The 57208-nt window shown below is 61.6% G+C and carries 54 protein-coding genes (1 of these 54 cut by a window edge); 29 read left to right on the top strand and 25 right to left on the bottom strand.

Annotation, left to right across the window (positions count from 1 at the left end):
- The 4 genes from MHY24_RS05810 to crtI form a co-directional block, all read left to right on the top strand.
- A protein-coding gene (locus MHY24_RS05810) for a GuaB1 family IMP dehydrogenase-related protein (RefSeq protein ID WP_239228674.1) crosses the window boundary here: on the top strand, positions 1-110 show its end. 1327 nt of this gene lie to the left of the window's left edge; only the last 110 of its 1437 coding nucleotides appear in the window; the start codon falls outside the window, past its left edge; it ends in the stop codon at positions 108-110.
- Positions 111-187: 77 nt separating this feature from the next.
- Positions 188-820, top strand: a complete 633-nt coding sequence (locus tag MHY24_RS05805; RefSeq protein WP_239228673.1) for an Abi family protein — start codon at positions 188-190, stop codon at positions 818-820.
- Positions 821-855: 35 nt separating this feature from the next.
- Positions 856-1731 carry a squalene/phytoene synthase family protein gene (locus MHY24_RS05800; RefSeq protein ID WP_239228672.1) on the top strand — a complete coding sequence of 292 codons (876 nt, stop codon included), beginning with the start codon at positions 856-858 and terminating at the stop codon, positions 1729-1731.
- 10 nt (positions 1732-1741) lie between these two features.
- Positions 1742-3271, top strand: coding sequence for a phytoene desaturase family protein (gene crtI / locus MHY24_RS05795; protein WP_239228671.1), 1530 nt, complete (start codon positions 1742-1744; stop codon positions 3269-3271).
- A 62-nt stretch (positions 3272-3333) separates the two neighbouring features.
- On the opposite strand, the gene lysS is transcribed toward crtI, so the two are convergent.
- On the bottom strand, positions 3334-4911 hold the full coding sequence (gene lysS / locus MHY24_RS05790; protein ID WP_005325682.1) for a lysine--tRNA ligase: 1578 nt from the start codon (positions 4909-4911) through the stop codon (positions 3334-3336).
- Positions 4912-5100: 189 nt separating this feature from the next.
- Between lysS and MHY24_RS05785 the strand changes: the two genes are divergently transcribed.
- The 6 genes from MHY24_RS05785 (at position 5101) to MHY24_RS05760 (ending at position 12978) form a co-directional block, all read left to right on the top strand.
- A complete protein-coding gene (locus MHY24_RS05785) occupies positions 5101-7203 on the top strand; it encodes a PhoX family phosphatase (protein ID WP_239228670.1) in 2103 nt (700 codons plus the stop codon).
- Positions 7204-7429: 226 nt separating this feature from the next.
- The gene (locus MHY24_RS05780; RefSeq protein WP_239228669.1) at positions 7430-9142 is read left to right on the top strand and encodes a carbon starvation protein A; all 1713 of its coding nucleotides are present in this window, start codon (positions 7430-7432) and stop codon (positions 9140-9142) included.
- Positions 9126-9383, top strand: a complete 258-nt coding sequence (locus MHY24_RS05775) for a cory-CC-star protein (RefSeq protein ID WP_198492073.1) — start codon at positions 9126-9128, stop codon at positions 9381-9383. Before MHY24_RS05780 ends, MHY24_RS05775 begins: the two co-directional genes overlap by 17 nt.
- The gene (locus tag MHY24_RS05770; RefSeq protein WP_239228668.1) at positions 9374-10315 is read left to right on the top strand and encodes an ArsA family ATPase; all 942 of its coding nucleotides are present in this window, start codon (positions 9374-9376) and stop codon (positions 10313-10315) included. The genes MHY24_RS05775 and MHY24_RS05770 overlap by 10 nt, the downstream gene beginning before the upstream one ends.
- A gap of 49 nt (positions 10316-10364) precedes the next feature.
- Positions 10365-11663, top strand: a complete 1299-nt coding sequence (locus tag MHY24_RS05765; protein ID WP_239228667.1) for an aminopeptidase C — start codon at positions 10365-10367, stop codon at positions 11661-11663.
- A gap of 13 nt (positions 11664-11676) precedes the next feature.
- Positions 11677-12978: an aminopeptidase C gene (locus MHY24_RS05760; protein ID WP_239228666.1), complete on the top strand. Its 1302-nt coding sequence runs from the start codon at positions 11677-11679 to the stop codon at positions 12976-12978.
- A gap of 12 nt (positions 12979-12990) precedes the next feature.
- Here the strand turns inward: MHY24_RS05760 and MHY24_RS05755 are convergent, their stop codons facing one another.
- The 12 genes from MHY24_RS05755 to tilS are packed head-to-tail and all read right to left on the bottom strand — an operon-like array spanning position 12991 to position 22923.
- Positions 12991-13611 carry a GNAT family N-acetyltransferase gene (locus tag MHY24_RS05755; protein WP_239228665.1) on the bottom strand — a complete coding sequence of 207 codons (621 nt, stop codon included), beginning with the start codon at positions 13609-13611 and terminating at the stop codon, positions 12991-12993.
- Complete coding sequence (locus MHY24_RS05750) at positions 13611-14501, bottom strand: pantoate--beta-alanine ligase (RefSeq protein WP_239228664.1); 891 nt, start codon at positions 14499-14501, stop codon at positions 13611-13613. The genes MHY24_RS05755 and MHY24_RS05750 overlap by 1 nt, the downstream gene beginning before the upstream one ends.
- The gene (locus MHY24_RS05745; protein ID WP_239228663.1) at positions 14498-15172 is read right to left on the bottom strand and encodes a hypothetical protein; all 675 of its coding nucleotides are present in this window, start codon (positions 15170-15172) and stop codon (positions 14498-14500) included. The genes MHY24_RS05750 and MHY24_RS05745 overlap by 4 nt, the downstream gene beginning before the upstream one ends.
- Positions 15173-16210 carry a cytochrome P450 gene (locus MHY24_RS05740; protein WP_239228662.1) on the bottom strand — a complete coding sequence of 346 codons (1038 nt, stop codon included), beginning with the start codon at positions 16208-16210 and terminating at the stop codon, positions 15173-15175. It lies immediately after the preceding gene.
- A gap of 5 nt (positions 16211-16215) precedes the next feature.
- Positions 16216-16689: a DUF3180 domain-containing protein gene (locus MHY24_RS05735; protein ID WP_239228661.1), complete on the bottom strand. Its 474-nt coding sequence runs from the start codon at positions 16687-16689 to the stop codon at positions 16216-16218.
- Positions 16686-17171, bottom strand: coding sequence for a 2-amino-4-hydroxy-6-hydroxymethyldihydropteridine diphosphokinase (gene folK, locus MHY24_RS05730; RefSeq protein ID WP_239228660.1), 486 nt, complete (start codon positions 17169-17171; stop codon positions 16686-16688). Before folK ends, MHY24_RS05735 begins: the two co-directional genes overlap by 4 nt.
- On the bottom strand, positions 17171-17551 hold the full coding sequence (gene folB / locus MHY24_RS05725; protein ID WP_239228659.1) for a dihydroneopterin aldolase: 381 nt from the start codon (positions 17549-17551) through the stop codon (positions 17171-17173). Before folB ends, folK begins: the two co-directional genes overlap by 1 nt.
- Positions 17552-17554: 3 nt before the next feature.
- Entirely contained in the window at positions 17555-18517 is a 963-nt protein-coding gene (folP, locus tag MHY24_RS05720; RefSeq protein WP_239228658.1) for a dihydropteroate synthase, read from the bottom strand.
- Positions 18518-18553: 36 nt separating this feature from the next.
- Complete coding sequence (folE, locus tag MHY24_RS05715; RefSeq protein ID WP_204610941.1) at positions 18554-19147, bottom strand: GTP cyclohydrolase I FolE; 594 nt, start codon at positions 19145-19147, stop codon at positions 18554-18556.
- The gene (gene ftsH / locus MHY24_RS05710; protein ID WP_239228657.1) at positions 19147-21495 is read right to left on the bottom strand and encodes an ATP-dependent zinc metalloprotease FtsH; all 2349 of its coding nucleotides are present in this window, start codon (positions 21493-21495) and stop codon (positions 19147-19149) included. The genes folE and ftsH overlap by 1 nt, the downstream gene beginning before the upstream one ends.
- 12 nt (positions 21496-21507) lie before the next feature.
- A complete protein-coding gene (gene hpt, locus MHY24_RS05705) occupies positions 21508-22095 on the bottom strand; it encodes a hypoxanthine phosphoribosyltransferase (RefSeq protein ID WP_049360233.1) in 588 nt (195 codons plus the stop codon).
- Between the two features lie 12 nt (positions 22096-22107).
- Complete coding sequence (gene tilS / locus MHY24_RS05700; protein WP_239228706.1) at positions 22108-22923, bottom strand: tRNA lysidine(34) synthetase TilS; 816 nt, start codon at positions 22921-22923, stop codon at positions 22108-22110.
- Here tilS and MHY24_RS12155 point away from each other — a divergent pair.
- Entirely contained in the window at positions 22870-23010 is a 141-nt protein-coding gene (locus MHY24_RS12155; protein ID WP_239228708.1) for a hypothetical protein, read from the top strand. The two genes, tilS and MHY24_RS12155, sit on opposite strands and share 54 nt — an antisense overlap.
- 34 nt (positions 23011-23044) lie before the next feature.
- Here MHY24_RS12155 and dacB read toward each other — a convergent pair whose 3' ends face one another.
- Entirely contained in the window at positions 23045-24331 is a 1287-nt protein-coding gene (gene dacB / locus MHY24_RS05690; protein WP_239228656.1) for a D-alanyl-D-alanine carboxypeptidase/D-alanyl-D-alanine-endopeptidase, read from the bottom strand.
- An 82-nt stretch (positions 24332-24413) separates the two neighbouring features.
- Between dacB and MHY24_RS05685 the strand changes: the two genes are divergently transcribed.
- The 5 genes from MHY24_RS05685 (at position 24414) to MHY24_RS05665 (ending at position 30733) form a co-directional block, all read left to right on the top strand.
- Positions 24414-24887 (top strand): inorganic diphosphatase, encoded by a 474-nt coding sequence (locus tag MHY24_RS05685; protein WP_086588261.1) that lies wholly within the window; start codon positions 24414-24416, stop codon positions 24885-24887.
- A gap of 254 nt (positions 24888-25141) precedes the next feature.
- Positions 25142-25963: an endonuclease domain-containing protein gene (locus MHY24_RS05680; RefSeq protein WP_239228655.1), complete on the top strand. Its 822-nt coding sequence runs from the start codon at positions 25142-25144 to the stop codon at positions 25961-25963.
- A 53-nt stretch (positions 25964-26016) separates the two neighbouring features.
- Complete coding sequence (locus MHY24_RS05675; RefSeq protein ID WP_239228654.1) at positions 26017-26313, top strand: rhodanese-like domain-containing protein; 297 nt, start codon at positions 26017-26019, stop codon at positions 26311-26313.
- A 37-nt stretch (positions 26314-26350) separates the two neighbouring features.
- Positions 26351-26809: a MarR family winged helix-turn-helix transcriptional regulator gene (locus MHY24_RS05670; RefSeq protein ID WP_239228653.1), complete on the top strand. Its 459-nt coding sequence runs from the start codon at positions 26351-26353 to the stop codon at positions 26807-26809.
- Positions 26810-30733 (top strand): Pls/PosA family non-ribosomal peptide synthetase, encoded by a 3924-nt coding sequence (locus tag MHY24_RS05665; RefSeq protein ID WP_239228652.1) that lies wholly within the window; start codon positions 26810-26812, stop codon positions 30731-30733.
- Positions 30734-30755: 22 nt separating this feature from the next.
- On the opposite strand, the gene MHY24_RS05660 is transcribed toward MHY24_RS05665, so the two are convergent.
- From MHY24_RS05660 to MHY24_RS05635, 7 genes are all read right to left on the bottom strand, one after another.
- Positions 30756-32402 (bottom strand): metallophosphoesterase, encoded by a 1647-nt coding sequence (locus tag MHY24_RS05660; protein ID WP_239228651.1) that lies wholly within the window; start codon positions 32400-32402, stop codon positions 30756-30758.
- Positions 32403-32507: 105 nt separating this feature from the next.
- Positions 32508-33656 carry an alpha/beta hydrolase gene (locus tag MHY24_RS05655; protein WP_239228650.1) on the bottom strand — a complete coding sequence of 383 codons (1149 nt, stop codon included), beginning with the start codon at positions 33654-33656 and terminating at the stop codon, positions 32508-32510.
- Positions 33657-33931: 275 nt separating this feature from the next.
- Positions 33932-34831 (bottom strand): polyphosphate kinase 2, encoded by a 900-nt coding sequence (gene ppk2 / locus MHY24_RS05650; protein ID WP_023019951.1) that lies wholly within the window; start codon positions 34829-34831, stop codon positions 33932-33934.
- A 153-nt stretch (positions 34832-34984) separates the two neighbouring features.
- Positions 34985-35116, bottom strand: coding sequence for a hypothetical protein (locus MHY24_RS12055; RefSeq protein ID WP_255712198.1), 132 nt, complete (start codon positions 35114-35116; stop codon positions 34985-34987).
- 72 nt (positions 35117-35188) lie between these two features.
- On the bottom strand, positions 35189-35377 hold the full coding sequence (locus MHY24_RS05645; RefSeq protein WP_239228649.1) for a hypothetical protein: 189 nt from the start codon (positions 35375-35377) through the stop codon (positions 35189-35191).
- A gap of 666 nt (positions 35378-36043) precedes the next feature.
- Positions 36044-37690: a chaperonin GroEL gene (gene groL / locus MHY24_RS05640; protein ID WP_023019954.1), complete on the bottom strand. Its 1647-nt coding sequence runs from the start codon at positions 37688-37690 to the stop codon at positions 36044-36046.
- Positions 37691-37925: 235 nt separating this feature from the next.
- The gene (locus tag MHY24_RS05635; protein ID WP_239228648.1) at positions 37926-39896 is read right to left on the bottom strand and encodes an OPT family oligopeptide transporter; all 1971 of its coding nucleotides are present in this window, start codon (positions 39894-39896) and stop codon (positions 37926-37928) included.
- Positions 39897-40133: 237 nt separating this feature from the next.
- Between MHY24_RS05635 and MHY24_RS05630 the strand changes: the two genes are divergently transcribed.
- From MHY24_RS05630 to MHY24_RS05595, 8 genes are all read left to right on the top strand, one after another.
- Positions 40134-41501 (top strand): M20/M25/M40 family metallo-hydrolase, encoded by a 1368-nt coding sequence (locus MHY24_RS05630; RefSeq protein ID WP_239228647.1) that lies wholly within the window; start codon positions 40134-40136, stop codon positions 41499-41501.
- Between the two features lie 375 nt (positions 41502-41876).
- Positions 41877-44858, top strand: coding sequence for a Na+/H+ antiporter subunit A (locus MHY24_RS05625; protein ID WP_239228646.1), 2982 nt, complete (start codon positions 41877-41879; stop codon positions 44856-44858).
- Entirely contained in the window at positions 44859-45359 is a 501-nt protein-coding gene (locus MHY24_RS05620; protein ID WP_239228645.1) for a Na(+)/H(+) antiporter subunit C, read from the top strand.
- Positions 45352-47178: a Na+/H+ antiporter subunit D gene (locus tag MHY24_RS05615; protein WP_239228644.1), complete on the top strand. Its 1827-nt coding sequence runs from the start codon at positions 45352-45354 to the stop codon at positions 47176-47178. Before MHY24_RS05620 ends, MHY24_RS05615 begins: the two co-directional genes overlap by 8 nt.
- Positions 47171-47698 (top strand): Na+/H+ antiporter subunit E, encoded by a 528-nt coding sequence (locus tag MHY24_RS05610; RefSeq protein WP_204610922.1) that lies wholly within the window; start codon positions 47171-47173, stop codon positions 47696-47698. The genes MHY24_RS05615 and MHY24_RS05610 overlap by 8 nt, the downstream gene beginning before the upstream one ends.
- Positions 47698-47973, top strand: coding sequence for a monovalent cation/H+ antiporter complex subunit F (locus tag MHY24_RS05605; RefSeq protein ID WP_005325614.1), 276 nt, complete (start codon positions 47698-47700; stop codon positions 47971-47973). The genes MHY24_RS05610 and MHY24_RS05605 overlap by 1 nt, the downstream gene beginning before the upstream one ends.
- Positions 47970-48350 carry a monovalent cation/H(+) antiporter subunit G gene (locus MHY24_RS05600; protein WP_179387013.1) on the top strand — a complete coding sequence of 127 codons (381 nt, stop codon included), beginning with the start codon at positions 47970-47972 and terminating at the stop codon, positions 48348-48350. The genes MHY24_RS05605 and MHY24_RS05600 overlap by 4 nt, the downstream gene beginning before the upstream one ends.
- Before the next feature lie 15 nt (positions 48351-48365).
- A complete protein-coding gene (locus tag MHY24_RS05595; RefSeq protein ID WP_239228643.1) occupies positions 48366-49865 on the top strand; it encodes a glycosyltransferase 87 family protein in 1500 nt (499 codons plus the stop codon).
- A 24-nt stretch (positions 49866-49889) separates the two neighbouring features.
- Here the strand turns inward: MHY24_RS05595 and MHY24_RS05590 are convergent, their stop codons facing one another.
- The 3 genes from MHY24_RS05590 to MHY24_RS05580 form a co-directional block, all read right to left on the bottom strand.
- Positions 49890-51026 (bottom strand): glutamate--cysteine ligase, encoded by a 1137-nt coding sequence (locus MHY24_RS05590; RefSeq protein WP_204610920.1) that lies wholly within the window; start codon positions 51024-51026, stop codon positions 49890-49892.
- A gap of 180 nt (positions 51027-51206) precedes the next feature.
- The gene (locus MHY24_RS05585; protein WP_239228642.1) at positions 51207-52016 is read right to left on the bottom strand and encodes a LytR C-terminal domain-containing protein; all 810 of its coding nucleotides are present in this window, start codon (positions 52014-52016) and stop codon (positions 51207-51209) included.
- A 23-nt stretch (positions 52017-52039) separates the two neighbouring features.
- Positions 52040-52297 carry a DUF3263 domain-containing protein gene (locus MHY24_RS05580; protein ID WP_040425406.1) on the bottom strand — a complete coding sequence of 86 codons (258 nt, stop codon included), beginning with the start codon at positions 52295-52297 and terminating at the stop codon, positions 52040-52042.
- Positions 52298-52313: 16 nt separating this feature from the next.
- On the opposite strand from MHY24_RS05580, the gene MHY24_RS05575 reads away from it, so the two are divergent.
- From MHY24_RS05575 to cls, 4 genes are all read left to right on the top strand, one after another.
- Positions 52314-52937 carry a peptide deformylase gene (locus tag MHY24_RS05575; RefSeq protein WP_005325608.1) on the top strand — a complete coding sequence of 208 codons (624 nt, stop codon included), beginning with the start codon at positions 52314-52316 and terminating at the stop codon, positions 52935-52937.
- Positions 52937-53926, top strand: coding sequence for a GNAT family N-acetyltransferase (locus MHY24_RS05570; RefSeq protein ID WP_204610919.1), 990 nt, complete (start codon positions 52937-52939; stop codon positions 53924-53926). Before MHY24_RS05575 ends, MHY24_RS05570 begins: the two co-directional genes overlap by 1 nt.
- Before the next feature lie 89 nt (positions 53927-54015).
- On the top strand, positions 54016-54825 hold the full coding sequence (locus MHY24_RS05565; RefSeq protein WP_204610918.1) for an exodeoxyribonuclease III: 810 nt from the start codon (positions 54016-54018) through the stop codon (positions 54823-54825).
- Positions 54826-56289 (top strand): cardiolipin synthase, encoded by a 1464-nt coding sequence (gene cls / locus MHY24_RS05560; RefSeq protein WP_239228641.1) that lies wholly within the window; start codon positions 54826-54828, stop codon positions 56287-56289.
- A gap of 267 nt (positions 56290-56556) precedes the next feature.
- Here the strand turns inward: cls and MHY24_RS05555 are convergent, their stop codons facing one another.
- Entirely contained in the window at positions 56557-56733 is a 177-nt protein-coding gene (locus MHY24_RS05555; protein ID WP_239228640.1) for a hypothetical protein, read from the bottom strand.
- Between the two features lie 25 nt (positions 56734-56758).
- Between MHY24_RS05555 and MHY24_RS05550 the strand changes: the two genes are divergently transcribed.
- The gene (locus MHY24_RS05550) at positions 56759-57028 is read left to right on the top strand and encodes a recombinase family protein (protein ID WP_350223468.1); all 270 of its coding nucleotides are present in this window, start codon (positions 56759-56761) and stop codon (positions 57026-57028) included.
- The last annotated feature ends 180 nt before the right edge of the window (positions 57029-57208 follow it).

Below are 57208 nucleotides of genomic sequence, written 5' to 3'. Positions count from 1 at the left end.
GCACCTACGCCGGCGCCGATTCCCTGGCCGCCTTCCACGAACGCGCGACCGTGGGCGTGCAATCCGCGGCCGGCTTTGCCGAGGGGCAGCCACGCGCCACAAACCGCTAAAACAATAACCCCAGTGATGTGCAGATGACCTGCAGGGATCGCTCTGGGGCTTTCAATGCGACACTACCATGGGAGCCATGACGCCACAATCAGCTACCCAACGCCAGCTAATTGAATGGTTTTCAGCTCCCAGAATGAAAAGGTTTCTCGATCATCCTGACCCGGCGGCTCTTTATCTATGGAACACCCGCATATCGAAGGCATTCCTAGAAGATATTCAGCACGCTGAGGTACTCCTGAGGAACCACATAGACACAGCACTCTCGGCCAAGTACGGCCCAGAGTGGTTTGACTCCCCAAAAATTCCTTTCACTTCCCAATCCAAGAAAGCAATAACAAAAGCCCAGAGACGCACCAATTTCAATAAGAATCGGAACACAGGAAAGGTAATCGCAGAATTGAATTTTGATTTCTGGCGATACCTGTTGACCACGACTTATCAGACGACGATCTGGCCATGCCTTCACTCCACCTTTTCCTCACGGGTTTCCCGAAAGGATTTCGAGGCTCAGGTACAAACCATTTACACCTTTCGAAACAGGGCAGCCCACCATGAACCCATCATTAGGGACTGCCGCGGCATGGAAGAGAAGCAATTGGACAACATATCAACAGCAATTCACAAAGTTTGTTCCTGGATCTCCCCGGAAGCGGCCTCCTGGATACTCGACCAGTCAAGAGTTCGAGTGCTAAGAAACCAGCGTCCCTAGAAGCCCTCCGCTCAGCACGTGCTACGTTGACAGATATGTTGACTCGCTATGACCAAGCGGCCTCCCGCGCGGCCGCGCAGGTTATGGGGCAGTACTCCACCAGTTTCTCTCTGGCCACGCGGCTTTTGCGCGGGCGGGTGCGCGCCGATATCCGCCACCTGTACGCGGTGGTGCGCATTGCAGACGAGCTTGTCGACGGCGCCGCAGCCCAAGCCCACACCGACCCCGCCGCCGCACTGGATGCCTACGAGCAGACCATCCTGGCCGCGCCGCAGCAGCGACTGCACACCGATCCGGTTGTGCACGCTTATGCCATCACGGCTCGCCGCTGCGGCTTCCACCGCGAGCACCTTGTTGCCTTCTTTAGCTCCATGCGCGCGGATCTCACCCAGCGCGAGTACTCGCCATCGGAGCTGCAGGCCTATATCTACGGCTCAGCGGAAGCCATCGGGCTATTGTGCCTGCAAATTTTCTTGGCCGAGGAGGACGTCTCCCCTGCCGACCGCGCCGCCATGGAGCGCGGCGCCCGCGCGCTAGGGTCTGCCTTTCAGAAGATTAATTTCCTGCGTGACCTGAGCGAGGATAGCTCCACTTTGGGCCGCACCTATTTTCAGCAGGTCCAATCTGGACGGATTGATGAGGCCACCAAGTCCGCGCTCATCGCAGAGATCCGCCGGGAGCTGGCCACCGCCGCGCTCACCATCGACTTGCTTCCGGCTTCCGCGCGGGTCGGTGTGAGCGCGGCGGCGGATATCTTTGCCGAGCTCACCAATCGCCTCGCCGCCACCCCGGCTACGGCGCTTGCCACCACGCGGGTATCCGTGCCGAACCACACCAAGGCTTGGCTCGCGGCCCGCGCGGTGCGCCGTCGCGGCCACAGCAGCCAGACCTCAGCCACGGCCGAAAACTAAGGAGAACGTCATGCACGCCGTCGTCATTGGAGCCGGCATCGCCGGCCTCGCCACCGCCGCTTTGCTCGGCCGCGAGGGCTACGAGGTCACCGTCGTGGACTCGCTGGATGAGGTAGGCGGGCGCGCCGGCAGCTTTGCGGAGGCCGGCTTCCGCTGGGATACCGGACCGTCCTGGTACCTCATGCCCGAGGCTTTCGATCACTTCTTTGCGCTGTGTGGCACCTCTACCGAGGCGGAGCTGGACTTGGTGGACCTCTCCCCCGCCTACCGCGTCTTTCATGGCGATGCGCCGGTGGATGTGCACTCCGGCCCCGAGGAAGTCGCCGCACTCTTCGAGTCGCTGGAGCCCGGCGCGGGCGAGAAAGTCCGGGAATACTTAGCGCAGGCCAGCGATACCTATGAGATGGCGCTCAAGCACTTCCTTTACACCACCTTCTCCGCGCCGCTGAACCTGGTGCACCGCGATATCCGCACCCGGTTGTCCCGCCTGGTGGCTCTGCTTTCGGTGAACCTAAAGCAGTACGTGGGCCGAACGTTTTCTGATGCTCGCCTGCGCCAAATCTTGAGCTACCCGGCGGTCTTTTTGTCCTCCGAGCCGGCGGCCGCCCCGGCACTGTATTCCTTGATGAGCCACACCGACCTGGTGGAGGGCGTGCGCTACCCACAGGGTGGCTTCGCGGCCGTGATCCAGGCCATCTACCGGCAGGCACGGAAGTTTGGCGCCACCTTCCGCTTGGGCGAGGAGGTAACCTCCATCAAGGTCGCCAACCGTAAGGTCACCGGCGTGCGCACGAATAAGGGCGCCATCCACGCCGATATCGTGGTCTCGGCGGCAGACTTGCACCACACCGAGACCCAGCTTTTGCCGCCGCAACTGCGCACGTACCCGGAGCGCTACTGGGGCCGGCGCAATCCAGGTCTGGGCACCGTGCTGGTTTTGGCCGGGGTGAAGGGCGAGCTGCCAGAACTAGCGCACCATACGCTGCTTTTTAGTAAGGATTGGGATCCAGATTTCCGTGCCGTCTATTCCGGACCGGAGCCCACCCGGCCGTTGGGGGCCTCGGAGTCCATCTACGTGTCCAAGACCTCAGCCACCGACCCGAACGTAGCGCCCGCGGGCCACGAAAACCTCTTCATTCTGGTGCCGGTGCCGGCCGCGGAGGCGCCCGGGTTCGGCAATGCCTACCACGCAGAGGAATCCGAGCGCGTTGCCGCGATTGCCGACGCCGCCCTTAACCACATCGCAGCCACGGCTGGGGTGCCGGATTTGGTAGACAGGGTCGTCGTCAAGCGCACGCTCGGCCCTGCCGATTTTGCCGAGCGCTACCATGCTTGGTCGGCCGGTTCTATTGGGCCCGCGCACACGCTGCGGCAATCGGCGTTTTTGCGCGGGCGTAATGCCTCGCGCAAGGTCGATGGACTCTTCTACGCCGGTGCGACCACCGTGCCGGGCGTGGGCGTGCCGATGTGTCTGATTTCGGCCGAGAACATTATTAAGCGCCTACGTGGCGATACCTCCGCCGGGCCGCTTTCGCACTAGCCCAGGCACGGCAAAAGCCGCCAGCCACGTGGGCTGACGGCTAGCGATTGGCCGCTGGGCGGCTACTTCTGCTCTGGCTTAACCAGAGGGAAGAGCACGGTTTCGCGGATGCCCAGGCCGGTCAGGGCCATCAGCAGGCGGTCCATGCCCATGCCAGTGCCGGCCGTAGGTGGCATGCCCTGCTCCATAGCGGCAAGGAAGTCCTCATCCAGCACCATGGCCTCGTCATCGCCACCGGCGGCCAGGCGGGCCTGATCCTCAAAGCGCTCGCGCTGAATAACCGGGTCCACCAGCTCGGAGTAGCCGGTTGCCAGCTCGAAGCCGCGGACGTAGAGATCCCACTTCTCGGTCACGCCCGGCTTGGAACGGTGCTGACGGGTCAGCGGGGAGGTCTCGACCGGGAAGTTCTTGACAAAGATGGGGCCTTCCAGCTGGTCCTCGCACAGGACCTCCCAGATTTCCTCCACCAGCTTGCCGTGGCCCCAGCCGCCGTCCTTGGGGACGTCAAGGCCGATGACGTCGGCAATGCCCTTGAGCGTTTCAACGTCGGTATCGATGGTGACCTCCGGCTGGCCCGGGAACTTGCGCTGTAGGGCCTCATTCAGGGAGGGGTACATCTCGATTTCGGGCCACTCTTCGCCGCCGAAATCGAACTCGGTGCCATCCGCCAGGGTGACGGTGGTCGAGCCAAAGACGTCGCGCGCTACGGCCTGGATGGACTCGCGCGTCATGCGGGCACAATCGTCATAGTCGCCCCATGCAGCGTAGGTCTCGAGCATGGCGAACTCCGGCGAGTGGGAGCGGTCCACGCCCTCGTTGCGGAAGTTACGGTTGATTTCGAAGACGCGGTCAATGCCGCCGACGACGGCACGCTTCAAGTACAGCTCCGGCGCAATGCGCAGGTAGAGGTCAATATCCAACGCATTGGAGTGGGTGATAAACGGGCGAGCGGCCGCGCCACCGTGCAGGGTCTGCAGCATCGGGGTCTCGATTTCAACGAAATCCTGGCTTTCCAGGTAGTTACGCAGCGCGCGCATGACCTTCACGCGGATCATGGCGTTCTTGCGGGCCTCTTCGCGGATAATGAGGTCGTTATAGCGCTGGCGCACACGGGTATCTTCTGCCATATCGGCAAAGGACACCGGCAGCGGGCGCAGGGACTTAGCGGCCATGGTCCACTCGGAGACCATGATGGACAGCTCGCCGCGGCGGGAGGAAATTACGCGGCCGCGCACGGAGATGAAATCGCCCAAGTCAACATCGGACTTCCAGGCGTCAAGGCGCTCCTTGCCTACCTCGGCCAAAGAAAGCATGGCCTGCACCTGGGTGCCGTCGCCATCTTGCAGGGTGGCAAAGCACAGCTTGCCGGTATTGCGCATAAAGATAAGGCGGCCGGCAATGGCGTGGGTTACCTCGGTTTCCTCGCCTGGGGCCAGGTAGGTCACGCCTTCTTCCGTGCCCGGCTCTTCACCCTCGGCCACTACGCGGAAATCGTGGCGCAGATCCTTCAAAGAGATGGTGCGCTCAACGGTGACCGGGTAGGCCTCTACGCCGGATTCCAGCAGGCGATCGCGCTTCTCGCGGCGGATGCGCAGCTGCTCAGGGACATCGTTTACTTCATTATTCTTCTGCTCGCTCACGTTAGCCTAGGGTAGTCGATCCCCACCGCAGCACGCGATTTAGCCCACGCCACCCTCACCCCGGAAAAGATTTACGCATAATTCACTTCACCGTCACCTCCGCGCCAACGCACAGTTACTGAGATCCCCTTATATATATGGCTGTCCCCGTGTCTAAACAATATTTTCAACCCATTTGGAGCAGTAATAATGGCGCTTAAAGGCCGCAACCTTCTCTCTAGTCTCTTTGCCTCCTCTCGTTCCAGCCTGACCTGCACCTACAAGTGCGGTAATGCTTGCTTTGGCGAGTGCGAGAACAAGTCCAATAACCCGTACTTTGCTGACCAGTTCTCCCGCCGTACCGCGCTGCGTGCGGGCAGCCTGTCCGTCGTAACCGTTGGTGGCGGCGCTGCTTTGGCGGCCTGCTCCAACCCGGATGATGCGTCTAATGAGGCTTCTTCCTCCGAGGGCAAGGGCGGCAAAACCTCTGAGGCGAACATTGAGCTCACCTCCGCAGAGGGCATGAAGTTCGATCCAGTACAGCCAAACGAGAAGGACGAAGTGGTCATCCCGGATGGCTACGAGCAGTCCGTCCTCATTGCCTGGGGCGACCCGCTGTTTGAGGACGCGCCGGAATTCGATGACAAGAACCAGACCGCCGAGGCAGCTGAGAAGCAGTTCGGCTTCAACAATGACTTTGCGGGCCTTATCGAGCACCCGGACGATGACAACCGCCTTATCTACGTCTGCTCCCACGAGTACACCACCGAGCCGCAGATGTTCCCCAACTACGATGCGGATAACCCGACCGAGGAGCAGGCCAAGATCGGCTGGGCTGGCCACGGCCACTCCATCGTGGAGGTATCTAAGGTTGGCAAGACCGGCGAGCTCAAGCGCGAGTTCGGCCCTCTCAACCGCCGCATCACCGCCACCACCGAATTCACTCTGGTGGGCCCAGCTGCCGGCTCCGATTACGTCAAGACCTCCGCCGATAAGACCGGCAAGAAGGTCAAGGGCACCCTGAATAACTGCTCCGGCGGCATCACTCCGTGGAATACCATGCTCTCTGGCGAAGAGAACTTTGACCAGTACTTCGCCCACGCCAAGCTGGATGACAAGAAGGCGCAGGAGTCCCTGGAGCGCTTCGGCATGGAAGACGGCGAGTCCCAGCGCAAGTGGGAACGCTTTGATAAGCGCTTCGACGTCTCCAAGGAGCCGAACGAGCCGAACCGCTTTGGCTGGATCGTAGAAATCAACCCGCTGGACCCGAAGTCCACCCCGGTCAAGCACACCGCGCTGGGTCGCTTCAAGCACGAGGCCGGCAACATCCACATCGCCTCCGACGGCACCGTGGTGTGCTACTCCGGCGATGACTCCCGCTTCGAGTACATCTACAAGTTCATCTCCACCAAGAAGTACAAAGAGGGCGATATCGAGCACAACCTCACCATCCTGGACCACGGCACCCTGTACGTGGCCAAGATGGAGGGCAACTCCCCAGAGGACGAGATTGACGGCTCCGGCGTGCTGCCAGAGGATGGCGCCTTTGACGGCAAGGGCGAATGGATCAAGCTGCTGACCTCCGATACGGAGAACAACAAGTTCGAGTCCCACGTTGATGGCATGTCTGCCGAAGAGGTTGCCGTCTACACCCGTGAGGCCGCCGATAAGGTGGGCGCTACCAAGATGGACCGCCCTGAGGATATGCAGGTTCACCCAGACTCCGAGAAGGTCTACGTCGCCCTGACCAACAATAAATACCGCGGCGCTACCGGCGAGAATGCCAAGAAGAACAAGGAAGAGCCGATGGAGTGGGCTCCTATCAAGGAGAACAAGAACGGCTTGGTCATGGAGATTGAAGATGACCACGCTGGCGAGAAGTTCACCTGGAACCTCTTCCTGGTCTGCGGTGATCCGAAGGAGGCCAATACCTACTTCGGCGGCTTTGATAAGGAGAAGGTATCCCCGATTTCCTGCCCGGATAACCTGGCCTTCGATAGCCACGGCAACCTATGGATCTCCACCGACGGCAACGCGCTGGAGTCCAACGATGGCCTCTACGCCGTGACCACTGAGGGCGATACCCGCGGTGAGCTCAAGTGCTTCCTGACGGTCCCGGCAGGCGCCGAGACCTGCGGCCCCATCGTCACCGATGAGCGCGTGATGGTTAACGTTCAGCACCCAGGCGAGACCGATGACGCCACCTTTGAAAAGCAGACCTCCCACTGGCCAGAGGGTGGCAAGTCCACCCCTCGCCCAGCAGTGGTTGTGGTGTGGAAGAAGGATGGCAACATCGGCGTCGATAAGAAGTAAGCACCACCTGGTTTAAACACCCACCGCGCGGCCCTCGTTCCTCCACTGGAACTGGGGCCGCGCTGTTGTTTTCCCTGCCGGCAGCATGAGGTACTGCGCCGCCTGCGCCTTCCAAATATAAATCCACCCGCCGGTCTCCCCCACAGTCAAATGTATATGTGAGTTATGGCATACTGTCCGCACGTGTGAGACACGCCACCCGCCCGCATATGAGGAGACACACACCATGAACTCTCTAGTCCTCGCCATCATCGGCATTGCGATGATGGGCGCCGGCTATCTGCTCTACTCCAAGCTCCTAGGAAAGGGCATTTTCCGGCTATCCCCGAACTACTCCACCCCGGCCCACACCATGGAAGACGGCGTGGACTTTGTACCTACCAATAAATACGTCCTGTGGGGTCACCATTTCACCTCTGTGGCGGGCGCCGCCCCCATCATTGGTCCGGCCGTAGCCGTCATCTGGGGCTGGGTTCCGGCGTTTCTCTGGGTCACCCTCGGCACCGTCTTCTTCGCCGGCATGCACGATTTGGGTGCACTGTGGGCATCGCAGCGCCACAAGGGCCAGTCCATCGGCACTTTGTCTGGGCGCTACATTGGCAAGCGCGGCCGCAACCTCTTCCTCATCGTCATCTTCCTACTGCTATTGATGGTGAATGCGGCCTTCGCCGTAGTCATTTCGAACCTGCTGGTCTCCACTCCTACGGCCGTAATCCCCACGTGGGGCGCCATCGTCGTCGCACTGCTTATCGGCCAGGCCATCTACCGCCTGAATTGGAACCTGCCGCTGGTCTCGATCGTGGGCGTTGTCGCGCTCTACGCGTTGATGATCATCGGTGACCGCGTGCCTGTAGTCCTACCAGATACTGTCCTGGGCATCCCCGCCAACGGCGTGTGGATCATCTTGTTATTCATCTACGCCTTCATCGCTTCGCTGCTGCCGGTGTGGGTGTTGCTGCAGCCGCGCGACTACATCAACGGCCTCCAGCTCTTTGTGGGCCTGGCCATCTTGTACGGATCCTTCCTCATTACCCGCCCTACGCTTGCCGCACCGGCGCTGCGCGACAACGTACCAGAAGGCACCCCGGGCATCTTCCCGCTGCTCTTTGTCACCATCGCCTGCGGCGCTATCTCCGGCTTCCACGGCGTAGTGGCCTCCGGCACCTCCTCCAAGCAGGTGGATAAGGAAACCGATGTGCGCTTTGTGGGCTATTTCGGCGCCGTGGGCGAGGGCTTACTCGCACTGGGCACCATCATCGCCACCACCGCAGGCTTTAAGTCCCTGCAGCAGTGGGAAGAAATCTACTCCGAATGGAATGCCGGCGGCGTGGATGCCTTTGTGCAGGGCGGCGGCGCGCTCATAAACGAGGGCATGGGCATTCCCACCTCCCTCTCAGGCACCATCTTGGCCACCATGGCCGTCCTCTTCGCCGCCACCACCATGGACTCGGGCGTGCGCCTGCAGCGCCTAGTGGTGCAAGAAATTGGCGAGATCATGGGTGTGCGCATCAAGGCCTTGGCCGCCACCGTCATCGCGGTGGGCCTGGCCTTCGGCCTGATCTTCTCCGCCGGCGCGGATGGCTCCGGCGGCATGACCATCTGGCCACTATTCGGCACCACCAACCAGCTCATGGCGGGCCTTTCCTTGGCCATCGTGGTGGTCATCCTCACCCACCTGCGCCGCCCAACGTGGCCGGTGGTCATCCCGCTCATCTTCGTTACCGCCATGTCACTGTGGGCCGCACTGCTCCAGCTGAAGTCCCTATTTATCAGCCAGAATTGGCTTCTGTTCTGCATGGACGTCATCATCGTGGTCGCCGCCATCTGGGTCATTGTGGAAGCCGTCGGCGCCATCTCCCGCGCCTGCAAGGAGACCCCACTGGAGTGGACCGATGATGACCTTGACGCCCCACTGCCCGAGCATGCTCGACAAGCTTAAGGCACTTGCGGCCGGGCTCAATGAGTACTACCAGGCCCCATACCGCGCCAGCTTTGCCAAGGCCCAGCAGCAGGAAGACGATCTCTTCTTGATGCTGGTTGCCTCGGAGGCGCTCGGCATCCCCAACCCCGCCAGCTACTACACCCTGGAACTTTTGCCGTTGGTCTATGAGGATTTCCACGCCTGGCATACCCGCATGGGAATGGATAAATCCCCGCTGGAGAATATTCAATGTTGTTAGAGACCGCACCCATCATGTTCTTTGGCGGCAAGGGCGGGGTGGGCAAAACCACCCTGGCCACCGCTACCGCGCTGCGCCTGTCCCGCAATCACCGCGTCTGCCTGGTCTCCACGGACCCGGCACATAACCTGGGGCATATTTTTGGTGCCTCGCTTGGCGACGCCCCCGTCAGCCTCACCCCTGCCCTGTCCGCCATCGAGATCAACCCTGCGCGCGCAACCGACCAGCACCTAGCGCAGGTAGGGAACTCGATGCGCCGCTTTATGCCCGAACACCTGCACGGTGAGGTGAAAAAGCACCTCGACCTAGCCCGGCAATCTCCCGGCACGCAGGAGGCGGCGCTATTGGAGCGCATAGCGGCGCTCGTAGTGGAGGAATCCGACTTTGATTACCTCGTCTTCGATACCGCTCCCTCTGGGCACACTTCGCGGCTGATGGCCCTGCCGGAGATCATGGCTGCCTATACCGATGGGCTGCTCTCCCGGCGCGAGAAATCCGATAAATTCGGCTCGCTGGTGCGCGGGATGTCTAGCGGCAGCGGCGCAGATAATGACCCGGTGGACCGGCGCAATCAGGAAATTCGCGCCACGCTTTTCCAGCGCCGCGAGCGCTTTGCCCAGCTGCGCACCGCTCTTACCTCCCCACGCACCGTATTCCACATCGTGCTCACCGCCGAGCGCCTGCCCGTGCTGGAATCTGCCGAGTTCCATGCGGATCTTAGGAGCAACGGTGTGCGGGTGGGATCCATGCTGGTTAACCGGCGCACCCCGGCCGGCCAAGGCGAGTTCTTGGCCGCCCGGCGCGCCGCCGAGGATGAGGCGCTCGCTCTCCTGCGCACCCAGCTGCCTGATACCCCAGTGCGCGAGGTTCCGTGGTTGCCGGAGGAAGTGGGGACTCCGGGGGCCGTCGGCAAGCTGGCGGCCTACCTCTAGCTCCACCCGCCCGCGCCGCTGTGGGCCCGGGTCTGCTAAAACCGAAACTATGACTTTGCTCACCAACGAATACCTATCCCACTTGCGCGAGGAGGCCGCGGCCGATTCCCGGCTGCGCATCGCGCGCAACGCCATTACCAACGTCGGGGCGGCCAAGGCGGCCCTAGACCGCGACCGCATTACGTCCCTCTACCCCACCACCGAGGTCAAGCTGGATAGCTTGGGCGTATCGGACCAAAAGCGCTCGGGCCGCTGCTGGATGTTCGCGGCGTTGAACGTCTTCCGCCACCGCGCGGCCAAGGAACTCAATGTAGATAGCTTTGAGTTTTCCTTTACCTACCTGCAGTATTTTGACAAGCTAGAGCGAGCCAACCTGGTGCTCAACCAGCTGCTGGATAAAAAGGGCGCTGGCTGGGATGAGCGCACCGTGGCCGCAGTACTGGACCACGCGGGGGCCGATGGCGGCTGGTGGTGCTTCTTTAGCAACCTCGTAGCCAAGTACGGCGCCGTCCCTGCCGAGGTCATGCCGGAGGTGCGCTCGTCTGGCAATACCGCGGAGATGAACCGCGACCTCGCCACGGTGGTGCGCCGCGCCGCCGCCCAGGACGGCCCGCGCGAAGACATCCTCGCCCAAGCGCGCAAGGATATCCACCGCATCCTGGCCATCCACCTGGGCACCCCGCCGGAGGAATTTACCTGGGCGTATCGCACCAAGGACGAGCAATTCGTGCGGCTGCACTCCACCCCGCGCGAGTTTGCGGATAAGTACCTGCCGAATCTGGACGAGTACGTGGTGCTGGCCGACGACCCCCGCTCCACCAACCCCAAGCATCGCGTGTTCAGCAGCGCCGAGGAGACCAATGTGCTGGGCGGCGCACCGCAGGAATACCTCAACGTCAGCGCGGCCGAGCTGAAGGAAACTGCCAAGCGCAGCCTGGCGGCCGGCGAGCCGGTGTGGTTTAGCTGTGATGTCAATCGCCAGTTCTCCTTCCTCAACGGCGTATGGGACGAGGGATTGGTAGATACCGATGGCCTCTACGGCATCGATTCCTCCATGAGCAAGGAGGAGCGTTTTACCTCCGGCGAGACCGCACCCACCCACGCGATGGTGCTCACCGGCGTCGATGGCGACCGCGCCTGGCGCGTGGAGAACTCCTGGGGCTCTAAGCCGCCGCGCAAGGACGATGGCGAGGATGTGCCCGGCAAGGGCTTTGCCACGATGGCCGATGCCTGGTTTGACCAGAACGTCTTCCACATCGCCGTGCGCAAGGAGCACCTGAGCGACGAGCTTGCCCAGGCCCTTGCCACCGAACCAATTGAGCTTCCCCTCTGGGACCGGATGAACTAAGGAGAATCGAGAAATGACAGAGATTAACCCGAACGAGGTTCATGCCGATAATGCCGAGCTCACCAGCGATGCCACGCTGCGCCTGGTACGCAATGGGGTGGCCCAGGAGGGCGTCGACAAGCTCAGCCTCGACCGTGAGCAACTGCGCAGCCTTACCCCAGTAACCAGCCATAAGCTAGATTCCTGGGGCGTGGCCGACCAGAAGGCATCGGGCCGCTGCTGGATTTTTGCCGGCCTCAATTCCCTGCGCGGCGGGCTCATGGACAAGGCCAAGCTCAAGGACTTTGAGCTTTCCCAGACCTATATTTACTTCTTTGACAAGCTGGAAAAGGCCAATTGGTTCCTCACCGCCATGGCTGAGCTCAAAGACCGCGAGATTACGGACCGCACCGTGACCAAGCTCATGGATGATCCCATCGATGACGGCGGCCAGTGGTCCATGTTCGTCGCCCTGGTGGAAAAGTACGGTGTGGTGCCGCAATACGCCATGCCGGAGACCGCGTCTTCCGAGGCCACGGCGACGCTTAACCGCAACCTGCAGACCGTGCTGTGCCGCGCCGCCCACCGCATCCGCAGCGGCGAAGAGGGCGCGCATGAGCAGGCGCTTGCCGACGTCTACCGTATCCTCACCGCCAACCTTGGCCTGCCACCCGAGGACTTTGTGTGGCAGTACCGCGATAAGGACGATGAATTCCACCGCGCCGGCACCTATACCCCGCAGGAGTTTGCCCGGGAATACCTGCCGGCGGACCTAGGCGAGTACGTGTGCGTGGTCAACGACCCGCGCAATGCCTATGGCGAGCTCTACACCGTGGAGTACCTGGGCAACGTGGCGGGAAAGCGCGTGACCTACTTGAACGCGCCTGTGGAGGTGCTGCGCGATGCCGCGCGTGCCTCCATCGAAGACGGCCAGCCCGTCTGGTTCGGCTGCGATACCGACCAGCAATCCGATGATGAGCACGGCGTGTGGGCCAAGCACCTGCACGATTATGAGGCCTTTTACGGAGTGGAGATGGATCTGGACAAGGCGCAGCGTTTGCGCCTGCACGAGTCCCTCATGACCCACGCGATGGTCTTTACCGGCGCCGATATCGCAGACGATGGCACCGTCAATCGCTGGCGCGTGGAGAATTCCTGGGGCCCGAAGAAGGCCGATAAGGGCTTTTGGACCATGGGCGATGACTGGTTCGACGAGTTCGTCTTCGAAATCGCCGTGCACCCCTCCCGCCTGCCGGAGCAATACCAGGCGGCGCTGCAGTCCGAGTCCGTCACCACACTGCCGGCCTGGGATCCGATGGGCGCGTTGGCGCGCTAAGCCTGCGGCACGCTATGACTGCGGCGTGCCAAGGCGGCGCACATAGAGCATGCACTCCAAGTCGCGGTCCTCGTTGACCGCGATGGTGCGCTCGCCCACCTGAGTGAAACCGCGGCTGTCATAGAACTGATAAGTGCAGCCGTCATCGGTAAACAAGTAGACATTCTTTCCCTCGTGACGGGCTTCGAAGGCCTCGAGCAGCGCCGTGCCCACGCCGCTCACGCCGGAATTGGGATCCGCGACGAGGAAGCCGATTTCGCCATCAATGGGGTGCTTACCCAAGTACTTGAGCAGCATGTCCTGATTGGCGGCATCGTAATCATCGCGGTGCCCGCCCGGGCGCAGGTTATTAAAGATTTCCACCGCATGAACAAACGCCTTGCGCCACCACGGATATGGCAGCGCGGGCTTGCCCTTCATGGAGGCCAACAGCACGCCGAGGAAGCGGTCGCCATCGTAGGCGGCCAAGATATCGGTGGCCTTGGCGCGCTCTAAATCCCAAAAATAGCGGCCATAGGCGCGCTCGAAGCGGGGATTTTTCACAAACCAGTGCAGATGCATGCCTTCAATGGCAAAGGAAATGGCCTGGGGTTCATCGCGCGGGTCTAAGTCGCGGATCTGGATATCGGTCATTAGTCCTCCGATGGCTGCTGGGAAGCGGTACCCTGCGCGCGCTGTTGCTCGCGCTCGAGCTCGGCCTTAGCTTCGTACTCTTCAATGTTATTAAAGCCGATGCCCAGCGGCAGGCCCACATTATCGATGAGGCGGACGCCGCCGATGGTCGCGGCGACAAGCAAGCGTGCGTCACCTTCCTCGGGAGGGGTGCCGAGGTCGCGGCCGCGCACCTCGAGGTAGTCCGGCTCAACGCCCGCTGCGCGTAGGACTTCCGCGGCAACCTCGCGAACCTTCTCCGCACCGGCTTCGGCGGCATGTGCGCCGGCGGTCAGCGCGGCGGATAGGGCCGCGGCTTGGTCACGGGATTCGGCCGGGACGTTGGTATTGCGCAAGCTCATCACCACGCCATCGGGCATGCGTACGGCGGGCACGCCCTGCACGCGGACACCCAGGTGGAAATCTTGAACCGCGTGGTGGATGGCGAGGAGGAGCTCGTAGTCCTTTTCACCGAGGAGGACGTCGGTAGGCGAAAGCGTCAGGATGAGCGCAAGGTAGAGCGAGAGATCTTCGCTGAGGTCCGGCTCGAGGGCGGTTGCGGCGTCGGCCGGAGCCACGGCGATGCGGCGGCCGTGCGGCCACAAGGTTTCTGGCGAGTAATCCCACACGATGTCGACGCCCTCGGCGCGCAGGAGTTCAAGGTCCTCCTCGTGCGGGGACTGCAGGGCCACGACGGTAACCGCGCCGCGAATGTGCTTGGCCGCACGCACCAACGCGATATGGCCGGCGTGCACGCCGGTAGTCAGGGGCACGAAGGCCACCGGGCGGCCAGTCTTATGAAAGGCGCTGCCGACCATACGGATGCGCTCAATCTCGCTGATAACAGTGGCGTTTCCCAGCTCTAGGCTCATCGGCTCTCCTCTTGTAGGGCCCACATTTCCAGCTCCTCGCGGCCGTCTACCTCGCCTAGGCGGCGGGCAACCTCCACGTAGCTGCGGCGCAGGCCGGGGTCGGTGGCGCCGCGATAGGCGGCGATGATTTCTTCGGTGTCCATGTCCTCACCCGCCAGTGGTGGCTCTTCTGAGGGCGAGAGGAAATGAGCATCAACTGCAGCAGAGATATGCAAGCGCCGCAGCATTTCGGCGTAGTAGGCGCGGGCAGCGAAGGGGGCACGTTCGGCGTCGGAAAGCGCTACGGTTTCTGCGCGAAACTCGGCGATATTAAGTTCCACCACAGTCTCGCCCAGCTCATCCAGGGTGGTCACCGCCCAGCGCATAGGTGCAAATGGGGCGAGTGCCGCAACGACACACCCGCGGGTTTCTAGCGGATCGAGCACTTGGACACCGCGCGAAAGGCAGGTGTGGAACACGATAAGCCCGCGGTGGACGTGGGGTTCAAGAAGTTCCACGGTAGCTTCTAAACGGGTATCGCCCACGGCGATGATGAGGGCCTCAAAAGAGGCAAGCTCGGCTGGGTCCGAGAGCATCTGCACCTCATGGCCGGCGCGTTCCATGGCATTGGCCAAGGTAAACCCGGCCAGGCTCCGGCCAAAAAGGGCTACCCGCATGCGTGGCGGGCGCATTTATTTATCCTTCTTATTCTTCGCCTGGGCCAGCAGCTCGGCCACGGAGACCGCGCCCTCGCGCTTATCGTCGCTGCGGCGGCGGCCGCGAGAATCGGGCTCATCGGCGGCCGCGCGGTGATGCGCGCGGCCCGCCTTCTGGCGCACCGGCTCGGACTTTTCTGGGGCTACATGCTGGCCGGAGCCCGGGTACTCAGCACGCTCATCGCGCTGTGGTGCCGGCTGCTGCGGGATGTCCTGGGTCTCGTCATTGGCCGTGGTGGCAGCCTCTGGCTTGCGGTGGCTGCCATGGTGCTCGCTGGCCGTGGACGTGCGGGTATTCTTCAGGGAATCATCGCCGCCGGTATCCCAGCGCACGGCCTGGAAGCCACCGGTATCAAAGGTGGAGGCACCAGAAGGCTTGCCGGAGGTACGCTGCGCGCGTGTCTTTTCACTAATGATGTCATTGAGCGGGTTTGACTCGGTATGCGCAGCGGATGGCTGATTGCCCAGGCGGCCGGCGATGGCATCGGCGGACGGGGCGCCGGAAGAGGACTGGGTGAAGTCCACACTTCCCTCCTCGGCACCGGGGCGGGCGGCGGCCGCGGTCTGGGCCTCTAGCTGCATGATGCGGCGAGCCTCGGCGTGCAGTGCGGCCGGCTCATAGGTGAAGTCGTGGCCGGAGAGGTCTTCAATCTGCTTGCGGATGGAGGCAAGCTCGGTGCGGATCTCATCCAGCAGTTCCTGATCCGGCAGCGGTTGGCCATCGGCTGTGCGGGCCTGCTTGAGCTCGGCGCGGTGAGCGCGCTCCTGCAGCTCCAGCTTGGTTACGGACTCCTCGGCCTGGCGGCGATAGCGCATGACCAAGAAGAAGCCGAGCACGGCGGCCCACAGGGCAGCAATGAGGGCGATCTTGAGCGCGGCGGCAGAGCCGGAAATCAGCATGACGATGCTGGCCACCACGGCCAGCACCACGAGGACGATAAGGCCGATCTGGCCCAAGTCCGGCTTGGTCGTCTTGGCGGAAGTATTGCTAGAAGAAGAGCGCAGCTCAGTCATGCTCACTAATGTACCGCTTGAACCCCATCTGGTGGGGGCGGGGTCTCACAGTGTCGCTCCAGACGCAGGCCAGCAGCAGACATCGCGAGTCCACCGAGCGCGGAGGCAATGACCCCTACGAGGTCATCGGAAGCTGCCGCGAGCGTGCCGGCATTGGGGATGACGTAGACGGCAATGCCGGCATAGATGCCGCCCACGATGGCGCCCGTCCACGCCGAAGCCTTGCCCACCAACATGAACTGCGTGATGGTCATGGGGTTGAGCTGCGAATTATCCAGACCAATACCATGCTCGTCCTCGGTGGCTTGGTCCACCTTCCAGGTCAGCACCAGGCAGATAACGGCCATGAGCCACAGCGTGGCCGAGACCGTTACCGGGATTTGCAGCATGGAGCCATAAAAGCGCGTGGTGAGGATGGCCGCGGCGGCGGCAAAGAAGACCCCGGTGCCGATGAGGGCACCCAGCGGGGTCCGTGTCATAGCTCCTCCATCATGCCAAGCCGGCGAATCTCGGCGCGCTCTTTCGGGTCGAGTGCTGCTACCCGCTTGGCGACGCCCTCCCCACTCAACCTAGCACCACCATCGGCCGCCAACCACGGAATCAGTACGAAGGCGCGCTCGTGGGCATAAGGATGCGGGACGATAAGCTCTGGGTCGTCGGAGGTATAACCTTCAATATCGACGATATCCACGTCCAGTGTGCGCGGGCCCCAGTGGCGCACGCGCACCCGATCGGCGGCCTCTTCCAACTTCTGTCCGCGGCGTAGGAGTTCCTTCGGTGACTCGTCGACGTCCACGATAAGCACGGCGTTGAGGAATTCGTCCTGGTCCGTAACGCCCCACGGCGGGGTGGCATAGACGGGCGAGGCGGCGACGATCTCGCCGGCGAACTCATCAAATACCGTGTGCAGAAGCCCCACGCGGTCATCCAAATTGGATCCGATGGACAGCACCGCACGCATTAGAGAGTCCTTGCGTGCTTGCGGGAGCGGCGGGCGACCACGGCGACGTCGGCAAAAGTGCGCGGAATCGGCGCCTGCGGCTTGTGCAGGGTGACCTCCACGGCATGCAGACCCTCGAAGGTGTCCATGATGGTATCGGCCACCTCGGTGGCGACGGTCTCGATGAGGTCGCGGGCGGGGCCTTCGATGATTTTCGCGGCGACGTCGGCAAGCTCGGCGTAATTGATGGTCTTGGTCAGATCATCGGTGGCGGCGGCCTCGGCGAACTCGGACCAGCAGGTGATATCCACGATGAAAGGCTGGCCCGTACGCTTTTCTTCTTCGAAGACGCCGTGGTAGCCAAAGCATTCTAGGCCGGTGAGCTCGATGCGGTCTGCCATGTTTTACTCCTCAGGGTTGCGCGGTAGGGCGGTGGATTTCATGGTTCCATTGCCATCAGCGCCATTGCTATAGCTGCCGCTGGCATTGGCCCCGCCCTTGTAGCCATCGCCGGCGTTCCAAGCCGCGGCCACATCGACGGCGTCGCGGGAGACGGCGACCTCGTGCACGCGCACGCCCCACGCGCCCATCTGGGCGGAAATGGCGGTCACGGCCGCAGTCGCGGGATCGGCCAGCAGCGGGCTGGATTCCACGCCACGGTCCTCACGGATGGCGGCGAGGAAGCGCTTGCGCGAGGCTCCCACCAGCATGGGGAATTCGGCGTCGAGGAACTCCGGCAGGGCCTTGAGCAGCGCCCAGTTATCCTGTGGGGTCTTAGCAAAGCCCAGGCCCGGATCGAGCACGATATTATCGCGGCGCACACCGGCCGCCAGCGCATTATTCGCCAGGCGCTCGAGGGTCTCATGCACATCGCGTACCACATCGCCGCCGTGGTCGGCGCTACCGGCCGCGGAACCAAAGGCACCTTCCTGCAGCGTGCGCCAGTGCATCAGACACACGGGCACGCCGGCCTCAGCCATCGCGCGATACATCTCCGGATCGGCCAGGCCACCGGAAACGTCATTAATCATGTCCACACCGGCCGCTGCCGCCGCGCAGGCCACCGAGGCGCGCATCGTATCCACGGAAGTGCGGATGCCCAGCTCGCTCAGCGCCTTAATGACGGGAACCACGCGGCGCTTTTCGACGTCCGCCTCCACCCGCACCGCACCCGGCCGGGTGGACTCACCGCCGACGTCAATCATGTCCGCGCCCTGCGCCACGAGTTCGCGGGCGTGGTTGATGGCAGCATCGACGTCCAACCACTTACCGCCATCGGAGAAGGAATCCTCCGTGACGTTGACGATGCCCATCACCAGCGTGCGGTTGGCGATGCTCAGATCCGATACCGAGGTTGCCTGCTGCATGGCGTGCTCCTTCTCGCTTTCGTGGTAACCGGGGGTTTAGCTGCGAATCAGGCTGAGCACCTCGGCGCGGGAGGCGGCATTATTTTTGAAGCCGCCGCGCACCGCGGAGGTGGTCGTCGTCGCACCCGGCTTGCGAATGCCGCGCATGGCCATGCACAAGTGCTCGCACTCAATGACCACGATGACGGACTGCGCACCGAGGACCTCCACCAAGGCGTCCGCTACCTGCTGGGTGAGGCGCTCTTGGACCTGGGGGCGCTTAGCGTACATATCCGCCAGGCGGGCGAGCTTGCTCAAACCGGTAACGTGGCCGTCTTTGCCCGGGATGTAGCCAATATGCGCCACGCCGTAAAACGGCACCAAGTGGTGCTCGCAGGTGGAATAAATGGGGATATCGCGCACCAGAACCAGTTCTTGGTGGTCCTCGGCGAAGGTCTTGTGCAGGACCTCGGTTGGGTCCTCGTGCAGTCCGGCGAAGACCTCGCGGTAAGCGCGGGCCACGCGGGCCGGGGTTTCGCGCAAGCCCTCGCGGTCAGGGTCCTCGCCTACCGCGAGGAGCAGCTCACGCACCGCTGCCTCCGCTCGGTCTTGGTCAAAGGCGGCGCGAGCGGGAATGTGATTATCAGACATTAGTTATCTTCTTGCTTGTCGTCCTCGCGCGCATAGGGGTTCTTGCGGCGATCCTTTTCGTCCCAGCCAGGGGTAAACCACTGGCTGGTCTCGGCATCGGCATTCGCGCCGGCATCCGGCTTGTGGTGCTTTCCACCACCGGTAGCGGGGCGTGCGGCCGGACGGGCCGCAGGCTCGGAAGACTCAGCAGACTGGCCGTCGCGGGACTGCTGGGTCGGCTGGGCCGGCGTAGAGTCCGCGGATTCCTTAGCGGGGCCGCTGCCCAGTTCGCGGGCGGTGTCCGGGTCTACGTAATCGCCTGCGTGCTGACCAAAGTTGAAGCCCACCTCACCCTTCGGTTCTTCGCCCGCGAGGCGGCGCTCGCGGGCGGCACGGGAGGCGTCGAGAAGCGTCATGCGCTTTGGCAGCTCCTCGCCGCGCTCCTTCGCCAGCTCGACCGGGGTCTTCACTGGGGCGTAGCCAATCTGGCGCGGGAAGCGGTCGTCTTCACCTGGGAAGACGTCGAAGGCCTCACGCGGCTCGATGCCGTCGAAGATGCGCTCCAGGTCAGGGCGGCGCAGGGTTTCCTTCTCCAGCAGGGCCTCGGCCAGCTTATCCAGGTAGTAACGGTTATTGCGCAGAATGTCATAGGCCTGCTCGTGCGCGCGCTCGAGCAGGTAGCGCATCTGCTCATCAATCTTGGAGGCAACCTCATCGGAGTAATCGATGGAGCCGCCGCCACCCATCTGGCTGAAGGGATCGCCCTGTTCCTTGCCGTACTTTACGGTGCCCAGGTCTGGGGAGAAGCCGTACTCGGTGAGCATGGAACGAGCGATCTTGGTGGCGTTTTCAATATCGGAAGACGCACCGGTGGTCGGCGCACCGAAGACCAGCTCTTCGGCCGCGCGGCCGCCCATGGCAAAAACCAAACGGGAGAAAAGCTCGTCGCGGGTGTACATGCCCTTGTCGTCTTCCTGGGAGGTCATGGCGTGGCCGCCGGTGCGGCCGCGGGCCAGGATGGTGACCTTGTACACGCGCTCAATATCCTTGAGCGCCCACGCAGAAAGCGTGTGTCCGCCCTCGTGGTAAGCGGTGACCTTCTTCTCGTGCTCGGAGATGATCTTGCCCTGGCGGCGCGGGCCGCCCACGACGCGGTCGGTGGCCTCTTCCAAGGCGTCATAGGTAATGACGTTGCCGCCGATGCGGGCGGTAAGCAGGGCGGCCTCGTTCAGCACATTGGCCAGGTCCGCGCCGGACATGCCGGCGGTGCGCTTGGCCAGCTGCGCTACGTCAACCTCTTCTGCCAGCGGCTTATTCTTTGCATGCACGCGCAGGATCTGCTCGCGGCCGGCCAAGTCCGGGTTGGTGACCGGAATCTGGCGGTCGAAGCGGCCCGGGCGCAGCAGCGCCGGATCCAGGATGTCCGGGCGGTTGGTGGCGGCGATGAGGATTACGCCTTCGCGGTCACCAAAGCCATCCATTTCTACCAGGAGCTGGTTGAGGGTCTGCTCGCGCTCATCGTGGCCGCCGCCGGTACCGGAACCGCGCTGGCGGCCCACGGCGTCGATCTCGTCCACGAAGATAATGCAGGGGCTATTTTCCTTCGCCTGCTTGAACAGGTCGCGCACGCGGGAGGCACCCACACCAACGAACATCTCCACAAAGTCAGAACCGGAGATGGAATAAAACGGCACGCCGGCCTCGCCAGCCACGGCGCGGGCAAGCAAGGTCTTACCGGTACCCGGAGGGCCATAAAGCAGCACGCCGCGCGGGATCTTGGCGCCTAGGTCGTGGTAGCGGGTGGGGTCATCCAGGAAGTCCTTGATCTCCTGCAGCTCGTCCACGGCCTCGTCCGCGCCGGCCACGTCCTCGAAGGTATTGGTCGGCATATCCTTGGTCAGTTCCTTGGCCTTGGAACCACCGATGCCAAACATGCCACCAGCGCCCTGCTGCATGCGGGACATGAGCCAGAAGAGCACACCGAAGAGGATGATCATCGGCAGCAGCATGCTGAGCATGGAGCCCAAGAAGGATTCCTGCGTGACGTTGGTCTGGTACTTCTCGGCACCGGAATCCTTGACGGCGTTAAAGACCTGCTCGGAGGCGCGGGCCGGGTACTTGGCCACGATCTCCTGCACGCCGTCGCGCTCATCTACCGTGATTTCGTCCTTGAGCTTGATGCGCAGGCGCTGCTCGCGGTCATCGATTTCCACCTCATCGACGTTTTTGTCCTTGAGCTGGGTCAGCGCAACGGAGGTATCCGCTTGCACGTAGCCGCGGGCGTCGTTGCTAAAGAAGGTAAAAGCGTACAGCGCGATAAGGATGAGGGCCGCAATCCCGCCGTAGCGAAGAATCTTGTTGTTTTTCATTACTGCGCGATTTTAGTTGGTGGTATAGACATCGGGATGGAGGGTGCCCACGTAAGGCAGATCGCGGTAGCGTTCCGCGTAGTCCAGCCCGTAGCCGATGACGAATTCATTCGGGATATCAAATCCCACATCCAGCAGGTCAATATCGGCCTTGACTACTTCGGGCTTGCGCAGCAGGGTGACCACATTCAGCGAAGCAGGGTTGCGGCCTTCCAGGTTGCGGATAAGCCACGACAGGGTGAGACCGGAATCGATGATGTCTTCCACGATGAGCACGTTGCGCCCGGCAATATCGCGGTCCAAATCCTTCAAAATGCGCACCACGCCGGAAGAGGAGGTGGAGGTGCCGTAGGAGGATACGGCCATAAACTCCAGCTCGGAGGGGATAGATAGCTTGCGCGCAAAGTCCGTGAGGAAGAATGCGGCGCCCTTGAGCACGCAGACCAACAGCAGGTCCTGCTCAGAGTCGGCATACTTTTCCGAGACCATATCCGCGAGTTCTTGGACGCGGTTTTGCAGTTCCTCTTCTCCAATGAGGATTGCTTCTACATCGTCACCGTAGCGGTTTGCGGGAACGGCGAAGTCTTTCTTGTCGTGCACGTGTGCGCTCCTTTAATGACCAGACAATAGTGCCAGTTTGCCACCTATACGGGCTACTTCCAACCTCTGCCCCACCTGCCGCGCCGATCGCACGGCCACCGGGCCTTGCCCGTGCCAGTGGGTGCACAGCTTGCCGACGTCCCCCACTCCCCTCCTTGTTACCTCTACCCCCTCGCTGACCAGCCACGCCGCGATCGCCCGCCGGCGCCGCGGTTCCGCCATCGCCGCCAGCTCGGCGCAGTCGGTGGTGGGTGGGGTGCGCAGGGCGGCGTCGTCAAGCGCGGCGTCGCCTGCGGCTTGCGCCAGCGCTGGCACCGCGTCCCCTCCGATGATGCGGCTCAACTGCGGAATGACCTCGCGGCGCAGCGCTACGCGGCGGAAATTCGTGTCCGCGTTCTGCGGATCCTGCCACGCCGAAAAGCCCAGCTCCGCGCAGGCGCCCTCGGTATCGGCCCGGCGCACGCCCAACAGAGGCCGCACCACGCGGGCGCCTTCGACCTCGCTGCGCTCGCTCATGCCAGTCACCCGCCCACGCAGCGCGCCGAGCAGCAGCGTTTCCGCCTGGTCATCGGCCGTATGCGCCACGGCCACCTCGAAACCTTCGCCCGCGCACGCGGCGGCCAGTGCCCGATACCGCGCCGCCCGCGCGGCCGCCTCCATCGACTTCTGGCCCGTTGTACCGGCCTCAACGTCCAGCACTCGCGCCCGCGCACCTAGCTTTCGCGCCTGTTCGGCCGCGCGCTCGGCCTGCGCCCGCGATCCATCCTGCAACCCGTGGTCCACACACAGCGCGAGCACGTCGTGTCCCTCCGCCACGAGCGCGGCCATAAGCGCCAGCGAGTCCGCGCCTCCGGAGAGCCCCACGGCCACCGCGTGGTCGAGGCCAGCGGCGCGCACGCCGCGTCGACACGCTAGAAAGTGCGGCGAAACCCGCGGCCAAAAGGGCTTTTTAGAACTCATGCAGTGCAGAAGCCAATGCGTCTTGAGCCTTGCGGGCGGCCAAGATATCGCCGTCATTCACAAGGAAGGCAAAAGCATACACGCGCCCGGAATTGCCCTGCGCAGTGCCGACCAAGGCCGAGACCCCAGTCAGCGTGCCAGTCTTGGCGCGCACATAGCCCTTGGCCGCGGAATCCCCGTAGCGCTCGTACAAGGTGCCATCGCCGCCGGCTACTGGGAGGTAGGAGACCAGCGGGCGCAGGCGCGGATCCTTAACCGAGCCATTAATGAGCTGCGTCAACAGCCCGGCGGTGAGCCGATTATCCACCGAGAGCCCGGAATTGTCCTTAATATCGACGCCCTCGACGTCGAAGCCCTCTTCTCGCAGGACATCCAGCGTGGCTTGCGTAGCACCTTCAAAGCTCGCCTCCTTGCCACGGGACTTCGCCAGCTCACGCGCAATGGCCTCGGCCATGACGTTATCCGAGTGGCGCACCATCTCCCGGGCGCGGTCCGACAGCTGCGGCGAATCCACGCTCGCCACCTCCTGCGCATTCTCTGCGACGGCCCCCATCCCCACTTTGCCTGCACCAAGGCGTTCGCCCAGCTGCTTAGCGACGTCCAAAGCAGGCTCATGACTCCTCGGCACATCCCCCGTCGTCGCGCCCAAGCGACCGCCGTAGAGCATGGCTGGTTCCATCGGTGCGACGAAGCCGCCGTCCACGTTCTCCGGATCCCACCCTGGGGCCTGCGCCTCGCCGGACCACACGGAGGTATCGATGTAGACGCCTTCGACCTGCTCGACGTTCTTCGAAATCTGCTCGGCCAATTCATCGAGCTGTTCGTGCGTCATCCACACATCACCCGCGGCCTTGATGACCACGTTCTTTTCGTTCGACCCGCGGTAAACCTTGGTGGTGACCTTCTCATTCTCATCCAGCGCCAACGTAGCCGCCGCGGTGGTGAGCACCTTCGTAGACGAAGCCGGGGTGAGCCGCTTATCCGCGTCGCGCTGCCACACCACGTCACCGGTTTCGGTATCGATGACCTCGCCGCCAAAGGTGGCGAGGTCCTTATTCTTAGCGAGCTCATCCAGCTTCGCACCGAGAGCATCCAGGTCCGCCTCACCCGGTTCCGCAACACGCAAGGGCTCCTCTGGAGCCTCCACCGCCTGGGCCTGACCGTGCGAGAGATCGCCGTATTCGCGCTGGAGGGTAACGCCCAGCGCAGCCGTACCTCCGACCGCTGCTGCTACCACGAGCGCGGTCACTGACCACCAAACATGCTTTGCTTTCATTGCCACTAACACTAGCGCGAATCCGCAACGCGCTAGACTATGGGCAGTAATTGATACCCAATCCCCCATGGAGGACATCGCTGTGAGCGTTGAAGTAACCATTGAAATCCCGAAGGGCTCCCGCAACAAGTACGAGGTTGACCACGAGTCCGGCAAGGTCTACCTCGACCGTTACCTGTTCACCCCGATGGCTTACCCAGCTGACTACGGCTTCATCGACCACACCCTGGGCGAGGACGGCGACCCGCTAGACGCCCTGGTCATCCTGCCGGAACCGGTCTTCCCGGGCGTAGTCGTTGAGGCCCGCATCGTCGGCGTCTTCAAGATGACCGACGAGGCCGGCGGCGACGACAAGCTGCTCGCCGTCATCGATGACCCGCGCTGGGAGCGCTACCAGGACATCGATGATGTGGAGCAGCACATCAAGGACGAAATCGAGCACTTCTTCGTCCACTACAAGGACCTGGAGCCGAACAAGGAAGTCACTGGCTCCGGCTGGGGCGACAAGGCCGAGGCAGAGAAGATCCTCGACGAGGCTAAGGCCCGCTTCAAGTAAGCCTTCTTGACTCGGGCTCCGCGGGCCTGAGCCTGCGGGCTCCCCTTAGGGCGTTTCGATCAAATAGCACTGCGAAAGCGGCTGTTTTCAAAGCCGTATTTGATCGAAACGCCCCCCTTTTGTCTTTTTCACACCCGCAAGGCCCTCCCCGCGACACAATCCCGTCCCCGCAGTACAATTCGATCACATAGTAGGCCGAAACCACCGGCCTCGGGGGCCTTAAATGATCGAAATGAACGCCTAGGGGTGAGCGCATGAAAATCTTCACAACGCGCACGGCCGCACGCCGCGCTAGCAACGAACAAGCCGTAAAACTCTGCCACGGTCTCTACACCGACAGGGAGCCCTCGCCGCGTGAACTCGCGGAAATTGTCTCCCAGCGCTGGCCCGATTCGGCGCTCGATGGCTACTCCTGCGCCCATCACTACCTCGGCCACGCCTTAACCTTCCCGCTCCATTTCCTACGCGCGGGAACGATGGCCTCCAGCCCTTACTTCCGCAGCCGCCGCGCTCGGCCGAAGGCGCTCGGCCAACTCAATGGAATTAACGTGTGCAATCCGCTGCAGGCCACAGAAATCATGGCGGAGGAAGACGCCGTCTCCTTCCTCGAGGCCTGCTTTGCCGGCCAGTACGGCGCCTCCCAGATGGAGGGCCACATGCTTGATTTTCAGCGCTTCCCGCAGCACACCCGGCGCATCCTGGAAAACACCATCCTCGGCGCTGATAGCGTCCCCGAGCGCAACCTCACCCGCGCGCTTCGGCCCCATGTCACCGTCTACAACAACAGATACATTGGACCTTACCGCTGGGATTTACTCTTGGAGGAGCACAAACTGGCCATCGAGGTCGACGGCTACGCCTACCACCAGGGCGAGAACCGGCAGCGGTTTGAAATTGACCGCCAGAAGCTTAACGACGCCGTCCAAAGAGGCTACAAACCCCTCCACTTCACCGCCGCCACAATCGAGCACCACCTCGACATAGCTGTTGGCCAAGTCCTCGCGATAGTCCACGGTAAAGGCGACACTGTGCAGCCACCGTGGCAGTGGCACCACTACTGGCGGTTCCAGCGCTAGCGCTGGAACCCGCGGAGCAGCATAAGGCCCTCTGCGTGACTAGGGTATGAGGCATGAAAAACGTTCAACCAACTGAAGTACCAGAAGACGCTCAGCTCATTGATGTCCGCGAGAATGATGAGTGGGCAGTGGAGCGCGCAAAGGGCGCAACCCATATCCCAATGAGCGAGATTACGGGTCGCATCCAGGAAATCGATCCGGACAAGGATATCTACGTCATTTGCCACGCGGGCGGCCGCAGCATGCAGGTATGCCAGTATTTAGAGCATGCGCTGGGCTGGGACACCATCAATGTGGAGGGCGGCACGGATAGTTGGAAGGCTTCCGGACTTCCCATCGAAACGGATTAATTGGCCTTAACCAATCTTTTGGGATTATGATGATGGTATGTCTTCCACGAATAATTCTGTAATCCCAACGACCCTGCTCGAATCCCCGTCGTTCCAGTTGGAGCGCCTCCGCCGCCGCACCCGCGATGGTGTCGAGGCCGCCCTGCAGACTAAGCAGACGACGCTGCGCGAGTACTGGGTCCTGACCTGCCTAGTGGACGCGGATGCTGCGTCGCAGTCCTATCTGTCCGAGACCCTGGCCATTGATGCCTCTGACATGGTGCGTCTTATCGACGCCCTCGAGGACCGCGGCTGGGCCAAGCGCGAGCGAGACCCGAAGGATCGCCGCCGCCAGATCGTCGCGTCCACCAAGAAGGGCGCAAAGGTCCACAAGGACTTGGCGGAGCTTGTCGCCACCGCCGAGGACGAGGCTCTGGATGAGTCCACCAATAAGCAGCTCAAGCACCTGCGTAAGTTGGCCAAGTCCATCATTGCCGCGGACGAAGAAGAGGCGTAAATGGCAGGACCCGAATCACGTGTCCCGCAACAGTACCTTTTAGGTAGCGCGGCACCGCGGCCGCGCACGCTGTGGGACATCATCACAGCCACCGCGGAAATGTACCCAGACGCCGCCGCGCTTGACGACGGCGAGATCATCACCTACTCCGAGCTCATTCACGAGGTCGAGCTGTGGGCCACCGAGCTGCACGCCAATGGCGTGCGCCGGGGCGATCGGATCGGCATCCGGATGACCTCCGGCAAGCGCGAGCTCTACCTCGCCATTTTGGCGACCCTGGCGGCGGGCGCGGCCTACGTGCCTGTCGACGCCGATGACCCAGACGAGCGCGCCGAGATGGTCTTCGGCGAGGCCGATATCGATGGCGTCTTTACTGATGAAGGCTTCCGCTTCCTGCGCGACTCCGCGCGCCCGGACGCCCCCGACACCTCCGCCGAGGAGCCGGCCGAGAACCCCAATGCCCCGCGCCCAGAAGACACCGCGTGGATCATCTTCACCTCCGGTTCTACCGGCAAGCCGAAAGGCGTGGCCGTGAGCCACCGTTCCGCGGCTGCCTTCGTGGATGCCGAGGCCAGCCTCTTTTTGGTCAATCACCCGCACGGGCCGCTCGGCCCGGAGGATCGTGTGCTCGCCGGGCTGTCCGTCGCCTTCGATGCCTCCTGCGAGGAAATGTGGCTGGCCTGGGGTCACGGCGGATGCTTGGTCCCGGCACCGCGCTCCCTGGTGCGTTCCGGCATGGACTTAGGTCCGTGGCTCATCCGCCGCGATATCACCGTCGTGTCTACCGTGCCTACCCTGGCGGGCCTGTGGCCGGCCGAGGCGCTGGATAATATCCGCTTGCTCATCGTCGGCGGCGAGGCCTGCTCGCAGGAGCTGGTGGACCGCTTGGCCACCGAGGACCGCGAAATGTGGAATACCTACGGACCCACCGAGGCCACCGTCGTCGCCTGCGCGCAGCAGATGTTGCCGGGCCGGCCGGTGTCCATCGGGCTGCCTCTGAATGGGTGGGATTTAGTGGTCGTCGATAAGCAGGGCATGCCTGTGGAAATGGGCGGCGTCGGCGAGCTAGTGATCGGCGGCGTGGGGCTGGCGTCCTACCTGGATCCGGCCAAGGACGCGGAAAAGTACGCACCGCTGGAGTCTATGGGCTGGCAGCGCGCTTATCGCACCGGTGACCACGTGCGCTTGGAGGAAGACGGACTGTACTTCGTCGGCCGCGTGGATGACCAGGTGAAGATTGGTGGGCGCCGCATCGAGCTCGGCGAGGTCGAAGCCAATGTCGCGGCCCTGGATAATGTCTATAACTCGGCCGTGGCCGTGCAAAAGACCCCGGGCGGCGAATCCGTCCTAGTAGGTTATGTCTCCCTCGAGGATGAGGCCAAGGGCTTCGATCACGAGGCCGCGCACGCTCGCCTGGCCGATACCATGCCGGCCGCGCTCGTCCCGCGCATCTGTGTGATGGAAGAGCTGCCGGTGCGCACCTCCGGCAAGGTGGATAAGAAGGCCCTTCCGTGGCCGCTGCCGGGAGTGGGCGTGGAATCGACCACGCTGACCGAGACCGAGAAGTGGCTCGCGGAGCTGTGGGTCGAAACCCTCGGCGTGTCCGTGGAAGACGAGAACGCCGACTTTTTCTCGCTCGGCGGCACCTCGTTGGCGGCCGCGACCCTCGTGGGCCATATCAGGGAGCGCTACCCCACCGTGGCCGTGCGCGACCTCTACGACCACCCGCGCTTGGGCTCGCTGGCCGAGCTCATTGCGGGAGCCGAACCGCGCCCCGCGGCTGCCGACGTCCCCATGCGCGAGGTCACCAAGGTCGGCTTCGGCACCCGCCTCGCCCAGACCCTGATTCAGATTCCCGTCATGACGCTGGCCGCCTCCAGCTGGCTGGCCTGGCTCATGCTGGGTTCCACCGTGGCGGCATCGCTGGGCTTTGAGTGGGCCGCGGCCTATCCGTGGTGGCTGGTCATCGTCATGCTCATCGTCTTTGTCACCCCCGTCGGCCGCATCCCCATTGGCGGCTACGGTGCGCGTCTTATTACGGCCGGAATTAAGCCGGGCGATTACCCGCGCGGCGGTTCGACGCACCTGCGCATCTGGGCGGCCGAGCGCTGGGCTAATGCTTCCGGCGCGAGCTCCCTGGCCGGTGCCACGCGCGTAAATAACTACGCCCGCGCGCTCGGCGTCAAGGTCAAGCGCGGCGTGGACCTGCACTCCCTGCCGCCGGTGACCGGTCTGCTCACCTTGGGCAAGCACGCCGCCATCGAGCCCGAAGTGGACCTCTCCGGTTACTGGCTGGACGGCGATATCCTGCATGTGGGCGCCATCGACGTCAAGGAAGGTGCCCGCGTGGGTGCGCGCTCCACGCTGCTGCCTGGCACCGTGGTGGGCAAGTATGCCCACGTGGAGGCAGGCTCCACCGTCACCGGCCGCAAGAAGATCAAGGACGGACAGCGTTGGTCCGGCTCGCCTGCCCAGAAGGTGGGTCGCTCCAAGCACCGCTTCCCGTCCCATACGCCCAAGCGCCGGCCGTGGTGGGTGGCAATCTATGACGCCACCTCCGTCCTGCTGGCCATCCAGCCGGTTGTAGCGCTGGCGGTAGGCGCGGCCATCGTCTTGGCCCTCGTGCATTCCACCGGCGGCGATAGCTTCGTCGGCGCGATCTTCTTCGCACCCGTCGGCGCGCTGGCGGCCTTTGCCACCTATATGCTGCAGACTTGGCTGGGCGTGCACATCCTCTCGCTGGGCATTAGCCCGGGCGTAGCACCCGTGCGCTCGGCCACGGGCTGGCGCCTGTGGGCCATCGAGCGCCTCATGGACGAGGCCCGCACCAAGCTCTTCCCGCTCTATGCCTCCCAGCTGACCCCAGCGTGGCTGCGCTCGCTCGGCGCGGAGATTGGCGCCAACGTGGAAATCTCCACCGCGGTCATGATCCCCAAGCTTACCGAGGTCAAAGAGGGCGCCTTCCTGGCCGATGACACCATGATCGGCGGCTACGAGCTCGGCGGCGGCTGGATGCGCACCGGCGAGACCAAGGTGGGCAAGCGCTCCTTCGTGGGCAACTCCGGCATCACCGCACCCGGCCGCAAGCTATCCAAGAACTCGCTGGTTGCCGTGCTTTCTTCTACCCCGAAGAAGACAAAGGCCGGCGCCAACTGGTGGGGTGCACCGCCAGAGCGCATGCGCCGCGTGACCGTAGAGGTGGACTCCCCCGCCAACTCGGGCGAGGCGCTGACCTATAACCCGGGCTTTGCCGTCAAGGCCGCCCGCGGTGTGGTGGAAACCATGCGCCTTTTGGCACCGATGTATTCTGCCATGCTGCTCGCGGCAACCCTTAGCGTCTACGACTCGCTTCTCGACGCCCTCGGCTTCCCCCTCACCTGGCTCCTTTCCGGCCTCGTGCTCATGGGCATGGGTGCGGTGGCCATGGCCGTCACCGTCGCGGTGAAGTGGATCTGCGTGGGCAAGCACCGCGCGGCCGACCACCCGTTGTGGTCCGCTTTTGTCTGGCTCAACGAGCTGCAGGATACCTTCGTGGAGGTCGTCGCCGCGCCGTGGTTCTTCCAGCACACCTACGGCTCCGGCGAAATCAACCTGGGGCTGCGCGCCCTCGGCGTGGAGATCGGCCGCGGCGCGTGGATCGATTCCTACTGGTTCCCGGAAACGGATCTCATCCGCATCGGTGAGGCCGCCACCGTGGGCCCTGGCACCGTGGTGCAAACCCACCTCTTCCAAGACCGCGTGATGAGCCTAGATACCGTCACCATCCAGGACGGCTCCACGCTGGCCGCCCACTCGGTGGCGCTGCCGGCCTCGCTCATCGGCACGGCGTCCACCGTGGGCCCCGGCTCGCTGGTCATGCGCGGCGACCGCGTGCCCACCAACGCCGTATGGCAGGGCAACCCCATCGAGCCGTGGGAGCGATAGGTCGCCGGCCACAATCTGCGCGCTACCGCGCGAAGTCCTGATACTTAATCATCTCGCCGGACTTAAAGTCCCAGGCCTCCACCCGGACGCGGTCAGCAAAGACCTTGACCCGCAGTCCGGTGGAGGCCTCTTCCTTTTCCTTGACGATTGTCTCGTCATTATCGCCATCCGGCAGGTACTCATTGAGGATGGCGCCGGTGTTGACCACCGGGAAACCGGTGCGGCCGGCCTCGCCGGTGCCGTCGTAGCGGCGGGTTCCCCACCAGTTATTTTGGTGCAGCGAGGAATGGCTGTGGCTGCTAAACCACACGATGTTGTTGTACTTATTGACCACATTGGAAAGCGCCTCGAGGTCCTCAAAGTCATTCTGGTACCACGCCGAATGGGACATCGAAACCGTCTGCGGCAGCAACGGATGGCTAAAGACTAGGGCCGGTGTACCCTTAGCATCCCAATAAGCTAGGCGCTCATCTAGCCAATCGAGCTGCTCCTTGCTAAGGCGCTGGAACGGCTCCTTGCCGTGGCGCAGGATATCGGAATAGAACTCGGTATTCACCGAAATCAGTGGCACCCCATCCACCACCTCTTCCTTCCACGGCTTGTCCTGGCCGGAGTACTTCAGGAAGCGATCCAGGTAGGTCTTAGAGCCTTCCTTGCCATACATTTCGTGGTTGCCGATGGTCCACAATTCCTTGCCCGAATCGTGCGGCACCTCACTGTGCGCGGCCAAGAAATCATCCCACTGCTGCTGCGAGCCATCGTCCACGAGGTCGCCGTTGAGCACCAGAGCCCCGGCCTTGTCCTCCATACCGTTCAACTGGCGGACCGCGTCTTTGTAGTCTTGGGGGTCGCCCTGGACGTCGGAAAGCACGTCCACGGTAGCCTGCGGCGAGCCTTGAAGCTCACCGAGCGGCTTGACGACGCCCACGTTGTCCACCGCCCACCACCAGTCATCATTGCCGTTGTTGTAGCTGAAGCTAACCTGCATATTCTTCGCGCCGGCCGGCACGTCCACGCCAATGGACTCGTGCTTGGAGAAGACATCCTTATCAAAGACGGCGATTTTCTGGGCCTCCCCACCATCGAAGGAGACCGTCACCGTGGCATTCTGCTCGTCCTTGCCCTGGCGGTAATGGTGGTCGAATTCCACATTCACTCGCTCCTGCCCCGCCACCGGGATGGCCGGGCTCTTTAGACCCGCGGTCATGGAATCGCCTTCGGCGAGGCGCTGCTGCTTGTTGTCAATGATGGCGAAAGTGTCATGCGCCTGGGTGAAGTAGTGGCGCATATCGGTACCCGATGCCCAGGTCCAGTGGCGCATATCGCCAAAGGTCCAGCCCTTCCAGCGGGCCTCGCCCGAGTCCACGCCCTGCACGTCGGTCTTCCACCCCTCCGGCGCGCGGTGGGTAAACCACGCCGGGGTATCCACCTCATCGAAGCTTTCCTGCCACAGCACCCGCGACTCAGCGGCTTCCTCCGGCTGCGCCTCGTCCCCAGCGGAGGAACCCTCGGACGAGCCCTGGGAAGACCCCCAGGAAGAGCCCAACGATGACCCCAAAGAAGAACCGAAGGAGGAGCCCGGAAGCGAGGACTGGGCCGCCGCAATGGGCGCGCCCACCATTCCGGTGAGCGCCAGGACAGATGAGAAAGCACAGAGTTTATTTTTCATAATTCAATTTCTATCCGGCCTGGGCAACGAGGCGGTTACATATACGTAAACTCTTGGCAAGCACTGCATGCCTGCCAAGAGTTCTCGCTTTGAGGTCCACGTATTTTAGGCGTGGCGGTCGAGCCAGTCCACGACGGTATCGAGGGCCTGATCGGCAGCCGGCTCATTGAAGACCTCGTGCTTCTGGCCTTCCCAAGTCACATACTCCACATCTTCGGAAGAGATGGAGTTGTACCAATCCTGGGAGAAGTACGGCGGCACGATGCCGTCCTTGGTGCCGTGCATGATGAGCGTCGGGGCGGTGAAGAGATCCGCATTGACGGCGTCATAATTCGCGATTGCCGCCAACTGCAGGGCGGTACCGGCGCTGGTCTTCTGCGCGATGAGCGGGCTCGAAGCATACTCGTCCTTCACCGCATGGCTAGTGGAGATACCATCCGTTAATGGATTAGACAGCTGAATCTCCTTGCTCCACTCCGGCGATTGTGCGCCGATTTCGGTGCGGTGCGGAATCAAGTTCTGCGCATAGTGCGCATTAAAGCTGGTGAGCTGGGCTAGCGGCAAGCGCTCAAAGATGGTGGGATCCAGCTTCTTCTGGGTCTCAGAAATATCATCCGGGGTGATATTCTTTCCGGCCACATTCCTGCCCGAAAGGTTCAGCGGCGCCCCGCCACCGTTGGTGATGATGCCATCAACCTTGCCCGGCTCGCGGATGCCATAGGCCTCCACGGTCAGCGAGCCCATCGAGTGGCCCAGCAGGAAGGTCTTTACTCCCTGATTTTCTTCCTTGGCCATGTCCACCACATGGTCGAAATCATCCAGGATGTACTGGAAGTTATCGATGTGCCCCAGTGGCACGCTGCCGCCCGCGGACTTTCCGTGCCCGCGGTGGTCTACACGGTAGACGTTGTAGCCCGCATCCAGCAGGCGCTTGGCGACGTAATCATATCGCCCCGAGTGTTCAGAGACACCGTGCGCAAGAACCACCGCACCGCGTGGGTTGGCCACCTTCTGCTTGCGGTAGTAGATCTTCACGCCCTGGCCGTGAGCGCTGTCGAAGTAGCCTTCCTCATCGGATACCTGCTTCTCCGAGAAAGTTGGGCGCCCCAATACATCTGGTTTCTGGTCTGCCGCGGGCGCAGGCGCCGGGGCTTCCTGGGCGATTGCCCCTGCCGTGAGCGTGCCAGATACCGCAACTGGTGCCGCCAGTACTGCTGCCGCCGTCAGGCAGGCGGTTACGTGCTTCTTCATCATCACTGTCCCCTCGTGGTGTTGTAGGTCACATCTTGAGTTAGATGAGATTGAGATAACAGCAATGCTAAATATTTTGAGACGGAGACCACAAACAGTTTTCGACAATGTTACCTACGGTTCCGTAACATAACCGCACGGAAATAGCCTTTTAAAATCCCCTAATTTCCGTGAAACTATTCCTCCCCATTTACCCCCTTTTGGTACCCCTAAAACAAAAAGCGGGAAACCCGGGCTTACCGAGTTTCCCGCTTAATGTGCGGCTAATTTAGCTCAACCTAGTCACCAATCTGGTCGCGACCACGCTTGACGATATTTTCGTCGACCTCGCCCACCAGCTCGTGGTCCTTGTTCGTGTACTCGAACTTGGACAGCACATAGCGCATCGCGTTAATACGGGCGCGCTTTTTGTCGTTGGACTTAATGGTGATCCACGGCGACTCTTCCGTATCCGTATAGCGGAACTGCTCTTCCTTCGCACGGGTGTAGTCATCCCACTTATCCAGCGAAGCCAAGTCCATCGGGGATAGCTTCCACTGGCGCACCGGGTCGATCTGGCGGATAGCGAAGCGGGTGCGCTGCTCCTTACGGGTAACAGAGAACCACAACTTAGTTAGGGAGATTCCCGAGCCAAGAATCATGTTCTCCAGCATCGGAACCTCACGGAGGAACTCCGCGTGCTGGCTTTCGGTACAAAAGCCCATAACGCGCTCCACACCGGAGCGGTTGTACCAAGAGCGGTCAAAGAAGACGATCTCGCCACCGGCTGGGAAGTGTTCAATATAGCGCTGGAAGTACCAGGAGGTAGATTCACGCGGCGACGGCTTCTCCAGAGCCACAGTGCGGGCACCACGCGGGTTCAGGTGCTCGTTAAAACGCTTAATGGTGCCACCTTTGCCGGCCGCGTCGCGACCCTCAAAGATAATGATGTGGCGCTGGCCGGTTTCCTTGGTCCAGTTCTGCCACTTCAGCAGCTCAATCTGCAGAGCACGCTTCACAGACTCGTACTCATCGCGAGTCATTCGTTCATCATAGGGGTAATTTTCCCGCCAAGTCTGAACCGGGGAACCATCCGGCATGATCAGCGAAGGATCATCTTCATCGGTTCCATCGACGACGTAGCCGTCAGTTTTTGCCAGGTCGATCTCGGGAAGGTCGTCGTCTTTAATATCAGCCATGCATTAAGTGTAACCCGAATGTAGGCATCAAGCGCGCTAAATTTTCGCAGTTACCCCTGCCCCCAATTGAGCAATAAAACAAAAAGAAGGCCTACCGATTCGGTAGGCCTTCCTTCTTCAGCGAGCGTTAAAGCTCAGAACTGAAGGATGTTCTTATGCGAACATGCCGAGCAGGTCGGAAGCGCCCTTAGCAATCTGAACGAGCGGCTCGATCAGGGTTGCGTAGATGTTCAGGTCGTTTGCGAACTCGGAAGAACCGATTGCGAAGTTAATGAAGCCGTCCATTTTATCTCCTTAGGACTAGTATTTGATGATTGAAGATCAGAACCTAAAAGGCCCCGATGAGAAGTAAATGAATTACTTGTTCTCAGTAATCAGGGAAGAGGTGCCTGGGAAGAAATCAGCTGCCTCAGGCTCGGAGGACAGGAAGTCGAAGGCCAAGATGGTGTTCTGGAAGAAGGAACCAACGTTGCCCAGGATCTTGCCCCAGCCTTCCCAGGTGGTGACGAAGTTGTCCAGGTGGGTGATTACGTTAGAGAGATCCATATTTGAACTCCTAAAATAGATCCGAAGCTTTTGCCGCGGAGGGGTTTGCAGTTTGCAGACACCCTCAGTGGGCGTCACATGATTTATTTTGGCACAAGTTTGGACGAAATCAAGTCAAATTCGCATGAACGTTCCGGCACATTGGCAACTTGATAAGGATGGGGTTATAAATTATGGCAGTCATTAAAAACTTTTTACCCCAACTCAAAGTCCACTGAACTGGGCTTTTTGCCACGCCCCAAATAGGTAGGTGAATTAAAACTTAACACTGTAACGCTTTTCCGTGTAACGAACGATAGATAGGCCTGAAACTCCACCTCTGAGAGCGAAAAACTTTTATAAATTTCTGCCCTTCAGTTACCCCTATACGGGGTCACTGAGACGCATGGTTAAGGTGTTAAAAGCTGTGACGGTAATTGTTAAGCCTTCAACCGCGATAAGGTTCCGGGTTGTTCATTACCCCGCAGCCCAAATCGAAATCAGCTATGACGAGCATCTTCGGAGGGCTTTCCCGTAAAGACGAGGCGCCGCTGTATCGCACCAATTAAGCAGAATGATGCAGACACGCCGAAGCGCCCCGCTTCATGCGCTCAAAAGCACAGAAACGGGGCGCTCAGAAGGGGCTAGAGGGCTCTAAAACGTGCCCTAATACCTCGTCTTCGGGACCTAGAAGCCCATGCCGCCCATGGCATCAGCATCCGGCATGCCGTTGTTGGCGCCAGCCGGCTCAGGCTTGTCAGCAACAACAGCCTCGGTGGTCAGGAACAGCGCTGCAATAGACGCAGCGTTCTGCAGAGCGGAGCGGGTGACCTTAACCGGGTCATTGATGCCAGCCTCCATGAGGTTGACGTACTCACCGGTAGCAGCGTTCAGACCCTCGCCCGCCGGCAGGGAGGAAACCTTGTCAGCAACAACGCCCGGTTCTAGGCCAGCGTTGTGTGCAATCTGCTTCAGCGGTGCAGACAGAGCCTCGCGAACGATCTTGACGCCGGTAGCTTCGTCGCCCTTGAGGTCATCCAGGGAGTCCAGAACGGAAGCGGCCTGCAGCAGGGCCACGCCACCGCCGGCAACGATGCCCTCTTCCACGGCAGCCTTTGCATTGCGGACTGCGTCCTCGATGCGGTGCTTGCGCTCCTTGAGCTCGACCTCGGTAGCGGCACCGACCTTGAGGACGGCAACACCGCCGGAGAGCTTAGCCAGGCGCTCCTGCAGCTTCTCACGGTCGTAATCGGAATCGGAGCTTTCGATCTCGGCACGAATCTGCTTGATGCGGCCATCGATCTGCTCCTGGGAACCGGCGCCCTGAACGATGGTGGTCTCGTCCTTGGTGACGACAACTTTGCGTGCCTGGCCCAGGTACTCGAGCTCGGCGGTCTCGAGGGAGAGGCCGACCTCCTCGGAAATGACCTGGCCGCCGGTGAGGATGGCCATGTCCTGCAGGGTGGCCTTGCGGCGGTCGCCGAAGCCCGGTGCCTTAACCGCAACGGACTTGAAGGTGCCGCGGATCTTGTTCACAACGAGGGTAGACAGGGCCTCGCCCTCAACATCTTCAGCGATGATGAGCAGCGGCTTGCCGGACTGCATAACCTTCTCCAGCAGCGGAACCAGGTCCTTGATATTGGAGATCTTGGAGGAAACCAGCAGGATGTACGGATCCTCCAGGACTGCCTCCTGACGCTCCATATCGGTAGCGAAGTAGCCGGAGATGTAGCCCTTATCAAAGCGCATGCCCTCGGTAACCTCAAGGTCAACGCCGAAGGTGTTGGACTCTTCCACGGTGATAACGGAGTCCTTGTTTACGGAGCCGTTGCCCACGGTGTACATGGCCTCGGCGATCTTCTCGCCGATGGCCGGGTCAGCAGCGGAGATGCCAGCGGTGGTAGCAATCTGCTCCTGGGTTTCTACTTCCTTGGCGGAAGACAGCAGGGAGTCCACGACCTTCTTGGTAGCGGTCTCGATGCCGCGCTTGATGCCCATTGGGTTGGAACCTGCGGCTACGTTGCGCAGGCCCTCGCGTACCAGAGCCTGTGCCAGCACGGTTGCGGTGGTGGTGCCGTCGCCAGCGACGTCGTCAGTCTTCTTGGCAACTTCCTTGACCAGTTCGGCGCCGATCTTCTCGTAAGCATCCTCGAGCTCAATTTCGCGAGCGATGGAAACACCGTCATTGGTAATAGTCGGAGCGCCCCAGGACTTTTCTAGGACGACGTTGCGGCCCTTGGGGCCGAGGGTGACCTTGACGGCGTCGGCAAGCGTGTTCAGGCCGCGCTCAAGGCCGCGGCGGGCCTCTTCATCAAAAGCGATAATCTTTGCCATTGTGTTTGTGCTCCTTGGTTTATTGAGGACGACACTCACGTCTTTCTCGCTGCGGACGCCCGCGACGGCATGGCTGGTGAGTGTGAACCAACCTCAACCACAACGATGTAGATCTATCTAGCACTCATACTGTGCGAGTGCTAACGACCATTCTGGCACTCTACCACCGCGACTGCAAGAAAAAATGGCGCCCCCGCGAAGGGACGCCATTATATTATAAGGAATGGATCAGAAACTAGGAGCTCTTGACCGTGCGCTTAGTCCAGCGGTAGATGAACGTCAGCGCGACAATAAAGAGAATCACGCCGACGATGGTGGCAGACGTGCCGCCCTCGAAGATCTCTAGCGGGTTCTCGCCGCCAGCGGCGGCGATGATGCCGGCGTTGACCACGCCAAAGAGGGACTCACCCACGATGAGACCGGTAGCCAGGAGGGTACCCATTCGCTTGGCAAACTCCGGGTGGGATTGCTTCGCGGCCCACTTGTCATAGAAGGTGCCCAGGATGGCTCCGATAGGGATGACGATGGTCAGGGCGGCCGGTAGGTACATGCCCATGCCGGCGGCCAGCGGGGACAGCGAGTACTTATCGGTGAACTTGCGCAGGAGCTCGTCAATAATAATAAGGACAGCGCCAATGGCCATACCGATGAAGATAAGGTTCCAATCCAACGAGCTATCGAAGATGCCGGAGGCAACGGAGGACATCAGGGCCGCCTGTGGGGCGGCCAAGGCGTCTTCGCCGGCGCCTTCCATGCCTTGGAAGCCGAAGCCATTGAGCATGACCTGCAGAATCGGCGGGATAACCAGGGATCCGAAGACCACGCCGATGATGAGCGCTACCTGCTGCTTCCACGGAGTAGCGCCGACGAGCTGACCGGTCTTGAGGTCCTGCAGGTTGTCATTGGAAATGGTGGCAATGCCAAAGACGATGGCCGCGGTGAAGAGCGTGTAGGCCACCAAAGACAAAGGATCCGCAGTGGTACCGCGGGTGACGGCCGCGATGAGCAGCGAGGCGGCGAGCACGGCGATGATGCCGATGGAGGAAATTGGCGAGTTAGACGCACCAATCAGGCCGGCCATGTAGCCACACACGGAGGCGATAATCAGGCCTACCAGCAGGGTAAAGAGGACGGAGACGGTGATGAGCACGGCCATGTGGTCGTGGATATCGGTACCGCGCACAAAGTCCCACAACAGCAATGCGATAGGCACCATGAACGCCACGATGGTGGTGGCGACATAGGGGAAGGGAATATCGCGCTCGGTGACGTCCACGGCGGAGCCGGACTTGCGGGCGCGCGAGGAGGCTAGGGACTGGCGGATGCCCACAGCAATGGGAGCGGCGATCTTCAGCAGGGTCCAGATGGCGGCAATGGCCATGGTGCCCACGCCGATGAAGCGGATGTCATCGGAGAAGGTGGTATCGACGACGTCGGCAAGCGCGGTGGCGCCCGTAATATCGCCGGTGGTGAAAATAGGCAGCAAGATGAAGTAGGAAATCACCACGCCTACCAGCATGGCAATGCCTACCGGCAGGCCCACCAGGTGGCCCACGCCGATAAGCGCGGTGGACAGGCTGGTGCCCAGGGTGGTCGCGCCAGCGCCGAGCTTGAAATAGGCGGTGACCTCGGAGGCGGCGGCTTTCATTGCGGTCAGCAGCGCCATGACGGCCGAGGTAATGCCACCCGCGACGATGACACGCAGGCCCTTGGCATTTTCTTCCTGGCTGGTGCCAGACGCATTCTCATCGCCCACCTTGAGGACCTCGGCCGCGGCCACGCCCTCCGGGTAGGGAAGATCGGAGCCGGTGACCAAAGCGCGGCGCAGCGGGATGGAATACATCACGCCCAGCACGCCGCCGATGATGCATACGCCGGCCGTCTGCACGAAGCCAAAGCCCTGCCAGTAGCCCACCATGACCAGGCCCGGGAGGACAAAGATAATGGCGGACAAGGTGCCCGCGGCAGAGGCAATGGTCTGCACAATGTTGTTTTCTTTAATGTTGTGGCCCTTGAACCGGCGCAGCACCGCCATGGAAATCACGGCGGCCGGGATGGAGGTAGCAAAGGTCAGGCCCACCTTCAGGCCTAAGTACACATTGGCGGCGGTGAAGATGAGGGTAATCAGGCCACCGATAATGATGCCGCGCAGAGTCAGCTCGGGCAGGGAGGCCTTGGAACCTGCGGCGGATGATGCGTTCGCCATGCCAGGTCCTTTCTATTCTCGGCTATGAAAGTTTCTTATTTCACCCACGCAGCGGGCTACAACGGATTGCAGCCCGCTACGTCCGTTTCTGTCTGTTTGGCGCCGGTTTCTTCCCGGAATAGGGTCCGAACGGACAAAATCCGCATAGGGTGGAATGAAAAAATTTTAGTTCACCACCCCAGCGTTTTCCTATTCCGGTTGCTCTATAGCTTGGGGAGGGCGGGTACCGTAGAGAACATGACTGCACTTAATGAAAGCATTCGCAACGATCGCGAGACCATTTTCCGCCAGCTCAGCGAGCTCGTGGCCTTTAATTCCGTCCACGACGAGGAAGGTTTGGAGGACCAGACCAAGGGCGCAAGCCAGTGGGTTAAGTCCGCACTGGAAGAGGCCGGAGTGAGCGTGGAAACCATCACCACGGCCGATGGCTCCACCGCCATCTTGGGTGAGCGCAAGGGCGATGAAGGCGCCAAGACGGTACTGCTGTACTCCCACTATGACGTGGTGCCGGCCGGCAACCGCGAGGCTTGGGAATCCGATCCGTTCACCCTTACCGAGCGCGAGGCCGCCGATGGCTCCACCCGCTGGTACGGCCGCGGCGCCGCCGATTGCAAGGGCAATGTGGCCATGCACCTGGCCGCCCTGCGCGCGGTGGATAATAACGGCGGCACCAAGGTGAACCTGAAGTACCTCATCGAGGGCTCCGAGGAACGCGGCGGCGAGGGCCTGTCCCAGCTCATCAAGGATCGCCCGGAGCTTTTTGCTGCCGACGCTATCCTCATCGCCGATGCGGGTAACGCCGCTGTGGGCCAGCCCACCTTGACCACGTCCCTGCGCGGCGGTGCGCAGATTGGCGTGCAGGTCGATACCTTGGCCTCCGCTGTCCACTCCGGTCAATTCGGCGGCGCGGCACCGGATGCCGCCAAGGCGTTGATGCGCGCCATCGACTCCCTGTCCGATGAGTACGGCCGCACCGTTATCGACGGCGTGGATACCACCGCCGAGTGGTCCGGCCAGGAGTACCCGGCCGAGGCCTTCCGCGCCGATGCGCAGCTGCTGGAGGGCACCAAGATCATGGGCGAAGACGACCCGGCCGGCGCCACCCCGGTGGCCAACATGGTCTGGTCCCGCCCGGCCATTACCGTGACCGGCTTTACTTCGACCCCTGTGTCTGAGGCTGTCAACGCCGTGCCCGCCACCGCTTCCGCCCAGCTCAACCTGCGCGTTCCGGCCGGCGCCGATGCCGCCGCGATTGCCGACGCCGTCTGCGATCACCTCCGCGCCCACACCCCATGGGGCGCCCATGTTAAGGCCGAGGTGCTGGAATCCAACGCCGGCTTTGCCACCGATCCCGAAAAGCCAGCCGCTGCCCTGCTGGGCGAGTGCCTTTCCGAGGCCTACAACGCGGAGACCGCCGCGCAGGGCATGGGCGGCTCCATTCCGCTGACCACCGAGCTGCAGGAGGCTCACCCCAACGCGGAGATCGCTCTCTACGGCGTGGAGGAGCCAAAGTGCACCATCCATTCCGCCAATGAGTCCGTCGACCCCACCGAGATCGAGAACATCGCCGCCGCGGAAGCACTCTTCTTGCAGCGCTACGCCTAAGGGCTCACCCCTCCCGGCCGCCGCGGCCACCGCGGCTGCCGCCGCTTCGGTTTAGCGGCTTGCCGCCAACTCCCCGCGTCCCGAACCGATGGGATGCGGGGTTTCTTTCTACTCTAGAACGGCCCGAAATAGCGGCATATAATACAGTGCATAAAATTATTCCTTTCAAAGCCGTGGAAAAACCGGTAAAGTGGCAAAAAGTTGGCCCCGCGCTCGGCCATGTTGCTTGCACTGTGCCGCCGCGGCGTACTCAGCGGCGCGCGGCTCGTGAATGTTCTCGCCTTTCGTCAGCTGTGTTCTCGTGTGTGTGCTCGTGGTATTCGCGGCAGCGGGGCAGAAGAACGTGACACAACCATAAGGAGCGCAGTAACCAACGTGCTAGTACTTCTGGGTGCTCTTATCGCCGCCTCCGTGGTCGCGCCGCTGCTCAACATGCGAATGGGTCGCCCGGCTTTTGGAATTTTGGCACTGGTCCCCGGCGCAGGCTTCGTGTGGACTCTCATGCATTTCCTGCGCGGCACCTTCACAGACGGCGGCGCGGTCGAACGCACCGTGGAATGGATGCCGTCCGCCAACCTGAGTTTTAGTCTCCGCTTGGACGGACTAGGCGCGCTATTTAGCCTCATCATCTTGGGCATGGGCGCGCTGGTACTGGTGTATTGCTGGGGCTATTTCGATGGCACGCGGCGCCGCCTGGCCATGTTCGCCGCGCAAATGGTGGGCTTTGCCACCGCCATGTTTGGCCTGGTGGCCGCGGATAATTTCCTGCTGATGTACGTGTTCTGGGAGATTACCTCCATGCTGTCCTACCTTTTGGTCAGCTACTACGCGGAGCGTGTGTCTTCCCGCCGCGCCGCGCAGCAGGCACTCATGGTCACCGCACTGGGCGGGCTGTCCATGCTCATGGGCATCATCCTGCTCGGACGCCAGACCGGAGCGTGGACCTTTAGCGATATCACCGCCTATCAGCACTTTGCCCAGACGCCATTTGTCACGGTCGCCATCGTGCTCATCTTGGCGGGCGCGCTAACGAAGTCCGCCATCGCGCCGGCCCACTTCTGGTTGCCGGGTGCGATGGCGGCGCCGACGCCGGTTTCCGCTTATCTCCACTCCGCCGCGATGGTGAAGGCAGGCATCTACTTGGTCGCGCGCCTCGCGCCATCGATGTATGAGGTTGCCACCTGGCACGTGGTGGTTATCTCCCTCGGCGTATTTACCATGCTGCTGGGCGGCTGGATGGCGCTCAAGCAGCGCGACCTGAAGCTGGTGCTGGCCTACGGCACTGTCTCCCAGCTGGGCTTTATTACTTCCATCGCAGCTGTAGGCTCCCGCGAGGCCATGCAGGCCGCACTTGCGCTGACCTTTGCGCACTCGCTCTTTAAGGCGGCGCTCTTTATGGTCGTCGGCGCCATCGACCACTGCTCAGGCACGAGGGATATCACCAAGCTATCCGGCCTAGGGCGCAAGGAGCCCTTCCTCTTTGGCATCGCTATCATCTCTGGCCTGTCCATGGCCGGCGTCCCACCGCTCTTTGGCTTCGTGGCCAAGGAGGCCGTGTTGGAAGCCACCATGCACGAGGACCTACTGGCCGGCATGCCGCGCAATATGATGCTCGTGGCCTATGTCCTCGGCTCTATCCTCACCATGGCTTATACCCTGCGCTTTTTGTGGGGCGCCTTTGCTACCAAGCCGGAGGTTAATGGCACGGAGCCGGCAGAGGCCGTCGCCAAGATGCATCCCGTCACCATGGGACTATGGCTCTCCCCTGCCCTACTGACCGCCCTGACCGTGGTACTGGGTATATTCCCCAAGCCGCTCTCGGCGGCCTTTGACCAGCACCTCAACTCCACCTTTGGCCCGAAGGAGCATAGTGAGCTGGCGCTGTGGCACGGCTTTACCGTGGCGCTGGGCCTTTCCGTGCTCATTATTGTGGGCGGTATTGTCATGCACTGGCAACGCCAAGCCCTGGTCAAGTGGCAATTCACCTACCCTGCGCTGGGTAATGCGGATGATGCCTATGATTCGGTCATTGCTCTTCTGCGCCAGCTCTCGCTGCGCACGACGGCAACCACGCAGCGCGGCTCCCTGCAGCTGAACCTCACGGTCATTTTTGCCACCTTGATGTTGCTGCCGGTAGCCATGCTCATCAAGGGCGACCTCACCGATATTCGGATGATTGTGGCGGAAAATCCCTGGCAGATCGTGGCCGCCGTCATCATTATTGTGGCCGCGGTGGCCGCCACGGTCACCGATAACCGTCTGTCCGCCGTCATCATCGTGGGCGTGACCGGTTATACCCTCGCCTTCATCTTCGCTCTGCACGGTGCGCCGGACTTGGCGCTTACCCAGCTACTGACGGAGACCATAGTCATGGTTCTTTTCATGCTGGTGCTGCGCCGCATGCCGGCCTCCACCGAGTGGAAGCAGGACCCCAAGATGGGGCGCCTGCGCGCGTGGCTTTCCGTGGGCACGGGCCTTACCGTCACCGTGGTGGCGATGTTTGCTATTAACGCACGTCAGTCTAAGCCCATCTCCGAGTTCATGCCGGATCTGGCCAAAGAGATTGGACACGGCGCCAATGCTGTCAACGTCTTGTTGGTAGACCTGCGCGCGTGGGATACCTTTGGCGAAATCACGGTCATCATCATTGCCGCGCTGGGCGTGGTCTCTCTGATTTATCGCACCCAATCCTTCGGCCGCGAAAGTCGCCGTCCCACCCTGCGGGTTACCGGCCGGCGGTGGCTGGCCGCCGGGGTGGAATCAGAGCAAGCACTCAACCGCTCGCTGATGATCGATGTCTCCACGCGCGTGCTCTTTCCGTCCATGGTCGCACTGTCCTTCTACTTCTTCTTCGCCGGCCACAATGCCCCTGGCGGCGGCTTTGCCGGCGGCCTCGTCGCAGCGCTAGCGCTCATCTTGCGCTACCTGGCTGGTGGGCGCGCGGAGCTGGAAGAAACCCTGCCTATTGATGCCGGCCGCACCATGGGCACCGGTCTCTTGCTGTCCGCACTGGCCACGGTGACCCCGATGTTCTTTGGACACCCGCCGCTTACCAGCGGATACACCTCGCCGGAGATTCCGCTCATCGGCAAGGTTTCACTGCCTTCAGCGTTGGTCTTTGACGCAGGTGTCTACCTCATCGTCGTGGGGCTCACGCTCTATATCTTGAATTCGTTGGGTGCCAAGCTGGACGAGGAAGAGGATATGCGTAAGCAACGTGCCCGTGATCGCGCCCGCTCGCTGGCCCGGCAGCAACGCCAACGCACCGCCAAGCAAAAGGCACAACGGGCCCAGCACAAGGAAAAGAAACAAGCCGCTACAGCAAGCACAACCGCCACCACAGGGAAGGAGAAATAAATGGAAGCCAACCTCTTCCTCCTCCTGGCTGCAGGCGTGCTCGTAGCCGCGGGCGTCTACCTACTCCTGGACCGCGCCATGACCAAAATGCTGCTTGGACTGTTGCTTTTGGGCAATGGCGCTAACCTCTTCTTGCTGCAGTCCGGCGGTTCGGCCGGTTCCCCGCCTATCGATGGCCGCGACTCGGAACCTTTCGGCGCCGAGATTGCGGACCCGCTGACGCAGGCAATGATTCTGACCGCCATCGTCATTTCCATGGCGTTGACCGCTTTCATCCTCACCTTGGCTTACCGGCAGTACCGCTACCGTACAGACGATGTCATTGAAGATGACGCGGAAGATACCGCAATTGCCGCCAAGGCCGCACGCCCTGGCAATGCGGCCGCCAGCCCGGACCACGATGCGTCCAATGATCCGACTACGGGCCGCGCCACCAAGCAAGGCGATAATTTCGGTCCTGCATCCTTCGAGGAGCCGGTAAAGGGGGCCCGCGATGAGTGAGACCGTACAGCCGCTTGTCGATGTCCTCTTTCCCTACATCGGCTACCTCATTCCGCTGCCCATTATCATCCCGGCGGTGGCCGCGGCCCTCGCCTTGATTTTTTGCCGCATCCCCAATGCGCAGCGCCAGATCGTGTTCTTCTCGCTGCTCATTACCGCAGTGGTTAATGCCATCCTCATCCTCATTGCGGATTTTGAGGGTATCCAAACGCTGCAAGTAGGTGGCTGGGACGCCCCAGTGGGCATCACGCTCGTGGCGGATCGCCTCTCTGCGGTGATGCTCTTTACGTCCTCCGTGGTGCTGTTTTCTGTCATTTGGTACGCCATTTCCCAGGGTGTGCGCGATGGCACCAAGGACGAGCCGGTGGCTGTCTTCTTGCCCACCTACATGCTGCTGACCATGGGCGTTAATATTTCCTTCTTGGCCGGCGACCTCTTCAATCTCTACGTGGGCTTCGAGGTCTTCCTCGTGGCGTCGTATGTGCTGTTGACCCTGGGTGCCTCGGCCGGACGCGTGCGCGCCGGTGTGGGCTACGTGATGGTGTCGATGGCCTCGTCCATGATCTTCTTGCTCGCGTTGGGCTTTGTGTATTCCTCCGTGGGCACGATGAACATGGCCCAGATTGGCCAGCGCATGCAGGACATCCCGGAGGGAACACGCACCGCCATCTTTGCCACGCTGCTCGTCGCCTTCGGTATTAAGGCTGCCGTGGTTCCGTTGGACGCCTGGCTGCCGGACTCGTATCCCACGGCGCCGTCGCTAGTTACGGCCGTGTTCGCTGGCCTGCTGACCAAGGTCGGTGTCTACGCCATCATCCGCGCCCGCACCTCCGTCTTCACCGCCGGTGGGCTCGATACCGTGCTCATGTGGGTCGCCCTCGCCACGATGTTGGTGGGCATCCTGGGCGCAATTGCGCAGTCCGATATTAAGCGCCTGTTGTCCTTTACCCTGGTCAGCCACATTGGCTACATGATTTTCGGTGTTTCCCTCGGCACCGCCCAGGGCCTGTCCGGCGCCATCTTCTACGCCGTGCACCACATTCTGGTCCAAACCGCGCTATTCCTGGTGGTCGGACTGGTTGAGCGCCAGGCCGGTACCTCGTCGCTGCGCCGCCTGGGTTCGCTGATGTACTCGGCCCCGCTGATCGGAATTTTGTATTTCATCCCGGCCATTAACCTGGGCGGTATCCCACCGTTTTCCGGATTCTTGGGCAAGGTCATCTTGCTGCAGGCCGGTGCTAATGAAGGTTCCTGGATGGCATGGGTGCTCATCGTCGGTGCGGTGGTTACCTCGCTGCTGACCCTCTACGTCATGATGCTGGTGTGGGCCAAGGGCTTCCAACGCGACCGCGCCGATGCCCCGGAAGGCAACGTGGCTCTCGCGCGCCCCGCCCCGCTCTCCGATATCACCGATGAGGTGGAATTTTCCGCCCGCCAGGATGTGGGCCGCGTGCCCTTTGGCATGATTGCTTCTACTACCCTGCTGGTGGCCGCGTCCACCTCCATTACCTTCCTGGCCGGCCCAATGTCCGGCGTGACTTCCCGCGCTGCCGAATCCGCACAAGATACTTCTATCTACCAGTACGCGGTATTGGGCGACCGCGCGGATGATCCCACCCGCCATCTCAACCAGAAGGAGCGCTACACCGGCGGCGCGGACTCCTATGAAAATCGCCGCAACCCCTCCCCTGAGGCGGAGCCTCCGGCCTCACCGGACTTAGATGCCCGCACCGACCCAGAAGCCGGTGGCCGCGATTCGCATTCCACGGATGTAAAGTCCCCGGACGCCGCCAAGAGGAAGGATATTAGCGATGACTAACATGCGCTTTTCCGGTCTGCGCCACCGCTTCCGCCCGTGGTTCATCGTCTGGCTGGTAGTCATGTGGTGCATGCTCATGGGCGAGGTCACCGTGGGCAACCTGGTGGCAGGGCTTATCATCGGCGTCGTCATTGTCTTTGCCCTGCCGCTGCCAGCCATGCCTATCACCGGCATCGACGTCTCTTGGGGCAAGCTCATTGTGTTCATGCTCCGCTGGTTCTGGGAGTTGTTCTACGCCTCGCTCAAGGTGGGCTGGCTGGCCGTGCGCCCGCAGCCGGTGCCCAAGACCGCCATCTTGGAGCTGCCCATGCGCTTGGATAATGAGTTCGTACTCTCCCTGGCCGTAACGCTGTATAACCTGCAGCCAGGCGGCACGGTGACCGATATCGACATTGCCAACCGCATGATTACCGTCCATATCTTAGACGCCCGCGATGAGGCCCAGATTCAGCGCGAAATCGGTGCCGTGGCCCACCTTGAGGCCTCATTCATCGACATCTTTGAAAGGAGCCACCCCTAATGGATCCGCAGATCTATAACGCGATTTTGCTGGTGGCCGCCGCGCTGCTGGTGGTCTCCTTCCTCATCACCGTCTGGCGTATTGTCACCGGCCCCAATTCGCTGGACCGCTTGGTGGGCATGGATGGCTTTACCGCGATGTTCCAGTGCGCGCTGGCTACCTATATGTGCTGGTCACTTAACACGACCGTGGTCTCAGCCATGCTGGTCATTGCGCTACTGGGATTCATCTCCACCGTGTCCGTCACTAGGTTTAGGAAGAGGGATAGCCAATGAGCTGGTCCTTTATTGCAGATGTACTCTCGCTCATCCTCATTATTGGCGGCAGCGTCCTCACCTTGGCCGCAGCCATCGGCATCGCTCGGTTCAAGGACACGATGTCTCGTGTACACGCGGTAAGCAAGCCACAAACCACAGGGCTTATCCTCACCATCCTCGGCGCCATCATCCGCATCACTGGCGCGGAATCCTTCAGCGTAGCCGAGCGCGGGGATTTAGGAATACTCGTTTTGCTGGTACTGTTTGCCATGTTCACTAGCCCGGTAACCGCGCAGCGCACCTCACGTATTGCACGCCGTGAGGGTCTGTATGGCACCGAGGAATCCATGTCCCGCAACGACCGACCCGCCGCGAAGTCGCTGCGCCGCAAGTAGGAGACGCTTTTCACCGTGAAAAAGCTTTATGGGCTTCCCACTGTGGTGACTTTGCTCGCCGCCCTTATCGGCGTCATCGTCTACCGCTTCAGCATCTTCGACGGCAATAGCGCCTTTGTGTGGCGCGTCCCCCTGGATCTGAAGATTTATTGGCTCGCCGGCGGAGAGGTGGCCCAAGGCGCGGATCTCTACGATAACGCCTACATCGGCGACCTGCCTTTTACCTATCCGCCCTTTTCCGGCACTCTTTTCACGTGGCTTTCCAGGCTTGCCGACGCCCCCTTGATCCTTCTCTGGCAGGGCGGCACCGCCCTCGCCTTGTTCACGGTTATTATGCTGGTCCTGCGCGAGCGCGGCCTCAAGCTCTCCCCGGCAATTTGGCTGCTGGGCGTTTTGCTGCTGTGCTGCACCCCGGCGAATGAACCGGTGCACGGCACCTTATTCTTTGGCCAGATCAACATCTTTTTGATGCTGCTGGTGGCCTTGGACATCCTCCCGCGCAAGCGCGCTCTTCCCGGCATCGGCATTGGTTTGGCCGCGGGTATGAAGCTCACCCCGGCCTATATGGGTCTGGTCTTGCTCTTCCAGAAGCGCTGGTGGCAAGCGATCATCGCCATCCTTACCTTCGCGGTGACCGTTGCCATTGGTTTCGTGACCATTCCGGATGCCGCCGATTTCTGGACCGACGCTATCTTTAAGTCCTCCCGCGTGGGCGAGCACACCAACCCAGGTGCGCAGTCCATTCGCTCGGTGATGGTCCGCGCATGGGGCATCGATGGCGGCTGGATCTGGCTCGCCGCCGTGGTCGTGGTCTTCATCTTGACCTGCCTGGCGCTGCGCACCGCGATGAAGCACCGCAATAATTCCGCCGCACTCGCGCTTGCCGGCATCAGCTCCTGCTTGGTCTCCCCCTTCTCTTGGTATCACCACTGGGTGTGGACGGTGCCGCTGGCCGTCGTCGTGCTGGTTGCCGTCAACCAAGGTCTGGGCAAGCGCCTGCCCGGCATCCTCGGCGCGCAGGTCGCTGGCTTCGTGTCGGTGCTCGCTATGTGTGCGGTAACCATGCCGTTTATCTCCGCACCCGTGTGGCTATCTGCGGCTAGCCGCTCGCTCAACCACTGGGATCTGCAGCCGTGGGGAACGTTGGCCTTCACCGGCGCCGGCGTCCTCTTTATCGCCTTCTACGCGGTGTGGGGTTTTATTCCTGGCAACCAGCCGGAAGAGGAAGCGCCCGCCCCGGGCCGCCACCACTTACCTGCGCAGCCCACTGGCGCAAAGCCCGCTGGTGCGCAACCTGCTTCCGCGGAGGCCGGGGCACTCCCGGCGCGCTCGTTTAATACGGCAGCTACGAGCCGGAGGGGCCAGGTTCATCCACGGGCAGCGCAACCCGTCAGCGATGAAACGGCAGAAATGCCCGCGGTAGGGCCGGAAACGCGCGCGTTCCCGGCGGCTCAGGACATCACCGATATCCCCGATATCCCGGCCTACGGTCGCCATTCACGCTCCGAGGACTAGCCCCGGGCCCGCCTGCCCGCCGCTTTAGAGCGGGCGGAAGGTGTGCAACTCGCGGCAGGTCTCTTCGACCACCTCGCGCCAGCTGCCCGTCTCTTTAAAGAGACGGCGCTGCCGCTCATAGCCGGCTCCGCCATCGATAATTTCGTGGATGAGCTTTAACTCGTTGACGCATCCCAGCTCGCGCGCAATGGGGCTAAACTCATCCACCATCTCCGCTAACTCGTCCTTAACCCAGGCCTCATCGGTCTCGCGGGAGGTAATCACCAGCGCGTCCATGCCATAGCGGGCACCGCGCCACTTATTTTCTGCCACGTGCCAGGGCTGCAGGGTGGGAAGGGGCTCCGCGGCGTCGATAAGCCGGTCGTAGTACACCACCAAGCAGTGAGTGAGCGCCACGATGGCGGAGAGCTCGCGCAGGTTGGACGTCGCATCAGAGACGCGCACCTCCACCGTGCCCCACTTGGACGCCGGCCGAATATCAAAGTGCATGGAACCGGTGTGATTAATAACGCCGGAAATGGCCTGGTCGCGCATATAGGACTGCCACTCGGCCCAATCGCGGAATTGATACGGCATGCCTGCGGTGGGCAGCTGTTGGTACAGCATGGTGCGGTTGGAGGCATAGCCGGTATCGAGGCCCTCCCACCCGGGCGAGCACGCAGAAATGGCCAGCAGGTGGGGGTACTTGGTCATCAGCGCATTGATGATGCGCCATACGCGGTCCTCGTGGCTAACGCCCACGTGCACGTGCGTGCCCCAAAGCAGCATCTGCTTGCCCCAGTACTGGGTGCGCGCGATGATTTCTTGATAGCTGGGCTTATCCGAAAGCGGGTTCTCCCGGAAGTCCGTAAACGGGTGGCCACCAGAGGCCCAGACGTCTACGCCCAGTTTATCGGCTGCTTCTTCCACTGCCTTCAGGGAAGTGTTCAGGTCAGCGATGGCTTCCGGCACGGTATGGCAGACGCCGGTGACCAGCTCCACCGTGTTCTGGAGAAATTCCTTTTCCAGATGAATCTCGGGGTGGGTTGCAGTGGCGAGGTCAATGAGTTCTGCGCCGCGCGGGACAAGGTCGCGCGTGCCACGGTCCACGAGCGCCACCTCCCATTCCACGCCGAGCGTTGGTTCGGGAGAGCGGGCGAATTGTTCTGCCGGGATCTTCACCCATTCAGCTTAACGGGTGACAGGTATTAAGGCGTGAATTTTATTTAACCTGTTCGCACCGGTGGACGGGCGGTCGCGGACAAGTTCAGATCACAAAAGTCCAAGGCATTCGGCCGAAGAACTATGGTGCTTGCTCTTCGGCCGGATGGCCTTGGACTTTAAGTCAGGTGCGCGGCTTGCTTAGGCCTGCGGTACCGCCAGGGCGACGACGACGGCGCCGTCATCGGTTGCTTCTTTAGGCAGGTCGCGGTTCATCGGGGCGATATCGGCCTGGTAGCGAGCGGCGACTTCCTTGGCCAGAGCCTCAGCGGAGGCATCGCCTTCTGGGAAGAAGACGGTGGTCTTCGGAACGGTGAGGACATCGCCCGGCAGGTTGCCCACGTAGCCAACCTTGAAGCCGCCACCCTTGAGGGAATCGGCTTCCTTCTTGGCCTTGTCTACCTCGCCGGAGTTATTGAGGACGCTGACCTTAATATCGTTGCGGTCGCGCGCGGCGGAGTGGGCGTTTTCCTCGCCTGCGGCGGCATCTCCCTCAGCCGCGGCTCCCTCATCGGCAGCGCCGGACGCGGCCGAGTCGCCTGCAGCATCGCTTTCGCCCTCACCTGGTGCCGGTGCGGGGGCAGGGGCGCTCGCACCCTCGGAAGCACCTGGCGCGCCAGGGGCACGGGAGCCTGCGGCGTCGGGGCCGGCAGATCCTTCGGGCGCGGCACCGATGGTGGAACCGGCAGAGTTTTCCTGCGTGCTCTCGGAGGCCACGGTGGAGTCATCGTCGCCTGAGGTCATGGAGTACAAAGCCCAGAGTCCGAGCATGACGGCCACGGCGATGAGGACCATCGCCAGGCCGCGCAGCGGGAGGCCGCCCTTTTTAGCGTGCGCGCCACCACCAGCGGGGCGCTTAGCTGCACGGGAAGCGGACGCACCGGCAGCGGAGCCGGCGCGGGTTTCGTCGGATACCTTGTCGGTCGAATTTTCCGGATTCACATTAGTCACATACGCAACACTAGTACTCAGAATTAACTATCTGGGGTATTTCCCCGCGCGGCGCGCCGCGTGTCTTCTCGCTCCTCGCGCAGGCGCCGCAGCCGTGCGACCAGAAGCGGGTGGGATTGGGCGGCCGCGGGGGCGTCGAGAAGCAGGTTTAGGCGCTGGTGGTAGCGCACCGGGGAGATGTCCAGCTGCGCGCGGATAGCCTCTTCCTTGCGGCCGATGCTGCGCGGCGCGGTTTCCTCGAAGTCCAAAATGGCGGCGTCTAGGTCAGACAAGGGGTTCATGCCTAAACTGTAAGGCATGACTATTCGCCCCATCGTTATCCACGGCGAGACCGTGCTTCACGAACCCACCCAACCGGTGGAAGAATCCGAGATTTCCACCCCGGAAATGCAGCAGCTCATCGCGGACATGTATGAAACCATGGACGCCGCCAATGGCGTGGGCCTGGCCGCTAACCAGGTAGGAATTGGCAAGCGCCTCTTTGTCTACCACTGCCCCGATACGGATGGCCCCAATGGCACCGAGCTGCCGTCCGAAGAGGCGGGCATGCGCAAGGGCTGCGTCATTAACCCCGTGCTGGAGACCTCCGAGATTCCAGAAACCATGCCGGCCGACGACGGCTCCGATGACGAGGGTTGCCTCTCCGTGCCGGGCGAGGGCTTTCCCACCGGCCGCGCCGACTGGGCGCGCGTGACCGGCAAGGACGAAAACGGCAATGACATTTCCGTCGAGGGTTATGGCTTTTTCGCCCGCTGCCTGCAGCACGAGACCGGCCACCTCGATGGTTTCCTCTACACCGATACCCTCATTGGCCGCTATAAGCGCCAGGCCAAGAAGGCCATTAAGCGCCACGGCTGGACCGAGCCAGGTTATTCCTGGGTACCGGGTGAGGACGCCGATCCCTTCGGCCACGACGACTAATGTCACGCATTTTCCGCTCCGATGCCGTCCAAGTGGGCGAGCGCGTGGTGGCCCGGCGCGACTTCGGCGATGTGCATAGCGATGTCATTGGGCACGTACTGAGCCTCAATCCGCTGGTCATTCGCCCACAAGAGGTCGGCGGCTACCCCTCCGACCTGGAGGCGGTGGAGATCCCGCCGGAGCAGCTGAAGATCATTAAACGCCTCTCCCCGCGCATGGTCCGCAATTCCGATATCCGCGCAGTGGAGGTTGCCGCGGCCTCGGCCTTCCCCGGCACAGACCACGCCTGGACCAGCGATGGTTCCTGGCTACTGCGCGCGAGCGACGGGGTTTCCGGCCACTCCAACTCGGCCGTGCCCCTTGGCCCTTCCGCGGGCTTTACTCCAGTGCCGTTGGAAGAGATTAAGGCCTTCTACGCCCGCCACAACCTTCCGGTGCGCCTGCTAGTCCCGGAGCGCATTGGCAAGCCGGCCGAGCGCCTGCTCGCCGACCCCGCCTGGGAGACCGAGCCAGAGATCCTCGCTATGGTCCTGCGGGATCTGCCCACGCTTGCCGACGCCCCCTCTCCCTCCCCCACCTTCCACCTCACCGCCCAGCCCGATGACGAGTGGCTGGCGATGTATCAATCCCGCACCGATACCCTTTCTGCCGAGGCGTTGCAGAGCCTTGGCTCTCACGTCGAGGGAACGCTCGGCTTTGGCCGCCTGGCCATCGATGGCGAGACCGTCGCCATTGCCCGCGGCGCCCTGAGCGAATCCGGCGATGGCACCACGTGGCTGGGTCTTTCTGACATCGAGGTAGCCAAGGACTTCCGGCGCCGCGGATACGGCACGCTCGCGCTCCAGCACCTGCTGCACTGGGGCCACGACAACGGCGCTGAGCACGCGTACCTCACCGTCCCGGCCTCGAATATCGCCGGCGTGCGGCTGGCGGAGAAGCTCGGTTTCATCGAGCAACACCGGCGCATCTACGCCCGCCTGCGCGACTAGCTCTCCGCGCTGCGGACTTCCGGTCTGGGCGGTGAGCCTTATGGGACTGCCCGCTGACCTTGCTACAGCGGGCAGGTAACCTATGTGGCATGCGCATCGCCACGTGGAATATTAACTCCGTTCGTACCCGCACACAGCGGGCGCTGGACCTTATCTCCAAGCACGACATCGATGTTTTGTGCCTGCAAGAAACTAAGGTAAAAGACGATAAGTTTCCACGCGAGGCCTTCGAGGACGCGGGCCTACATGTCACCTGCCACGGGCTCAACCAGTGGAACGGCGTGGCCATTGTGTCCAAGGAAGAGCCCGAGGACGTCTTTATCGGCTTTCCGGGCCAGCCAGGCTTTGCCAAAGATCCAGAAAAGCCGCAAGACCGTGAGGCCCGAGCACTAGGGGCGCGCATCCGTGGCGTAGAAATCTGGTCTCTCTACGTGCCCAACGGCCGCGAGATTACGGACCGCCACTACGACTACAAGCTGGACTTTCTCTATCACTTGGCGCGCTATGCAGAAGATCATGCGCAATCCAAGCTGCTTATGACCGGTGATTTCAATATTGCCCCGCGCGATGAAGACGTGTGGGATATTGAGGCATTCCGCGGCAAGACTCATGTCACCGAGCCAGAGCGCGCCGCGTTCCAGATGCTGGAAGAAGCCGGCCTCGAGGAAGTTACCCGCCGGTTCACGGAGGACCAGCGCTATACCTACTTCGATTACAAAGGCATGCGCTTCCAAAAGAACGAGGGCATGCGCATCGACTTCCAGTTGGCTTCAGCCCCGCTTGCCAAGCATGTGACCGGCGCGCAGGTAGACATGGTGGAGCGCGCCGGCGATAAAACCTCTGATCATTGCCCGCTTATCGCAGATTACGATCTGCCCGATTTCGATTCCGTTCGTTAAATGTCTTGGTCTCTTGATCTCAGCTTCTGGCAGCTCGTATTCCTGATCCTTGATTACGGCATCAAGATTATTGCCGTTGGTTTTGTGCCGGAAGGCCGTCGGCCTTCCAGTTCCACCGCGTGGCTATTGGCTATTCTGGTGCTGCCATTTATCGGCCTGCCGCTGTTTTTGCTCATGGGATCGCCGTATATCAACCGGCGTCGCCACCGCATCCAGCAAGAAGCCAATGAGAAGATTGAAAACGTCACAGCCCGCACCCCGGATCATCCGCAGGGCCTCCTTTCGGCGGAAGTAGAGTCGGTTATTCGGCTCAACCGCGAGCTGACCGGGTTCCCAGCATTGGTGGGCCATAACCTTGGCCTGCACGCGGATTATGACGAGTCCATTCGCGCCATTGCCGCCGCTATTGACCGCGCCGAGAAGTACGTATCCATCGAGATCTACATCCAGTCCTGGGATGAGACCACAGACGTCTTCTTTGAGTCGCTGCGCAGGGCTACCGCCCGAGGTGTAAAGGTGCGCTTGCTCTTGGATCAGATCGGCAGCTTCAAGTACAAGGGCTACTTCACGCTGGGCAAGCGGCTAACGGAGATAGGCGTCGACTGGCATCTCATGCTGCCCATCCAGCTCCACAAGGGCCGCTTCCGCCGCCCTGACCTGCGCAATCACCGCAAGCTGGTGATTATCGATGGCAAGGTGGGCTTTATTGGCTCGCTGAATATGATTAAGCGCCAGTACAAGACCAAGGACCGCTACTGGATTGACTACATGGTGGAGCTTTCCGGCCCGATTGTGACCTCCATGTCCGCAATCTTCGCCGTGGATTGGTACCTCGAGGCAGAAGAGAACCTGCCACTGGATGAGCTACCCTATGACGACGCCCAGACTGCCGACGCCAACCACCTCCAGATAATCCCCTCCGGGCCGGGTTACACCACTGAGCCAAACCTGCGCATGTTCAACTCCCTGGTACACCACGCCAAGGACCGGCTGGTGCTGTGCTCGCCCTACTTCGTCCCGGATGAATCCCTGCTGGAGGCCGTGACCACCGCCTGCTACCGCGGCGTGGACGTGGAGCTTTATGTATCGGCAAAGGCAGACCAGTTTATGGTCAACCACGCCCAATCCTCTTACTACCAGGCGCTGCTGGAGGCGGGCGTGCACATCTACCAATTCCCCTACCCCTTTGTGCTGCACTCCAAGTTCATCATCACCGACCCGGATGACCCCGGCCGCGATCCGCTGTGCATGTTTGGCTCCTCCAATATGGACCCGCGCTCGTTCGGCCTGAACTATGAATCCACCATGTTGGTGGCCAAGGGTGACCTCATTGACCAGTTCAACCAGCTCGTATCCAATTACCGGGCCGTATGCCATGAGCTGACCCTTGAGGAATGGAATGAGCGCGGATTTATCCGCCGCTACGTGGACAATGTCATGCGCCTAACTTCTGCGCTGCAGTAAAGCGCGCAGTGTCTGCGGCGGCTGCAGCGAATTCTGCGCGTATTTACCCATCCGAAGGCACTTCAACCTGCGGGTTTATCGATTTTCCCAGGTGGCATATAACTATATCGCTGTAGATCTATACCCCGAGCCGATCAACCAGCAAAACCGTCATCTTGTGGGTTATGGTTTATACTCCCGGGGCCAGGCACCCTTGCTGAAAGCCAGGTTGTCATTCGTCGCATTAATAGCGTTCATTGCCACCAGTTTCTTATCCGACGGGATTGTTCAAAAAGACTCAATGCGAACAGTGAAATACTCACCCTCGGGAACGAAGATGGCAACACCTTGCGGAAATTGGGCACCCCAGTCACCGTTGTCCTCTCCCGCAGAAATCTCCAACGTATCCAGAGACTTGACGAGCATGGAGGTAGAGAAGGTCGTGATGTCTTTATATGAACTCATATTGTTTCTACTTAGTTAAGTATTGATGAGACGTATGGGGTCAGCCCAGTCCACGACACAGAACTTTGAACGACAAACCGCAGCAATGAAGAAAGAGAAGTGCCTTCGCATCTTCACCGATACTGTTGGCCGTTCATCTACCGAACGTCCGGGGCTTGATGGGGCGTTGAATTATGTGCGCCCTGGTGGCCAACTTGTGGTGACTAGCATGGATCGGCTGGCTCATTCGTTAATTGATTTGCACCGATTGGTCGATGCCCTGACCAATCGGGATATTTCGGTGAAGTTTCTGTAAGAGGGGCAAACCTATTCTTTGATTTCCATGCGAATTTCCTCGGCAGCGTGATGAAGTGCCCCAGGTTTTGTTCCGTTTAAGTAGATGGGAAAATCTGGAATATGCCAAGAAAATTTGACCAGGATGCAAAGGACCGTGTGGTCCGTCTCGTGGAAGATCGCATCTTGGCAGAAAATATGT

This window comes from Corynebacterium sp. ACRPQ, from assembly GCF_022347225.1.
GTDB lineage: Bacteria > Actinomycetota > Actinomycetes > Mycobacteriales > Mycobacteriaceae > Corynebacterium > Corynebacterium tuberculostearicum_D.
This window is presented reverse-complemented; position numbering and strand designations above follow the sequence as displayed.

What these genes read in the sequence shown, in the direction of transcription:
- crtI (WP_239228671.1), top strand. Translation starts at nt 1,742, where the DNA reads ATGCACGCCGTCGTCATTGGAGCCGGCATCGCCGGCCTCGCCACCGCC.
- groL (WP_023019954.1), bottom strand. Translation starts at nt 37,690, where the DNA reads ATGGCAAAGATTATCGCTTTTGATGAAGAGGCCCGCCGCGGCCTTGAG.
- MHY24_RS05780 (WP_239228669.1), top strand. Translation starts at nt 7,430, where the DNA reads ATGAACTCTCTAGTCCTCGCCATCATCGGCATTGCGATGATGGGCGCC.
- MHY24_RS05680 (WP_239228655.1), top strand. Translation starts at nt 25,142, where the DNA reads ATGAAAATCTTCACAACGCGCACGGCCGCACGCCGCGCTAGCAACGAA.
- MHY24_RS05615 (WP_239228644.1), top strand. Translation starts at nt 45,352, where the DNA reads ATGAGTGAGACCGTACAGCCGCTTGTCGATGTCCTCTTTCCCTACATC.
- MHY24_RS05765 (WP_239228667.1), top strand. Translation starts at nt 10,365, where the DNA reads ATGACTTTGCTCACCAACGAATACCTATCCCACTTGCGCGAGGAGGCC.
- MHY24_RS05755 (WP_239228665.1), bottom strand. Translation starts at nt 13,611, where the DNA reads ATGACCGATATCCAGATCCGCGACTTAGACCCGCGCGATGAACCCCAG.
- MHY24_RS05565 (WP_204610918.1), top strand. Translation starts at nt 54,016, where the DNA reads ATGCGCATCGCCACGTGGAATATTAACTCCGTTCGTACCCGCACACAG.
- tilS (WP_239228706.1), bottom strand. Translation starts at nt 22,923, where the DNA reads ATGGCCGCGCTCGTGGCGGAGGGACACGACGTGCTCGCGCTGTGTGTG.
- MHY24_RS05735 (WP_239228661.1), bottom strand. Translation starts at nt 16,689, where the DNA reads ATGACACGGACCCCGCTGGGTGCCCTCATCGGCACCGGGGTCTTCTTT.
- MHY24_RS05610 (WP_204610922.1), top strand. Translation starts at nt 47,171, where the DNA reads ATGACTAACATGCGCTTTTCCGGTCTGCGCCACCGCTTCCGCCCGTGG.
- MHY24_RS05670 (WP_239228653.1), top strand. Translation starts at nt 26,351, where the DNA reads ATGTCTTCCACGAATAATTCTGTAATCCCAACGACCCTGCTCGAATCC.
- ftsH (WP_239228657.1), bottom strand. Translation starts at nt 21,495, where the DNA reads ATGAAAAACAACAAGATTCTTCGCTACGGCGGGATTGCGGCCCTCATC.
- MHY24_RS05665 (WP_239228652.1), top strand. Translation starts at nt 26,810, where the DNA reads ATGGCAGGACCCGAATCACGTGTCCCGCAACAGTACCTTTTAGGTAGC.
- MHY24_RS05605 (WP_005325614.1), top strand. Translation starts at nt 47,698, where the DNA reads ATGGATCCGCAGATCTATAACGCGATTTTGCTGGTGGCCGCCGCGCTG.
- MHY24_RS05775 (WP_198492073.1), top strand. Translation starts at nt 9,126, where the DNA reads ATGCTCGACAAGCTTAAGGCACTTGCGGCCGGGCTCAATGAGTACTAC.
- MHY24_RS12055 (WP_255712198.1), bottom strand. Translation starts at nt 35,116, where the DNA reads ATGGACGGCTTCATTAACTTCGCAATCGGTTCTTCCGAGTTCGCAAAC.
- MHY24_RS05620 (WP_239228645.1), top strand. Translation starts at nt 44,859, where the DNA reads ATGGAAGCCAACCTCTTCCTCCTCCTGGCTGCAGGCGTGCTCGTAGCC.
- MHY24_RS05740 (WP_239228662.1), bottom strand. Translation starts at nt 16,210, where the DNA reads ATGACTGAGCTGCGCTCTTCTTCTAGCAATACTTCCGCCAAGACGACC.
- MHY24_RS05555 (WP_239228640.1), bottom strand. Translation starts at nt 56,733, where the DNA reads ATGAGTTCATATAAAGACATCACGACCTTCTCTACCTCCATGCTCGTC.
- folP (WP_239228658.1), bottom strand. Translation starts at nt 18,517, where the DNA reads ATGCAGCAGGCAACCTCGGTATCGGATCTGAGCATCGCCAACCGCACG.
- MHY24_RS05600 (WP_179387013.1), top strand. Translation starts at nt 47,970, where the DNA reads ATGAGCTGGTCCTTTATTGCAGATGTACTCTCGCTCATCCTCATTATT.
- cls (WP_239228641.1), top strand. Translation starts at nt 54,826, where the DNA reads ATGTCTTGGTCTCTTGATCTCAGCTTCTGGCAGCTCGTATTCCTGATC.
- MHY24_RS05750 (WP_239228664.1), bottom strand. Translation starts at nt 14,501, where the DNA reads ATGAGCCTAGAGCTGGGAAACGCCACTGTTATCAGCGAGATTGAGCGC.
- MHY24_RS05645 (WP_239228649.1), bottom strand. Translation starts at nt 35,377, where the DNA reads ATGGATCTCTCTAACGTAATCACCCACCTGGACAACTTCGTCACCACC.
- MHY24_RS05800 (WP_239228672.1), top strand. Translation starts at nt 856, where the DNA reads ATGTTGACTCGCTATGACCAAGCGGCCTCCCGCGCGGCCGCGCAGGTT.
- ppk2 (WP_023019951.1), bottom strand. Translation starts at nt 34,831, where the DNA reads ATGGCTGATATTAAAGACGACGACCTTCCCGAGATCGACCTGGCAAAA.
- MHY24_RS05630 (WP_239228647.1), top strand. Translation starts at nt 40,134, where the DNA reads ATGACTGCACTTAATGAAAGCATTCGCAACGATCGCGAGACCATTTTC.
- MHY24_RS05760 (WP_239228666.1), top strand. Translation starts at nt 11,677, where the DNA reads ATGACAGAGATTAACCCGAACGAGGTTCATGCCGATAATGCCGAGCTC.
- MHY24_RS05570 (WP_204610919.1), top strand. Translation starts at nt 52,937, where the DNA reads ATGTCACGCATTTTCCGCTCCGATGCCGTCCAAGTGGGCGAGCGCGTG.
- MHY24_RS05770 (WP_239228668.1), top strand. Translation starts at nt 9,374, where the DNA reads ATGTTGTTAGAGACCGCACCCATCATGTTCTTTGGCGGCAAGGGCGGG.
- MHY24_RS05660 (WP_239228651.1), bottom strand. Translation starts at nt 32,402, where the DNA reads ATGAAAAATAAACTCTGTGCTTTCTCATCTGTCCTGGCGCTCACCGGA.
- dacB (WP_239228656.1), bottom strand. Translation starts at nt 24,331, where the DNA reads ATGAAAGCAAAGCATGTTTGGTGGTCAGTGACCGCGCTCGTGGTAGCA.
- MHY24_RS05785 (WP_239228670.1), top strand. Translation starts at nt 5,101, where the DNA reads ATGGCGCTTAAAGGCCGCAACCTTCTCTCTAGTCTCTTTGCCTCCTCT.
- MHY24_RS05635 (WP_239228648.1), bottom strand. Translation starts at nt 39,896, where the DNA reads ATGGCGAACGCATCATCCGCCGCAGGTTCCAAGGCCTCCCTGCCCGAG.
- folE (WP_204610941.1), bottom strand. Translation starts at nt 19,147, where the DNA reads ATGTCTGATAATCACATTCCCGCTCGCGCCGCCTTTGACCAAGACCGA.
- folK (WP_239228660.1), bottom strand. Translation starts at nt 17,171, where the DNA reads ATGCGTGCGGTGCTGTCCATCGGATCCAATTTGGATGACCGCGTGGGG.
- MHY24_RS05580 (WP_040425406.1), bottom strand. Translation starts at nt 52,297, where the DNA reads ATGAACCCCTTGTCTGACCTAGACGCCGCCATTTTGGACTTCGAGGAA.
- MHY24_RS05550 (WP_350223468.1), top strand. Translation starts at nt 56,759, where the DNA reads ATGAGACGTATGGGGTCAGCCCAGTCCACGACACAGAACTTTGAACGA.
- MHY24_RS05655 (WP_239228650.1), bottom strand. Translation starts at nt 33,656, where the DNA reads ATGATGAAGAAGCACGTAACCGCCTGCCTGACGGCGGCAGCAGTACTG.
- MHY24_RS05675 (WP_239228654.1), top strand. Translation starts at nt 26,017, where the DNA reads ATGAAAAACGTTCAACCAACTGAAGTACCAGAAGACGCTCAGCTCATT.
- folB (WP_239228659.1), bottom strand. Translation starts at nt 17,551, where the DNA reads ATGGCAGACCGCATCGAGCTCACCGGCCTAGAATGCTTTGGCTACCAC.
- MHY24_RS05575 (WP_005325608.1), top strand. Translation starts at nt 52,314, where the DNA reads ATGACTATTCGCCCCATCGTTATCCACGGCGAGACCGTGCTTCACGAA.
- MHY24_RS05745 (WP_239228663.1), bottom strand. Translation starts at nt 15,172, where the DNA reads ATGCGCCCGCCACGCATGCGGGTAGCCCTTTTTGGCCGGAGCCTGGCC.
- MHY24_RS05805 (WP_239228673.1), top strand. Translation starts at nt 188, where the DNA reads ATGACGCCACAATCAGCTACCCAACGCCAGCTAATTGAATGGTTTTCA.